General features: G+C 69.2%; 49 protein-coding genes (1 of these 49 running past the window's edge). 21 read left to right on the forward strand and 28 right to left on the reverse strand.

Features of this window, described 5'->3' with window-relative positions; translation table 11 throughout:
* Positions 1-758 precede the first annotated feature (758 nt).
* A complete protein-coding gene (locus ACFQSB_RS35060; protein WP_380831191.1) occupies positions 759-2,714 on the forward strand; it encodes a substrate-binding domain-containing protein in 1,956 nt (651 codons plus the stop codon).
* A gap of 184 nt (positions 2,715-2,898) precedes the next feature.
* Here the strand turns inward: ACFQSB_RS35060 and ACFQSB_RS35065 are convergent, their stop codons facing one another.
* Positions 2,899-3,390: an Lrp/AsnC family transcriptional regulator gene (locus ACFQSB_RS35065; protein WP_354930620.1), complete on the reverse strand. Its 492-nt coding sequence runs from the start codon at positions 3,388-3,390 to the stop codon at positions 2,899-2,901.
* A gap of 417 nt (positions 3,391-3,807) precedes the next feature.
* Between ACFQSB_RS35065 and ACFQSB_RS35070 the strand changes: the two genes are divergently transcribed.
* Positions 3,808-4,734, forward strand: coding sequence for a phenylalanine 4-monooxygenase (locus ACFQSB_RS35070; RefSeq protein WP_380831193.1), 927 nt, complete (start codon positions 3,808-3,810; stop codon positions 4,732-4,734).
* 156 nt (positions 4,735-4,890) lie between these two features.
* Here ACFQSB_RS35070 and ACFQSB_RS35075 read toward each other — a convergent pair whose 3' ends face one another.
* The 5 genes from ACFQSB_RS35075 to pstS are packed head-to-tail and all read right to left on the reverse strand — an operon-like array spanning position 4,891 to position 9,394.
* Positions 4,891-5,607, reverse strand: a complete 717-nt coding sequence (locus ACFQSB_RS35075; protein WP_354930614.1) for a response regulator transcription factor — start codon at positions 5,605-5,607, stop codon at positions 4,891-4,893.
* A gap of 21 nt (positions 5,608-5,628) precedes the next feature.
* The gene (pstB, locus tag ACFQSB_RS35080) at positions 5,629-6,405 is read right to left on the reverse strand and encodes a phosphate ABC transporter ATP-binding protein PstB (protein WP_380831195.1); all 777 of its coding nucleotides are present in this window, start codon (positions 6,403-6,405) and stop codon (positions 5,629-5,631) included.
* A 13-nt stretch (positions 6,406-6,418) separates the two neighbouring features.
* Complete coding sequence (pstA, locus tag ACFQSB_RS35085; protein ID WP_380831197.1) at positions 6,419-7,306, reverse strand: phosphate ABC transporter permease PstA; 888 nt, start codon at positions 7,304-7,306, stop codon at positions 6,419-6,421.
* Positions 7,303-8,283, reverse strand: a complete 981-nt coding sequence (gene pstC / locus ACFQSB_RS35090; RefSeq protein ID WP_354852980.1) for a phosphate ABC transporter permease subunit PstC — start codon at positions 8,281-8,283, stop codon at positions 7,303-7,305. The genes pstA and pstC overlap by 4 nt, the downstream gene beginning before the upstream one ends.
* 4 nt (positions 8,284-8,287) lie before the next feature.
* Positions 8,288-9,394, reverse strand: a complete 1,107-nt coding sequence (pstS, locus tag ACFQSB_RS35095) for a phosphate ABC transporter substrate-binding protein PstS (RefSeq protein ID WP_380831199.1) — start codon at positions 9,392-9,394, stop codon at positions 8,288-8,290.
* 231 nt (positions 9,395-9,625) lie between these two features.
* Between pstS and ACFQSB_RS35100 the strand changes: the two genes are divergently transcribed.
* Positions 9,626-10,138, forward strand: coding sequence for a low molecular weight protein-tyrosine-phosphatase (locus ACFQSB_RS35100; protein WP_354852976.1), 513 nt, complete (start codon positions 9,626-9,628; stop codon positions 10,136-10,138).
* 296 nt (positions 10,139-10,434) lie between these two features.
* On the opposite strand, the gene hisN is transcribed toward ACFQSB_RS35100, so the two are convergent.
* The 3 genes from hisN to aroA all read right to left on the reverse strand — a co-directional run bounded on the left by hisN (position 10,435) and on the right by aroA (position 13,781).
* On the reverse strand, positions 10,435-11,220 hold the full coding sequence (gene hisN, locus ACFQSB_RS35105) for a histidinol-phosphatase (protein ID WP_354852975.1): 786 nt from the start codon (positions 11,218-11,220) through the stop codon (positions 10,435-10,437).
* Between the two features lie 252 nt (positions 11,221-11,472).
* Entirely contained in the window at positions 11,473-12,534 is a 1,062-nt protein-coding gene (rsgA, locus tag ACFQSB_RS35110; protein WP_380831201.1) for a ribosome small subunit-dependent GTPase A, read from the reverse strand.
* The gene (gene aroA, locus ACFQSB_RS35115) at positions 12,504-13,781 is read right to left on the reverse strand and encodes a 3-phosphoshikimate 1-carboxyvinyltransferase (protein WP_380831203.1); all 1,278 of its coding nucleotides are present in this window, start codon (positions 13,779-13,781) and stop codon (positions 12,504-12,506) included. The genes rsgA and aroA overlap by 31 nt, the downstream gene beginning before the upstream one ends.
* Positions 13,782-13,897: 116 nt before the next feature.
* Between aroA and ACFQSB_RS35120 the strand changes: the two genes are divergently transcribed.
* Complete coding sequence (locus ACFQSB_RS35120) at positions 13,898-14,692, forward strand: SOS response-associated peptidase (RefSeq protein WP_380831205.1); 795 nt, start codon at positions 13,898-13,900, stop codon at positions 14,690-14,692.
* A gap of 176 nt (positions 14,693-14,868) precedes the next feature.
* Positions 14,869-15,201 carry a TraR/DksA family transcriptional regulator gene (locus ACFQSB_RS35125; protein ID WP_354930593.1) on the forward strand — a complete coding sequence of 111 codons (333 nt, stop codon included), beginning with the start codon at positions 14,869-14,871 and terminating at the stop codon, positions 15,199-15,201.
* A gap of 139 nt (positions 15,202-15,340) precedes the next feature.
* On the opposite strand, the gene ACFQSB_RS35130 is transcribed toward ACFQSB_RS35125, so the two are convergent.
* Positions 15,341-16,087 carry a class I SAM-dependent methyltransferase gene (locus ACFQSB_RS35130; RefSeq protein ID WP_354852967.1) on the reverse strand — a complete coding sequence of 249 codons (747 nt, stop codon included), beginning with the start codon at positions 16,085-16,087 and terminating at the stop codon, positions 15,341-15,343.
* A gap of 304 nt (positions 16,088-16,391) precedes the next feature.
* Here ACFQSB_RS35130 and ACFQSB_RS35135 point away from each other — a divergent pair, with 304 nt between their 5' ends.
* The 6 genes from ACFQSB_RS35135 (at position 16,392) to ACFQSB_RS35160 (ending at position 21,682) form a co-directional block, all read left to right on the forward strand.
* Entirely contained in the window at positions 16,392-16,928 is a 537-nt protein-coding gene (locus ACFQSB_RS35135; protein WP_380831281.1) for a sigma-70 family RNA polymerase sigma factor, read from the forward strand.
* A 79-nt stretch (positions 16,929-17,007) separates the two neighbouring features.
* A complete protein-coding gene (rsrA, locus tag ACFQSB_RS35140) occupies positions 17,008-17,277 on the forward strand; it encodes a mycothiol system anti-sigma-R factor (RefSeq protein ID WP_380831207.1) in 270 nt (89 codons plus the stop codon).
* Positions 17,278-17,504: 227 nt separating this feature from the next.
* Entirely contained in the window at positions 17,505-18,437 is a 933-nt protein-coding gene (locus ACFQSB_RS35145; RefSeq protein WP_380831209.1) for an NAD-dependent epimerase/dehydratase family protein, read from the forward strand.
* A 271-nt stretch (positions 18,438-18,708) separates the two neighbouring features.
* Positions 18,709-20,064: an HD-GYP domain-containing protein gene (locus ACFQSB_RS35150; RefSeq protein WP_380831211.1), complete on the forward strand. Its 1,356-nt coding sequence runs from the start codon at positions 18,709-18,711 to the stop codon at positions 20,062-20,064.
* Positions 20,061-21,338 (forward strand): HD-GYP domain-containing protein, encoded by a 1,278-nt coding sequence (locus tag ACFQSB_RS35155; protein ID WP_380831212.1) that lies wholly within the window; start codon positions 20,061-20,063, stop codon positions 21,336-21,338. The genes ACFQSB_RS35150 and ACFQSB_RS35155 overlap by 4 nt, the downstream gene beginning before the upstream one ends.
* 131 nt (positions 21,339-21,469) lie before the next feature.
* The gene (locus tag ACFQSB_RS35160) at positions 21,470-21,682 is read left to right on the forward strand and encodes a biotin/lipoyl-binding carrier protein (protein WP_380831214.1); all 213 of its coding nucleotides are present in this window, start codon (positions 21,470-21,472) and stop codon (positions 21,680-21,682) included.
* A 130-nt stretch (positions 21,683-21,812) separates the two neighbouring features.
* On the opposite strand, the gene ACFQSB_RS35165 is transcribed toward ACFQSB_RS35160, so the two are convergent.
* On the reverse strand, positions 21,813-22,193 hold the full coding sequence (locus ACFQSB_RS35165) for a thioesterase family protein (RefSeq protein WP_380831216.1): 381 nt from the start codon (positions 22,191-22,193) through the stop codon (positions 21,813-21,815).
* Positions 22,194-22,280: 87 nt separating this feature from the next.
* On the opposite strand from ACFQSB_RS35165, the gene bsaP reads away from it, so the two are divergent.
* Both bsaP and ACFQSB_RS35170 read left to right on the forward strand, forming a co-directional pair.
* Positions 22,281-22,481, forward strand: coding sequence for a biotin synthase auxiliary protein BsaP (gene bsaP, locus ACFQSB_RS40495; protein WP_452576387.1), 201 nt, complete (start codon positions 22,281-22,283; stop codon positions 22,479-22,481).
* Positions 22,482-22,614: 133 nt separating this feature from the next.
* On the forward strand, positions 22,615-24,411 hold the full coding sequence (locus ACFQSB_RS35170) for a serine/threonine protein kinase (protein ID WP_380831218.1): 1,797 nt from the start codon (positions 22,615-22,617) through the stop codon (positions 24,409-24,411).
* Between the two features lie 62 nt (positions 24,412-24,473).
* On the opposite strand, the gene ACFQSB_RS35175 is transcribed toward ACFQSB_RS35170, so the two are convergent.
* The 5 genes from ACFQSB_RS35175 to ACFQSB_RS35195 form a co-directional block, all read right to left on the reverse strand.
* On the reverse strand, positions 24,474-26,120 hold the full coding sequence (locus ACFQSB_RS35175) for an acetolactate synthase (protein ID WP_380831220.1): 1,647 nt from the start codon (positions 26,118-26,120) through the stop codon (positions 24,474-24,476).
* A gap of 76 nt (positions 26,121-26,196) precedes the next feature.
* On the reverse strand, positions 26,197-27,195 hold the full coding sequence (gene bioB / locus ACFQSB_RS35180) for a biotin synthase BioB (RefSeq protein ID WP_380831222.1): 999 nt from the start codon (positions 27,193-27,195) through the stop codon (positions 26,197-26,199).
* Between the two features lie 28 nt (positions 27,196-27,223).
* Complete coding sequence (gene bioD / locus ACFQSB_RS35185) at positions 27,224-27,940, reverse strand: dethiobiotin synthase (protein ID WP_380831224.1); 717 nt, start codon at positions 27,938-27,940, stop codon at positions 27,224-27,226.
* A 10-nt stretch (positions 27,941-27,950) separates the two neighbouring features.
* Positions 27,951-28,685, reverse strand: a complete 735-nt coding sequence (locus ACFQSB_RS35190; RefSeq protein ID WP_354852947.1) for a GntR family transcriptional regulator — start codon at positions 28,683-28,685, stop codon at positions 27,951-27,953.
* Positions 28,682-29,980, reverse strand: coding sequence for an 8-amino-7-oxononanoate synthase (locus tag ACFQSB_RS35195; RefSeq protein WP_380831226.1), 1,299 nt, complete (start codon positions 29,978-29,980; stop codon positions 28,682-28,684). Before ACFQSB_RS35195 ends, ACFQSB_RS35190 begins: the two co-directional genes overlap by 4 nt.
* A 69-nt stretch (positions 29,981-30,049) precedes the next feature.
* Between ACFQSB_RS35195 and ACFQSB_RS35200 the strand changes: the two genes are divergently transcribed.
* The gene (locus ACFQSB_RS35200) at positions 30,050-31,507 is read left to right on the forward strand and encodes a sensor histidine kinase (protein ID WP_380831228.1); all 1,458 of its coding nucleotides are present in this window, start codon (positions 30,050-30,052) and stop codon (positions 31,505-31,507) included.
* 298 nt (positions 31,508-31,805) lie between these two features.
* Here ACFQSB_RS35200 and ACFQSB_RS35205 read toward each other — a convergent pair whose 3' ends face one another.
* Together ACFQSB_RS35205 and ACFQSB_RS35210 are read right to left on the reverse strand one after the other, a co-directional pair.
* On the reverse strand, positions 31,806-32,060 hold the full coding sequence (locus tag ACFQSB_RS35205) for a WhiB family transcriptional regulator (RefSeq protein ID WP_354852941.1): 255 nt from the start codon (positions 32,058-32,060) through the stop codon (positions 31,806-31,808).
* A gap of 288 nt (positions 32,061-32,348) precedes the next feature.
* Positions 32,349-33,323 carry a diacylglycerol/lipid kinase family protein gene (locus tag ACFQSB_RS35210; RefSeq protein WP_354930569.1) on the reverse strand — a complete coding sequence of 325 codons (975 nt, stop codon included), beginning with the start codon at positions 33,321-33,323 and terminating at the stop codon, positions 32,349-32,351.
* Positions 33,324-33,383: 60 nt separating this feature from the next.
* Between ACFQSB_RS35210 and ACFQSB_RS35215 the strand changes: the two genes are divergently transcribed.
* Entirely contained in the window at positions 33,384-33,761 is a 378-nt protein-coding gene (locus ACFQSB_RS35215) for a hypothetical protein (RefSeq protein WP_354852938.1), read from the forward strand.
* Positions 33,762-33,767: 6 nt separating this feature from the next.
* On the opposite strand, the gene ACFQSB_RS35220 is transcribed toward ACFQSB_RS35215, so the two are convergent.
* The 3 genes from ACFQSB_RS35220 to sodN form a co-directional block, all read right to left on the reverse strand.
* Positions 33,768-34,568, reverse strand: coding sequence for an RNA polymerase sigma factor SigF (locus ACFQSB_RS35220; protein WP_354852937.1), 801 nt, complete (start codon positions 34,566-34,568; stop codon positions 33,768-33,770).
* Entirely contained in the window at positions 34,565-35,002 is a 438-nt protein-coding gene (locus ACFQSB_RS35225; protein ID WP_354852935.1) for an ATP-binding protein, read from the reverse strand. Before ACFQSB_RS35225 ends, ACFQSB_RS35220 begins: the two co-directional genes overlap by 4 nt.
* A gap of 233 nt (positions 35,003-35,235) precedes the next feature.
* Positions 35,236-35,637 carry a superoxide dismutase, Ni gene (gene sodN, locus ACFQSB_RS35230; protein WP_380831231.1) on the reverse strand — a complete coding sequence of 134 codons (402 nt, stop codon included), beginning with the start codon at positions 35,635-35,637 and terminating at the stop codon, positions 35,236-35,238.
* A gap of 82 nt (positions 35,638-35,719) precedes the next feature.
* Between sodN and ACFQSB_RS35235 the strand changes: the two genes are divergently transcribed.
* Complete coding sequence (locus ACFQSB_RS35235) at positions 35,720-36,037, forward strand: S24 family peptidase (RefSeq protein WP_354852932.1); 318 nt, start codon at positions 35,720-35,722, stop codon at positions 36,035-36,037.
* An 83-nt stretch (positions 36,038-36,120) separates the two neighbouring features.
* On the opposite strand, the gene ACFQSB_RS35240 is transcribed toward ACFQSB_RS35235, so the two are convergent.
* On the reverse strand, positions 36,121-36,666 hold the full coding sequence (locus ACFQSB_RS35240) for a CGNR zinc finger domain-containing protein (protein ID WP_380831233.1): 546 nt from the start codon (positions 36,664-36,666) through the stop codon (positions 36,121-36,123).
* Positions 36,667-37,125: 459 nt separating this feature from the next.
* Between ACFQSB_RS35240 and ACFQSB_RS35245 the strand changes: the two genes are divergently transcribed.
* Both ACFQSB_RS35245 and ACFQSB_RS35250 read left to right on the forward strand, forming a co-directional pair.
* The gene (locus tag ACFQSB_RS35245; protein ID WP_354852994.1) at positions 37,126-38,256 is read left to right on the forward strand and encodes an NAD(P)-dependent malic enzyme; all 1,131 of its coding nucleotides are present in this window, start codon (positions 37,126-37,128) and stop codon (positions 38,254-38,256) included.
* Positions 38,257-38,669: 413 nt separating this feature from the next.
* Complete coding sequence (locus tag ACFQSB_RS35250) at positions 38,670-40,031, forward strand: hypothetical protein (RefSeq protein ID WP_380831235.1); 1,362 nt, start codon at positions 38,670-38,672, stop codon at positions 40,029-40,031.
* 162 nt (positions 40,032-40,193) lie between these two features.
* Here ACFQSB_RS35250 and ACFQSB_RS35255 read toward each other — a convergent pair whose 3' ends face one another.
* The 6 genes from ACFQSB_RS35255 to ACFQSB_RS35280 all read right to left on the reverse strand — a co-directional run bounded on the left by ACFQSB_RS35255 (position 40,194) and on the right by ACFQSB_RS35280 (position 50,446).
* The gene (locus ACFQSB_RS35255; protein WP_354930560.1) at positions 40,194-41,270 is read right to left on the reverse strand and encodes a trypsin-like serine peptidase; all 1,077 of its coding nucleotides are present in this window, start codon (positions 41,268-41,270) and stop codon (positions 40,194-40,196) included.
* A 270-nt stretch (positions 41,271-41,540) separates the two neighbouring features.
* Positions 41,541-42,620 (reverse strand): trypsin-like serine peptidase, encoded by a 1,080-nt coding sequence (locus ACFQSB_RS35260; protein WP_354852925.1) that lies wholly within the window; start codon positions 42,618-42,620, stop codon positions 41,541-41,543.
* Positions 42,621-43,044: 424 nt separating this feature from the next.
* The gene (locus ACFQSB_RS35265; protein ID WP_380831237.1) at positions 43,045-44,583 is read right to left on the reverse strand and encodes a trypsin-like serine peptidase; all 1,539 of its coding nucleotides are present in this window, start codon (positions 44,581-44,583) and stop codon (positions 43,045-43,047) included.
* Positions 44,584-45,295: 712 nt separating this feature from the next.
* On the reverse strand, positions 45,296-46,855 hold the full coding sequence (locus ACFQSB_RS35270; protein ID WP_380831239.1) for a trypsin-like serine peptidase: 1,560 nt from the start codon (positions 46,853-46,855) through the stop codon (positions 45,296-45,298).
* Positions 46,856-47,522: 667 nt separating this feature from the next.
* On the reverse strand, positions 47,523-48,704 hold the full coding sequence (locus ACFQSB_RS35275) for a trypsin-like serine peptidase (RefSeq protein WP_380831241.1): 1,182 nt from the start codon (positions 48,702-48,704) through the stop codon (positions 47,523-47,525).
* 233 nt (positions 48,705-48,937) lie between these two features.
* On the reverse strand, positions 48,938-50,446 hold the full coding sequence (locus ACFQSB_RS35280; protein ID WP_380831243.1) for a trypsin-like serine peptidase: 1,509 nt from the start codon (positions 50,444-50,446) through the stop codon (positions 48,938-48,940).
* Between the two features lie 322 nt (positions 50,447-50,768).
* Here ACFQSB_RS35280 and ACFQSB_RS35285 point away from each other — a divergent pair, with 322 nt between their 5' ends.
* The 3 genes from ACFQSB_RS35285 to ACFQSB_RS35295 all read left to right on the forward strand — a co-directional run.
* Positions 50,769-51,509, forward strand: a complete 741-nt coding sequence (locus ACFQSB_RS35285; protein WP_380831245.1) for an SSI family serine proteinase inhibitor — start codon at positions 50,769-50,771, stop codon at positions 51,507-51,509.
* A gap of 410 nt (positions 51,510-51,919) precedes the next feature.
* Positions 51,920-56,737, forward strand: coding sequence for a LamG-like jellyroll fold domain-containing protein (locus ACFQSB_RS35290; protein WP_380831247.1), 4,818 nt, complete (start codon positions 51,920-51,922; stop codon positions 56,735-56,737).
* Between the two features lie 289 nt (positions 56,738-57,026).
* Positions 57,027-57,671, forward strand: partial view of a hypothetical protein gene (locus ACFQSB_RS35295; RefSeq protein WP_380831249.1) — the 5' portion only. Its footprint extends 81 nt past the window's final position; only the first 645 of its 726 coding nucleotides appear in the window; the start codon lies at positions 57,027-57,029; its stop codon lies off the right edge, out of view.

Here is a 57,671-nt window from a genome sequence, read left to right on the forward strand (position 1 = left end):
GTGGGAGAGTAGGACACCGCCGGACAAAATTTGATAGATAGTTATGTGTGTTATGCAAGGTAGGCCATCCACGGTGTGGATGGCCTACCTGCATTTCAGGGCTGCTTCAGCTTCAGACCCCTGGATCCGCTGTTACAAAACCTCGCGCCCACCTGGGGACTCCTATCCCGCGGGCCGGCCAAGACCCAGGACCCAGGACCACGACCGGGAGAACGGGCACATCCGTGCCCGCCCGGGGGCAAGCGAATGGGACCCGCCCGGCATGCGGGTGGGTGGTCCGAGGGTCGCTGCCCACCCCGATCGTTAGTCCGTCAGATGGGGCGGTAGTGGGGCCTCAGTCCGTCAACGAGGCGGTAGTGAGGCCTCGGTCCGTCGGATGGGGCGGTAGTGGGGCCTCAGTCCAGATGGGGCGGTAGTGAGGCTGGTGCGGGGGGACCGAGTCGGTAGGGCCGGGGGCGGCCTCGTCCTACGGCTTGGCCTCGGCTGGGTCGCTCGCAACACGGCCGAGTCGGACTACGTTCTCAGCGCCTTGGCCGGCCGCCGCGTCCTGACGTTCACAAGGGGCGGTATCCAGGGACGTACCGGGGTGGTGGTCGCGGTGGTGGGCCGTGCGTCCGAGGGTCTGACAATCGGAGTCAATCCGTTATTCAGGTGGCCGATCGGAGTGGGGTTCGCCGACCAGGGGACACGCTACGCTTCCCCGTACCTGGGGGAGATCTTCGTTGAGTGTCCTTTGTTGGCGTTAAGGGCGTGACGTCGTGACAGGCAGGCATCGTAATCCCGATCCCCTTGACGGTGACGCGTGGAGCCAGGAGGCGCCGTCCTGGCGCGACCGGTTCGCGGGCTTGCTGGAAGCGGCGAGGACGTCCGGCCCGCTGGCCACGGTCCGCAGGCGGGCGGTCGTCGCGCTCTCGCTGGGCGTCGTCCTGCTGGCGTCATTGGTGGGCGGGGCGTATGCGCTGGTGAGCCGTTCGGCGTGCGCCGAGCATCCGCAGTTGCGGGTGATGGCCGCGCCGGAGATGGGGCCGGCGCTCCAGCAGGTGGCCGAAAGGTACGCCAAAGACGGCGGTTGTGCCTCGGTGACGGTGCTCACCGGAAGTCCTGCCGATGTGGCCGACGAGTTGGCGCTTCGCAAGGATCTCCTGGACGTCTGGGTGCCCGACGATTCGGTGTGGGTGGACCTGGCGAAGGTCCAGGGCGCCGATCGCGAGCTGTTCTCCCCAGGGACGTCGATCGCACGCTCGCCAGTGATCATGGGTGTGACGGAGAGGACCGCCGTCAAGCTCGTCGCCGGGGGCGAGCACGCCAAGAAGAGGTCCGGCCATGGCAGGCCGGCTGGCGACAAGAAGGCTGCCTCAGGCGGCTCGGACGGGGCCGACGCCGACGATCCCGGTGACGGTGACGAAGCGGGCGACGGTGTCGGAGTGAGTGAAGCGGACGCCGAGGCGGGGCTGGCGGTCGGGGAGCTGGCGCACGTGCGGGCTTCGTGGATGTTGCTGGTGCCCACGTCGTCGACCAAGAAGAGGCTGCCGAAGGCGTCTACGACCCTGCCCGCGCCGAGCAGGTTCGCCTCAGGGCTGGTCGCGCTGGACGCGTTGAACACGGCCGTGGCGGACCGGCCGGCCGCGCTGAAGATCGTGCAGGGCATGACGACGAACCTGAAGCGGTCGGTCCTTCCCTCCCGGGAGGCGCTGTTCGACCTCGTCGAGCGGCCCGCCAAGGGCACCGATCCGATCATCGTGGACAGCGAGCAGGCCATCTGGCGGCACAACGGCGCGCGGACGGACGGTCTGGTGGTGGGGCTCTATCCGGAGGAGGGAACGCTGGCCCTGGACTATCCCTACGTCCCGATGACCAAGGACGCCGTCAAGATGCGGGCCGCCGAGGAGTTCCGCGGAGTGGTGCTGTCCGGCACCGGCCGCGCGTTGCTGCAGGCGTCGGGGTTCCGTGATCCGTCAGGCAGGGCCGGGGCCGCCATGGACGAGCGGCATGGCGTGCGCGTCGAACCTCCGGAGGAGATCACGGCTCCGGTCGCCATGACGCGGCTGCGGTCGCTGCTGTCGATGAGGCTGCTTCTCGCCGACACCCGCAATCTGCTGCTGCTGGACGTCAGCCGGTCGATGGGGAAACAGGTCCCGGGGATGGGGGCCACGCGGGTGCGCGCCCTGGCGGACGTCGCCGCGGCGGGGGTCCGCGCACTGCCGCAGGGCGGCGACATCGGCCTGTGGATCTTCGCGACCGGCCTGGACGGCGACAAGGACTACAAGGAACTGGTGCCGGTCGGTCCGCTGCAGCAACGTGGGCCCGAGGTGGAACGGGCTCTGCGCAAACTGCCCGACCACATCAAGGGCGACACCGGCCTGTACGACGCGGTGCTGGCTGCCTTCCGCTCCGCCTCGGCGCGCCAGGTCAAGAACATGCTCAGCTCGGTCATCGTGTTCACCGACGGGCGGGACGACGACCGTCACGGCATCAAGCTCAACGAGTTGCTGGCCACGCTGCAGAAGGAGTTCGATCCCGGCCGGCCCGTCACGATCACGTTGATCGGTTACGGCGAGGACGCCGACGCGGCGGAACTCAAGCAGATCGCCCGCGTGACGAACGGCGCAGCCATGGTCGCCACGTCGTTCGACCAGGCACAGCAGATCTTCCTCCAGGCTCTTGCGAACCGGGTCTGTCTGGACAGGGAGAGATGCGACTCCCAGGAGGGCTGAGCCCAGGGCTCTCTCTCGACCTGATACGCGACCGGTCTCCGGTCCTGCTCGGGTCTCGTTCCCGCTCAGGGGCCGGTCCCGCGGGTACGGTCCTGCGTACGTGGTGGTCTGTGAGAGTGGCTGCGTCGGGCCGGCCGGGAGGTTCTCAGCTCTCCACTAGCTCTCTCGGTGGTGGACGGTGCCGTCATTCGGGGTCTGGGCGGGTTGCGGCTCTCAGGAGGGGTTCGACGCGGTAGGGCACCTGCGTCGAGAGGGCGATGGTGGTGTCGGTGCGCTGGACGGCAGGGGAGGCCAGGACGCGCGCGATGATCTCCTGAAGCTGGACGGTGGAACGCGCCACCACGCGGCAGAGCAGGTCGGCCTGGCCGCTGGTGCCATATACCTCCAGGATCTCCGGGACGGCTCCCAGCGCCTCCACAGCCTCCGCCAGCCTGCCCTGGGAGATCTGCAGGGACACGAAGGCGAGGATCGGATATCCCATGTCGGCGGGGACGACCGTCGGGCCGAAGTCGCCGATGACGCCGCGGGCGAGAAGCTTGTCGACGCGGGCCTGAACGGTGCCTCGGGCCACTCCCAGCAGGCGCGCCAACTCGGTCAGGCCGATGCGCGGATGCGCCCGCATGGTGGTGAGCAGCCGGGCGTCCAGAGGATCGACGGGACCATGAGCCGTAGGCATGGCCCGAGGGTACGGCCTCGTCACGACCGAGGACCACGCCACGTCCAAGGACCAGGTAGCCCATCGAGCCAGGACCGGCACAGCGGGATCAGAACGAGCCCTCCCGGCATGCAGGCGGGTGGTCCAGCCGTGGCTGCCACCCCGATGGCCAATCCGTGGGCGGCGGTACGGGTGGGCGGCGGTGGTGGCGGCGGTACTCGTGGGTGGTGGCCGTGGTGGCGGTGGCGGTGGCGGTGGCGGTGGTAGCGGTCGGGGTGGAGGGGGCCGGTGGCTTGTGAGGGGTGGACAGGGGGGTGCGGAGGAAGGGTGGGCGGATCGACCAGTGTTGGGGAGGTCTGAGGGGGCTGTTCTGGTGGGAATGACCATCTCAAGTGGCCGCTCTTGCCAGCGAAACCCCCGATTGCCGATATTTCTGTCATGTTCGAAGAAGCCCAATACTTCGCCCCGGTGGCCACGCGGGAGGACGGGTCCGTCGTCGTCGAGCTGGCGGCGAGCCACCCCGGGGTCGCGGATCCCGCCTACCGTGAGCGCCGCAACGCCATCGCCGCCCTCGCGCTGAACCACGTGGCCGGACGGCCGGTTCCCGTGGTGGAGTACACCGAGCGGGAGCACGAGGTCTGGGCCCTGGTCGCGCGGGAACTCGCGGTCAAGCACCGTGCGTACGCAGCCACGGAGTACCTGCGCGGGTTCGAGCGGCTCGGGCTTCCCACCGACCGCATCCCGCAGCTCCAGGAAGTGGGCGACCTCCTGGCGCCGCTCACCGGCTTCCGGTACCTCCCGGCCGCGGGCCTTGTGCCGCTCCGCGACTTCTACGGCGTGCTGGCCGATGGCCTGTTCCACTCGACGCAGTACATCCGCCACCACTCGGTGCCGTTCTACACTCCCGAGCCGGACGTGATCCACGAGGTGATCGGGCACGCCAACGCGCTGGCGTCCGACCGGTTCGCCGGCCTCTACCGGCTCGCCGGCGCGGCCGCCCGCAGGGTCGAGACGCAGGAGGCGCTGGAGTTCGTCTCCAAGGTGTTCTGGTTCACGATGGAGTTCGGCGTGCTCGCGGAGAACGGGGAAGACCGCGCGTACGGCGCCGGGATCCTGTCCTCCTACGGCGAGATCGAGGAGTTCCGCGGCATGGACATCCGGCCGCTCGACATCGGCGCGATGGGCACCACCGCGTACGACATCACCAAGTACCAGGACGTGTTGTTCCGCGCGGAGTCGCTCGCCCATCTGGAGGACGTCGTCGGCGCGTTCTGGGAGAACTGCGACGATGAGGTCATCTCCCGCATCGCCGCCGACCACGCCGCCGACCACGCCGCCGACCGGGCGGTCGTCACCGGCTCCTGAGGGCCGGTCAGACCGCCACGGCCTTGAGGCGTCCGAGGCCGCCGGCCTCGTGTCCGCCGGCCTCGTGTCCGCCGGCCGGCGGCGGGTGGGCCGCTCCCTGGCCGGCGCCGCCGGTGCCCGGCCGGGAGGATCGGCCGGGCGATCGTCGCCTGGCGGTCAGGCGGGTGTCACCAGGCGGTAGCCGACCCCGCGTACCGTCTGTATCAGCTGGTCGTCCTCGTCGCCGAGGCGGGCGCGCAGGCGTTTGACGTGCACCGCGATGGTGTTGGTCGACATGCTGTCCGCGGCGTGCCAGACGTGGCGCATGATCTGCTCGCGCGTCACCGTGCGGTCGGCGTTGCGCATCAGGTAGTGCAGCAGCTCGAACTCGCGGAGCGGCAGGTGGACGGGCGACCCGGCCACGCGCACCTGGTAGGCGCCGACGTCGAGCTCGACGCCTCCCACGGTGAGCACCCCGCGCCCCGCGACGTCCCCGGGGAAGGCCGCCTGCACGAGCGGCAGCAGCTCGGGCACGCGGTAGGGCCGTGCGACGCACGCGGTGGCGCCCGCGGCGAGGGCCTGGACGGCCTGCTCGGCGTGCCCCTCGCCCACGCCGAGCAGCACCGGCACGGCCCGGGCGAGCCGGACCGCCCGGACGAAGTCGACCGGCCCGATGACCGGAAGCGTGGCGCTCACGAGCACCACGTCCGGCCGGAGGGCGCCCGCTTGGAGCAGGGCCTGCGCCCCGTCCAGGACGCCCGCCACGAGGATGCCCTCGCGCTCGAGCGCCGACGCCAGTTCCCGCACCAAGTCGGCGTCGGGATCGGCAACCAGCAGCATGGGCGCCGGCCGAGTGTCCCCGTCCACTACAGGTGCCGCCTGCGGCTGGCTCACACCATCTCCTTTACGAGCGGGTCATCCGAAGCGCCCGGTGATGTAGTCCTCGGTCGCCTTCTGGGTGGGGTTGGTGAAGATCTTCGAGGTCTCGTCCATCTCGACGAGCTTGCCGGGCTGGCCCTGGCCGGCCAGGTTGAAGAACGCCGTCCTGTCGCTGACCCGCGCCGCCTGCTGCATGTTGTGGGTGACGATCACGATGGTGTAGTCGTTCTTCAGCTTGGAGATCAGGTCTTCGATGGCCAGCGTCGAGATGGGGTCCAGCGCCGAACAGGGCTCGTCCATGAGCAGGACGGCGGGGCTGACGGCGATGGCCCTGGCGATGCACAGACGCTGCTGCTGACCGCCGGACAGGCCGGAGCCGGGCTTGTTGAGCCGGTCCTTGACCTCGTTCCACAGGTTCGCGTCCTTGAGCGAGGTCTCCACGATGCCCTCGGTCTCGGAACGGGACACCCGGCCGTTGAGGCGCAGGCCGGCGGCGACGTTGTCGAAGATGGACATCGTCGGGAACGGGTTCGGCCGCTGGAAGACCATGCCGACCGTCCGGCGCACCGAGACGGGGTCGACCTCGGTCCCGTAGAGGTCCTGGTCCTCCAGCATGATCTTGCCTTCGACGCGGGCGCCCGGGATGACCTCGTGCATGCGGTTGAGCGTGCGCAGGAAGGTCGACTTGCCACAGCCGGACGGGCCGATGAAGGCGGTGACCGAGCGGGGCTCGATCGTCATGGTGATGCCTTCGATCGCCTTGTGCGATCCGTAGTACGCGTCGAGGTCGGACACCTCGATCTGCTTGGCCATTGTCGAAAACCCCTTATCGGCCCTTGGCGGGAGAGCGCCACCACGAGATGAGGCGCGCCACCAGGTTGAGCAGCATGACGAACAGGATGAGGGTGAGGGCTCCGGCCCATGCCCTGTCGATCGCGGTGTCGTTCGGGCGGCTCATCTGGTCGAAGATGTAGAGCGGGAGGCCCATCTGGGGCCCGTGGAACGGGTCCGGGTTGATGGAGTCGGTGATGAACACCGTCAGCAGCAGCGGCGCCGTCTCGCCCGCGACGCGGGCGATGGCCAGCATGATGCCGGTGATGATGCCGGTGAACGCGGTCGGGAGCACGATGCGCACGATCGTCTTCCACTTGGGCACGCCCAGCGCGTACGACGCCTCGCGCAGCTCGTTGGGGACCAGGCGCAGCATCTCTTCGCTGGACCGGACCACGGTCGGCATCATCAGGATGGACAGGGCGAGCGCCCCGGCGAAGCCGGAGTAGCCGAGCCCGAGGATCAGCACCCAGAACGCCAAAATGAACAGACCGGCCACCACGGAGGGGATGCCGGTCATCACGTCGACGAAGAAGCTGATGGAGCGGGCGAGGCGACGACCCCGGCCGTACTCCACCAGGTAGATCGAGGTCAGCAGGCCGATCGGCACAGAGATCAGCGTGGCGACCCCGACCTGCTCCAGCGTGCCGAGAATGGCGTGGTAGGCGCCGCCGCCCGCGTCGCGCGGGCCGATGTTGCGCATCGAGTGGGTCAGGAACTCGACGTCGAACCGGGCGAGCCCGTTCTTGATCACCAGCCAGAGCACCGACACCAGCGGGACGACCGCGATGGCGAAGGCCAGCCAGACCAGCCCCTGCACGATGCGGTTCTTGACCCGCCGGCTGACGGAGACCGGAGTGATGACACTGGGCGACATGGTCATGCGGCGGCCCTCGAGTACTCCTTGCGGCGGGCGATGATCAGGCGCGCGGCCATGTTGACCACCAGGGTGATCACGAACAGGACCAGACCTGAGGCGATCAGCGCGCCCTGCCCGATCGGGGTCGCCTCGCCGAATCCGTTGGCGATGTTCGCGGCGATGCTGTTGCCGCTGTTGGACAGCACCTTGAACGTGATGTCGAAGGTGGCGGGGAAGATCAGCGCGACCGCGATGGTCTCGCCCATCGCCCGTCCGAGGCCGAGCATCGCGGCGCTGATGACGCCGGGACGCCCGAACGGCAGCACCGACATCCTGATCATCTCCCACCGGGTGGCGCCCAGGGCCAGCGACGCCTCCTCCAGCATCGTGGGGGCCTGGAGGAACACCTCGCGGGAGATGGCGGCGATGATCGGGAGGATCATGATCGCCAGCACGAGCGCGGCCGTCATGATCGACTTGCCGTAGACGCCGTCACCCCCGAACAGCGGGATCCAGCCGAGGTAGGTGTTGAGGAAGGTGTAGGGGCCCTTGACGAGCGGGACGAGGAACAGCACGCCCCACAGGCCGTAGATGACGCTGGGGACGGCCGCCAGCAGGTCGATGACGTAACCGAGGACCCCGGCGAGGCGGCGCGGCGCGTAGTGCGAGATGAACAGCGCCACGCCGATGGCGACGGGCACCGCCATGATCAGCGCGAGGAAGGAGCTGATCATGGTGCCGAACGCCAGAGCCGCGATGCCGAAGGCCGGCTGGGTCGCGTTCGGCGTCCAGTTCTTCTCGGTGAGGAAGTTCGCGGTGTTGGCCTGGAGGGCCGGAACGGCCTTCACGATCAGGAAGATCGCGATGGCCGCCATGATGGCGAGCAGGAGGATGCCGGCGCCGGTCGTCGCGAACCGGAAGGGGCCTTCGCCGCGACTGCGCCGGAAGGCGGACCGGCCAGTGGCCGGCCCGCCCTCGCGTGTACGAAGTGGCGTGGCCATCGAGTTAGGAGATCGCCTCGACGGCCGTGCGAACCTTGGTGACCAGGCTGGCCGGCAGCGGCGCGTAGCCCAGGCTGGTCAGGGCCTGCTGGCCCTCGTCGCTCGCGGTGTAGGTGAGGAAGGTCTTGACGAGCTTGGAGTCGTCGGCCGACAGGCCCTTCTCACAGGTGATCTCGTAGGTCACCAGGACGATCGGGTAGGCGCCCGCGGTCTTGGTGGCGTAGTCGATCGAGAGCTTCAGGTCGTTGCCGGTGCCCTTGATCTCGGCGGCCTCGACGGTCTTGGCGGCGCTCTCGGGGGTGAGCTCCACGAACTCGCCGGAGCCGTTGGAGACCTTCGCCTTGGTCAGGCTGGAGTTCTCGGCGTAGGAGAGCTCGACGTAGCTGATCGTGCCCTCGGTGCCCTTGACGGTCTGGGCGATGCCGTCCGACCCCTTGGCGCCGGTGCCCTTGGCCTCCGCGGGCCACGCCTTGGCGGGCTCGTAGGGCCATTCGGCGGTGGCCTTCAGGAACTTGGTGAAGTTGTCGCTGGTGCCGGACTCGTCCGAGCGGTGGACCGCCTGGATCGCGGTGGACGGCAGCTTGGCGTCGGGGTTGTCCTTCTTGATCGCCGCGTCGTCCCACTTGGTGATCTGGCTGTTGAAGATGCCGCCGATGGTCGCCGGGGACAGCTGCAGGTTGTCCACGCCGGGCAGGTTGTAAACGACCGCGACCGGGCCGATCACCATCGGCAGGTTGATCGCCTTGCCGGTCTTGCAGCGCGCGTCGGCCTGCGCCGGCTCGCCCTTGTCGTCCTTGAGCGCCGAGTCGGAGCCGGCGAACGCGACGGTGCCCTGGATGAAGGCCTGCACGCCCGCGCCCGAGCCGCTGGGCTGGTAGTTGATGCTCACGCCGGGGTTCGACGACTGGAACGACTTCTTCCACTCGGCGATGGCGTTGGCCTGAGCCGAGGAGCCGGCCGCGTTGATGGTGCCGCTGAGGGCGCCGCCGCCCGCGTTGCTCGCGGGGGCCGAAGCGGTGTCGGTGCCACCGCCGTTGTTGTCGGTGCCGCACGCAGCGAGCGAAAGCACGCCGGCGATGGCGGCTACGGCGAGCCGGCCTGCATACTTCACGTCTGTTGTCCTTCCACGTTGTTCTCTTAACGGGTAGGACGGTAGGCAGCGAAGATGACTTGATTCCCGGTTCAAGGTGAACGAAGAATGAACGGGCCGGGTCACTATCGTGGTGAACGTTCCATGACGCTCTACCCGCCCATGGTGTTGGAGGCATGATGGTCTACCTGCGCGTGGTGTTCGCGGGGCCACCGGCGCGACCATGGGCGTTCATGGCCCATCATGGCGTTCATGACGCGCGTATGCCTGGTGTGCATGGGGAACATCTGCCGCTCGCCGATGGCCGAGACCGTCCTGCGGCGGGTGCTCGCGGACCACGGGCTCGATGACCAGGTGACCGTCGACAGCGCCGGCACCGGCGGGTGGCACGCGGGCATGCCCATGGACGAGCGCGCGCTGTCGACGCTGTCCTCCCACGGCTACGACGGGTCCGGCCACCGGGCCCGGCAGTTCGAGGCGCGGTGGTTCGCCGAACGCGACCTGGTGCTGGTCATGGACGCCGACAACCTCAGGGCGCTGCGCCGGCTCGCGCCCCCCGGGGCCGAGGTCAGGCTGTTCCGCTCCTTCGACCCGGCCGCGCCCGAGGGGGCCGAGGTGCCCGATCCCTACTACGGCGGCGCCGAAGGCTTCCTCGACGTGCTCACCATGGTCGAAGCCGCCTCGGAGGGGCTGGTGAAGCACCTCAAGGAGCGCCGGTCCCCGCAGGTCGACCGAGCATGCCGCCCGCCATTGGACGGTCGCTGATACGCGACTGTTCCCGCACGGACAGTAACGTTCGCGGGGATGTGCCGTAGCGTCGGGGGGACGACGGCGAGGAGGAGGGGCGATGCTCCCAGGGTGCGGAAACTGTGATTGCTACCTCGACGACCGGGTCATCTCACGACCCCCCGACGAGCGCTGACCGGCGTTCACCGGCGTTCACCGGCGGGTGGTGCGGGCGCTGACCCGCACCCGGCAGGACCGCCTGGTACCGGCCGCCTGGTGCCAGCCGGGGGGTGCCGGCCGGCGGGTGGCGCAGGCGCTGACCCGCGCTCCGGCCGTCAGTCGCCGAGGCGCTTGAGGACCTCGGGATGCAGCATGGGGTTCGCGCACACCATGCTGCCGCCCTCGACGTCCGGCGCGCCGGACAAGTCGGTCCACACGCCGCCCGCCTCTTCGACGATCACGGTGAGCGCCGCCATGTCCCAGGCGGACAGCTCGGGTTCGGCCGAGATGTCGACCGCGCCCTCGGCGACCATCATGTGCGACCAGAAGTCGCCGTAGGCGCGGGTGCGCCACACGGCCCTGGCCAGGCCGAGGAACTCCTGAAGGCGTCCGCGATCCTCCCAGCCGCCGAAGCTGGAGTAGGAGAACGACGCGTCGTGCAGGCGGCTCACCGAGGAGACCTGGCAGCGGGACGCCTTGGTCAGGCTGCGCCCGGTCCACGCGCCGCCGTCGCGCGCCGCCCACCAGCGGCGGCCGAGGGCCGGGGCCGAGACCACGCCGACCACGACGCGCCCGTGCTCCATGAGGGCGATCAAGGTGGCCCATACGGGGACGCCGCGCACGTAGTTCTTCGTGCCGTCGATCGGGTCGATGATCCAGCAGCGGGAGCCGTACCCGCTGGTCTTGCCCATCTCCTCGCCGACGACGGCGTCGCGCGGGCGGGCTCGCCGCAGCGTGCCGCGGATGGCCTCCTCGACGGCGCGGTCGGCGTCGCTCACCGGGGTGAGGTCGGGTTTGGTGTCGACCCGCAGGTCGACGGCCCGGAACCGGCGCATGGTCAGGTCGTCGGCGCTGTCGGCCATCATGTGGGCCAGTCGCAGGTCGTCGCTATAACCCGTCACAGGGACAAACGCTATCGTGCCGCCGCCCGTTTCAGCAGTCCTGTCCGGCTTCGAAGCGTCGCAACCCCGTCATGCTGGGTCACCTCATCCCGCACGGCGCGTCGTCCACGAAGCATGGCGATACGCCGCGTACTCCGCGTCTCCGGTGAACATCGTGATACGCCGCGTATCTCGCGTAGCCCCTGAAGCATGGTGATAGGTCGTGTTCTCCGCGTCTCCGGTGGAGCCGGAGGAAACGCCGCGGGTGCCGCCTCAGTCGTCGTCGGGTTCGCCGTCGCGGCTGGCGAGCAGGCGGCGCAGGGACGCCAGGCTCATCGGGTCGGCGTGCCCCTCGGCCACCCACGCGTCCAGCGAGCACTCCTCGCTGCGGTGGGTGCAGCCCTTCGGGCAGTGGACGGTGCCCTCGGCCAGGGCGGGGAAGGCCGCGAGCACGTTGTCGACCACCACGTGGCCGAGGCCGAAGCTGCGCACCCCGGGGGTGTCGATGATCCACCCGCCGCCGGGCAGCTCGAGGGCGACCGCGGAGCTGGAGGTGTGGCGCCCGCGGCCCGTGACCGCGTTGACGTGCGAGACGGCCCGCCCGGCGTCCGGCACCAGGCCGTTGACCAGGGTGGACTTGCCGACCCCCGAGTGCCCGACCAGGACGCTCAGCCGGTGGTCCAGCCTCTCGCGCACGGGGTCGAGGTCGCCGCCCTTGCGCACCACCAGATAGGGGACGCCGAGCGGCTCGTAGCGGGCGACGAGGTCGTCGGGCGCGGCCAGGTCGGCCTTGGTGAGGCAGAGCAGCGGTTCGATGTCGGCGTCGAACGCGGCCACCAGCAGGCGGTCGATCATGCGGGGGCGGGGCGGCGGGTCGGCCAGCGCCGTGACGATCACCAACTGGTCGGCGTTGGCGACGATGGGGCGCTCGACCTCGTCGGTGTCGTCGGCGCTGCGCCGCAGCATCGACGTGCGCGGCTCGATCCGGACGATGCGCGCCAGGGTGTCGGGCCGGCCGGAGGTGTCGCCGACCAGGCTGACCAGGTCGCCCACCACGATGCCCTTGCGGCCGAGCTCGCGGGCACGCATCGCCGTCACCGGGCGCGGCGGATCGTCCCGCCTGCCACGGCCGTCGACGCCGGTCTCGGTGACCCCGCCCCCGACCAGGCAGGTGTAGCGCCCCCGGTCGACGGCCACGACGAACCCGGGGACGGCGTCCTCGTGCGCGGGACGGCGCCTGGTCCTCGGCCGGGACCCCTTGCCCGGCCGGACCCGTACGTCGTCCTCGTCGTACTCCCGTTTCCTCAGCGGGCTTCCTCCAGCATCAGGGCCCACATGCGGGCGAACTCGGGGAGGGTCTTGGCGGTGGTCGCGATGTCCTCCACCTCGATCCCGGGCACGGCCAGGCCGATGACCGCGCCGGCCGTCGCCATGCGGTGGTCGGCGTAGGAGCGGAACACGCCGCCGTGGAGCGGGCGCGGGCTGACCACCAGGCCGTCGGCGGTCTCGGTGACGTCGCCGCCCAGGCCGTTGATCTCGGCGGCGAGCGCGGCGAGCCGGTCGGTCTCGTGGCCCCTCAGGTGGGCGACCCCGCGCAGCGTGCTGGGCGAGTCGGCGAGCGCGGCCAGCGCGGCGAGCGTCGGGGTCAGCTCGCCGACGTCGTGCAGGTCGGCGTCGATGCCGCCGATGCGCCCGGAGCCGGTGACCCGCAGATCGCCGCCGACGCGGGTGACGGTGGCGCCCATGCCGGCCAGCAGCGTGCGCAGCGCGTCACCGCCCTGGGTGGTCTCGGACGGCCAGCCGGGGATCGTGACCGAGCCGCCGGTGATCAGGGCGGCGGCCAGGAAGGGGGCGGCGTTGGACAGGTCCGGCTCGACGGTGAGGTCGCGGGCGGCGATCGGGCCGGGCTCGACCCGCCAGACGTCCGGCTCGGTGTCGTCCACGCCGACCCCGGCCGCCCGGAGCATCTGCACGGTCATCTCGATGTGCGGCATCGACGGCACCGGAGGGCCGTTGTGGCGCACGGTGACGCCCTTCTCCAGGCGCGGGGCGGTCAGCAGCAGCCCGGAGACGAGCTGGGAGGAGGCCGAGGCGTCCAGCGTCACCTCGCCGCCGGTGAGCGGCCCCCTGATCGTGAAGGGGAGGGCGTCGCCCGTGACCTCGGCGCCGAGGGTGCGCAGCGCGGCGAGGATCGGGCCCATCGGCCGCGTGCGGGCGTGCGGATCGCCGTCGAAGGCGACCTCGCCGTCGGCCAGCGCCGCCATCGGGGGGACGAAGCGCATCACGGTGCCGGCGAGCCCCACGTCGATCGACGCGCCGCCGCGCACGGGGCCGGGCTCGACGTGCCAGTCGGCGCCGAAGGCGGACTCCTCAGAGGAGGTCAGCCCGGCTCCGAGCGAGCGGAGCGCGGCGACCATGAGGTCGGCGTCGCGGCTGCGCAACGCGCGCCGGACCGTGCCCGGGCCGTCGGCCAGGGCGGCGAGGAGCAGGGCGCGGTTGGTCACCGACTTGGACCCGGGCAGCTGGACGGTCGCGTCCACCGGCCCGTGGGCCACGGGCGCGCGCCACAGGGGAGCTGACATAGCCCTGAGCCTACCGGGAGCCACCCCTCGCGAGGGGTGACGCCGGGCCTCGCCCGCGCAGGGCCGTTCGTGCGTGAGGGGACGCGCCAGGCGCGCGAGTGCGGCAGTCTATGGGCATGTGCGGGAGATACGCGTCGGCGCGCAAGCGCCAGGAGTTGCTCGAGGAGTTCACCGTCGCGGAGGACGGGGCGTCCGATGAGCTGAAACCCGACTACAACGTCGCCCCCACCAAGAAGGTCTACGCCGTGATGGAACGGCCGCCGGGCAAGGGCGAGGGCGCGGGGGGCGGCGACGCCGGCGGCGAGAAGCGCGCGGCGGACGCCGGCGACGGGCCGGGAGAGCCGGTCCGTCGGCTGGAGGTGGTCAAGTGGGGGCTGGTGCCGAGCTGGGCCAAAGATCCTTCCATCGGCTCCCGCATGATCAACGCCCGGGTCGAGACGCTCACCGAGAAGCCGTCCTTCCGCAGGGCCTTCGCCAAGCGCCGCTGCCTGATCCCGGCCGACGGCTACTACGAGTGGCACCGGACCGACAAGAAGACCAAGCAGCCCTACTTCATCCACCCCGAGGACGGCGGCGTGATGGCCATGGCGGGGTTGTACGAGTTCTGGAAGGACCCGACCCGCGCCGAGGACGACCCGCTGAAGTGGCTCACCACCTGCACGGTGATCACCACGACGGCCGAGGACCACCTGGGGCACATCCACGACCGCATGCCGGTGATCATCAAGCGCGACATGTGGGCCGACTGGCTCGACCCCGGGCGCACCGACCCGGCGGAGGTGATGGGCCTGCTGGAGGACGCCCCGCCGAGCGGGCTCGCCGCCTACCCGGTGTCCAGCGAGGTCAACAGCGTCCGCAATAACGGCCCGCACCTCATGGAGCCGGAGAGTTCCGAAACCGCGTTGTTCTGAGCCCCGGGCGGTGTAAGACCCCGGCGGAACGGGCATCCGGTGAGGAAGGCGATGACGTGCCGGAACAGAGTCCTGGCAGAGGGTCACCGCTCAGAGGTGGGAAAGACGGCCAGGCGGGATGTCCGGGGGGTCCCGTCCCAGGCTTCACCCCGTTTCCTTCCCGGAGGTGCGGACTCGTGGACGACGCGACCGCTCGTGCCCAACTGAAGAACATGCTGGCCGAACTCGACCGGTCCATCATGGTGCTGCGTGGTGACCCCGTCGCCGTGGCGGACAGGTCGGCGGCCGACGCCGGGTCCGACCTCACCGGCGCCGACCGGGCCCAGGCCATGATCGATGTCGCGACGCGCCATCGCACGGCCGTGGTGGACGCCCTCGAACGGCTGGACGCCGGCGTCTACGGCAGGTGCGTCGACTGCGACAAGCCCGTGCCGGAGGGCCGGCTCGCCGCCCGGCCCGAGGCGGCCCGTTGTGTGAGGTGCCAGTCCGAACGCGAACGCCGCCGCTGAGGCCACGAACGTTCACCGGGCCGGGCGCCGTGGCAGGCGCCGGCATCGCCGTACCGCGACCCGCCGACCCGGCGCCGATCACCTCCAGCACATGGCCGGGGGTGGAGAGCCGCGGCCGCGAACGTGTGTGGTCACCGCCCTAGCGGGGCCTGCGGGCGCTGGCCACCAGGTGGATCCCCACGGTGTCGTCGTCGTCGGGGTGGGCCTCCAGCTCGGTGCGGACGAGCCAGTTGAGCGCGCGCGTGTCGGCGGCCAGCACGTGGTCGACGGTGGAGGGCGACAGCACCGTGCGCGGCCGGATCCACTCCACCTCCAGGCCGGCGTCGGTCAGCAGCTCGCGCAGCTGGACGCTGCTGAAGCAGCGGGTGATGCTGCCGTCCGGCCACGGCACGAGCATCACCTCGCCCGTGCCGGTCTGGCACAGGTGGGCCCAGTAGTTCTGCTCGGCCATGATCGCCATCCCGAGCACCAGCGAGTCGACGCACGCCAGCACCCGGCCGCCGGGCCTGAGCACGCGCACGACGTCCTCGATCGTGGACTCGGCCATCAGCTCCAGCGACAGGGCGCGCTCCTCGGCGATCACCGCGTCGACCGAGGCGTCGGGCAGGAACGACAGGTCGTCGGCCCGCACCCGGCGGATGCGGTTGGAGGCGTCGCGCAGGCCGGGGGCGGAGGGACGGCGGAAGTCGACGACCTCGATGACGTGGTGTCCCGCGCCCGCCGCCTGGACGGGCCAGCGCCCGCGGCCGCCGGACAGGTCGAGCACCAGGCCCGGCCGGTCGGGAAGCCACCGTTTGAGCTGCTCGGCGACGACGGCGTGGTAGAAGGTCCAGTACGGCCCGAGTGCGCCTGAGCCGTTCAGTTCGTTGGCTGGGATGGGCAGCACAATGGCTCCTGGACGGTCGGGGCTCCGGGGAATCGCTACCAGCCGGTACGTATCTTTTTCCCCGTACCGGGTCGTTCGTCACCTTCTACTTACCGGGAACAGATGCTATGCCTCGCGTGTTGCAGACGCGTGTAAACACGCGAGGAGGTTCCGTCCCATGCTGATGGCCGAGGTCGGCGATCGGTCGATCGTGCGCAAGCCGGTATTCTCGGCTGTGTACGGCGCGTATAAGGGGGTGGGTCCGGTCTCCAAGACAGCCGAGGAGACTCTGGAGCAGCGCAGTGAGCGGTTCGAGCGTGACGCCATGCCGTACCTCGACCAGCTCTACAGCGCGGCGCTCCGGATGACCAGGAATCCCGCGGACGCGGAGGACCTGCTTCAGGACACCTTCGCCAAGGCCTTCGGGTCCTTCCACCAGTTCCAGGAAGGCACCAACCTCAAGGCCTGGCTCTACCGCATCCTGACCAACACCTTCATCAACAGCTACCGCAAGAAGCAGCGGGAGCCCAAGCAGGCCGGCACCGAGGAGATCGAGGACTGGCAGCTCGCGCGCGCTGAGTCGCACACGTCGGGCGGCCTGAAGTCCGCCGAGGTAGAGGCGCTGGAGCACCTTCCTGACAGCGATGTCAAGCAGGCGCTCGCCGCCCTCCCCGAGGATTTCCGGATGGCGGTCTACCTGGCCGATGTCGAGGGTTTCCCGTACAAGGAGATCGCCGACATCATGGGCACTCCCATCGGGACCGTGATGTCCCGCCTGCACCGCGGGCGGCGCCAGCTGCGGACGCAACTCGAGGATTACGCGCGCGAACGCGGGCTTGTGCGATCGGAGGACCCGTCGTGATGCAGTGGGGTGACACCGGCCGATCATCGAGGAAGGGCGGCCGCGGAGACGGCGCCGGCGCGTCGGCGGGGTGTCGGTCATGAGCTGTGGCAACCCGCACGACACCGACTGCAAGGAAGTGCTGGACAAGGTCTACACCTTCCTTGACGGCGAGCTGGACGAGAACCGGCGGTCGGACATCAGGCAGCACCTCGACGAGTGCGGCCCCTGCCTTGAGGAGTACGGCCTGGAGCAGGTCGTCAAGCAGCTGGTCGCCAAGCACTGCGGCTGCGACCCCGTCCCCGAGGACCTGAGGTCCAAGGTGCTCAAGCGCATCCAGGCGGTACGCTCCGAGCTCGCCGCCGACTGAACGGCCACGCCCGCCGAGCACGTACGGAACCGGCGCGGACGACCGCGGCATCCACGTCCGTCACGGCGGGCACGTGGCCGCGCCGGGCGAGCGGCCGAGCCGCGCGAGTGATCGCGCCGGGCGAAGGGCCGGGGCCGGCGGGCGGCCCGGCCCGCGGGGGTTCCGGCCTTCCGGGACACGGGTCCGGCGCCCCGGGCCGGTGCGAGGAGATCGCCTAAGATACCGGGATGCGGCTTCTCGTAACCGGCGGTGCCGGCTTCATCGGCTCGACCCTCGTCGACCGCCTGCTCGCGGACGGCCACGAGGTGGCCGTCGTCGACGATCTGTCCTCGGGCGACCTGGCGAACCTGGCCGGCGCGCGGGAGCACCGGCGGTTCCGGTTCCACGAGCTCGACGTCCGCGATCCGGCCCTGCGGGGGCTGATGGGCGAGTGGCGCCCCGAGGTGGTCTGCCACCTGGCCGCGCAGATCAGCGTGCGCGCCAGCGTGGCCGATCCGGTGCACGACGCCCGGCTCAACGTCGAGGGCACGGTCAACATGCTGGAGTCGGCGCACGCCGCCGGGGCCAGGAAGGTCCTCTACGCCTCCTCGGTCGCCGTGTACGGCCGCCCGGCCGTGATCCCCGTCCCGGGCGACGCCGCCACCGACCCGCGCTCGCCGTACGCCGCCTCCAAGCTGAGCGGCGAGCTGTACCTGTCGATGTTCCGGGCGCTGCACGGCCTGTCGTACACCACGCTGGTGCTGTCCAACGTCTACGGTCCCCGCCAGTCGCCCGCCGGGGAGGCGGGCGTGGTGTCGATCTTCACCGACGCGCTGCTGCGCGGCGCGCCGACGGTGGTCTACGGCGACGGGTCCCAGACGCGCGACTACATCTTCGTCGACGACGTCGTGGACGGGTTCGTCCGGGCGTGCGGCGACCGCGGCGACGGCCGCAGGTTCAACCTGGGCACCGGCGTGCAGACCACCGACCGCGAGCTGCACTCCCTGGTGGCCTCCGCCGCGGGCGCGCCTGACGAGCCGAGGCCCGAGCCGGCGCGGCTCGGCGACCTTCCCGCCATGGCCGTCGACCCGGCGCCGGCGATCGACGGGCTCGGCTGGCACCCCCGCACCGACCTGCCCACCGGCCTGAAGGCCACCGTCGAATGGGCCAGAACTCGTTAGCTACGGGTAGTGGTTTGATTACGCTTTGGATGCGATTCTTCGACTTCCCCTGCGCGTCACCTCCGCTTCTGTAGCCTGAATCCGGATTCGAGGGGAGGCGGCACATGGTGAAGGCAATGGCCACACGCCTGGTGGCGGCCGTGAGCGTCGGCGGCCTGGCATGGGCTCTGGGCGCGCTTGCTCTGGTGGTTCTCACGGGGGGCGCCCTCGGCGTGCCCACGGGCATTTCCTGGACCTGAGCGCGTGCTCGTGACGGCCCGAGGCGGTCGCAATGCGTGAACTACCTTGGCCGGCCAAGGCATATCTCGTCGCGGTCGTCGCGGTGGCGGCGGCGCTGATCGTCCGGGGTCTCATCGACCCGGGGCGCCTGGCTGGGCGCGAATGGCCCACGTTGCTGGTCCTCGCGTTGCTGTTCCTGGTGTGCGAGTCGGTGCCGACGCTGCTCAACGTGGAGCAGGCGGCGATGTCCGTCAGCTTCTCCGCGGCGCTCGCGGCGGTGGTGCTGGTGGGCGATGTAGGCGCGGCCCTGGTCGGGGCGACGGCGGTTCTGAGCGTCCGGCCGGGGCTCCCCCTGCACAAACGGCTGTTCAACGGCGCCCAGTTCGCGCTGTGCGGCTACACCGCGGGGTGGGTGTTCGAGTCGCTCGGCGGCCAGCAGGACGTGCCGAGCGTGGGCCGGTTCACCGACCTGCTCGTCCCGTTCATGGGCGCGGCGGCGGTGTTCGTCCCGCTCAACGCCGTGCTGTTCACCGTGATGCTGTCGCTGGCCGGGCAGCTGCGCCTCGGAGAGGTGCCGCTGCGCTCGGTCGCCCAGTTCCTGGTGTCCTACCTGGGTTACGCCACCTTCGGCCTGCTGATCGCGGGCCTGTGGGCCACGGTGCAGTCGATCTCGGCGGTGCTGGTGCTGCTGCCGCTGTTCATCGCCCGGTGGGCGTTCGGGCAGTACCTGGCCCAGCAGCGGTCCTACGACGCGACGATCGCCGCGCTGTGCCAGGCGGTCGAGACCAAGGACTACTACACCCGCGGCCACTGCACCCGCGTGTCCAGCGCCTCCACGATGATCGCGCAGGAGATCGGCATGGGCCCTGAGCGCATGCGCGCCATCGGCTACGCCGGCATGCTGCACGACGTCGGCAAGCTCGGCGTGCCGACCAAGGTCCTGCAGAAGGACGGCAAGCTGACCGAGGAGGAGTACGCCGCCATCCAGCTGCACCCGATGCGCGGGCTGGAGATCGTCCGGGGCATCGACTTCCTGGACGAGGCGTTCGCCGGCATCATGCACCACCACGAGCGGCAGGACGGCAAGGGTTACCCGATGGGCCTGGCGGGCGCCGAGATCCCCGAGTTCGCCCGCATCATCGCCGTGGCGGACGCCTTCGACTCCATGACCTCCGACCGCGCCTACCGCAAGGCCAAGTCGCTGGAGGAGGCCCTCGCCGAGCTGCGCAAGGGGTCGGGGACGCAGTTCGACCCCGTCATGGTGATCGCTTTCATCAAGGCCGTCGACCGGCGCGGCTGGGACGCTCCGGGCGCCATGCCCGCGCCGCCCGCCGACCAGGACGTCGAGACCGTCGCCAAGGACCACGACGACCCGACCACGCCGATCGAAGTGGTGTCCGAGCGGTGAGCGTCGCCTCCCGGCCCATCAACGGGCTCGACTCCGGCCAGCTCCTGCTGATCTGCGCCGCCGGCATGGTCACCGTCGCCGGCATCGCGCACACGGCCGCCGTCGGGCTGGCCGACCCGCACATCGCCATCGCCTTCGGCGCCCTGGTCGCCGCCGGCGAACTGGCCAGGCTCACCATGCCAGGCAACCGCGAGGTCGCGCCCATCGGCGCCGCGGCGGCCCTGGGGTACACCTTGCTCCTGGACGTGGGCGGCGTGCCGACGCGCCACTCCGCGCTGCAGGTGGTGGCCGTCATGTCGGCCGGGATGACGCTCGGCGCGCTCCCGCACATCGCCGTCGGCCGGCCGCCCCGGCTCGACGCGATCGCGCGCCGGCTGCTGTCGGGCGCCCTGCTCGCCTTCGCCTACCGCCCGCTCGCCGCGGTCCTGTACGAGACGACCGACCGCGGCGACGGCCCCTGGTGGGTGGTGCTCGGCGTGATGGCCGTGCTCATCACCGCCATGCTGGCCGCCGACGTGGTCATCGCCGCCGTGCTGCGGGCCGAGCAGGTGCGCACGGCGCTGCGGGTGGCCGTCCGGGACGAGCTGCGCATGGCCGCGCCGCTCGGCGCCGCGGTCGCCGCCTCGGGCACGCTGCTGGCGCTGGCCTCGCACAGCATGAACCTCGCGGCACTCGTCGTGTTCGCGGCGCCGCTGCTGGTCACCCAGGTCGCCTTCCGCAAGTACGCGGGAATCCGCGCCACCTATCTGCAGACCGTGCGCGCGCTCGCCCGGGTGACCGAGGTCGGCGGGTACGTCGAGCCGGGCCACTCGCGCCGGGTGAGCATGCTCTCCCTGGCGATCGGCCGCGAACTCGGGATGCCCGAGCCCGAGCTGCTGGAGCTGGAGTACGCCGCGCTCATGCACGACATCGGCCAGTTGTCCCTGCGCGACCCGATCCCGGGCGGGGCGACCGTGCTCACCGATCCCGAGCAGGCGCGCAGCATCGCCGAGCTGGGCGCCGAGATCATCAGGAAGACCGGCGTGCTCGACCGCGTCGCCGACATCGTGCGCCGCCAGGGCGACCCGTTCTCCGGGCCGGAGGCCCCGCCGCTCGCCAGCCGCATCATCAAGGCGGCCAACGCCTACGACGACCTGGTGGGCGGCTCCACCGACCGCGACCGGGCGGCGGCCGCCCTGGAACGGCTCCGGCTCGACGGCGGCGGCGAGTACGACCCCGCGGTGGTGGAGTCCATGGCCAGGGTCATCGACCGCCTCACCCCCAGCGCTCGCTGAGCTCGGTGGCCGGCGCCTTCGAGGCGGCGACGTCGGGCGGGGGCGGGTGAGGTACTCGCTCGGGGGGCGCGGGAGTGCGACGATGGGCGGGGCCTTCCGACCCGGTCGATCATTGGTTGAGGGGAGTTCCGATGGCGGAAGTACGCGCCGAGATGGTGGCGAACGTCTGGAAGATCGAGGTCGCCGAGGGCGACGGGGTCAGCGAGGGCGACACGCTGGTCATCCTGGAATCGATGAAGATGGAGATCCCGGTGCTCGCCGAGGACTCCGGCGTCGTGACCCGGCTGAAGGTGGCCGAGGGCGACGTCATCCAGGAGGGCGACCTGATCGCCGTCATCGAGTGAGAGCCGCCGTCAGCATGCCGCCGGCCGGGTGGCAGCAGGGTGGCAGCCGACCTCATCGCGTAACCGCCGTCGTCGTCGGATCTCGGCCGTTGTTTCGCATCACGGTCGGCGTCGTCGATCACGGCCGTCGTCAGTAGTGGATGCGGGCGAGGAAGCTCTCGCGGTCGACGACGACGCGCTCGATGGTGGCGACCGCCACCGTGCGACGGTTCTCGGTGGCGGTGACCTCGAAGACCAGGCGCCTGCCGTCCACCTGGACGAGCTCGGCCGAGATCGCCACGTGCGCGCCCACCGGGCTCGCCGCGCGGTGCTCCAGGGTGACCTTGGTGCCCACCGAGGTCTGCCCGGGGGCGAGGTGGTCCCGCACCGCCCGCACGGTGGCCGCCTCAGCGAACGCCAGCAGCCGCGGCGTGCCCAGCACCGGCACATCGCCGCTGCCCACCTTCATCGCGGTGTCCCCCCGCTCGACCATGATGAGCACCTCGGCGCGCAGCCCTGGAACGATCGTCATGCGGGCAAGCCTACGGTGCTGTCCGGCGCCATCCTGTTCGCGCGGTCTGGCACCACCTTCGCCGGTTGGCGGCCTTGGCGGGGATCGATGGAATACGCTCTTGGCGTGAGCCCTTACTGCGACCATTGCGGACGTCTCGCGGGAGACGAGGACCACTCCGCATGTCAGGCCGCACGGCTCATGGAGCCGCCTCGCTACTGTCCGGCGTGCCGACGCCGGCTGGTGGTGCAGGTGACGCCTCGGGGCTGGTCCGCCCGTTGCGTCGAACACGGCGTTACGACTCGCTGACACCCCGGCGCGAGTCGATACCGCCACAGGGTTTTGTGACTCCGGCGTGACCTTGTCGCGACACAAATCCGCTTGGTTGGAGAACTCTGGGGTGACGTCGTGTTGAACGCGGATTGGGGTTAGCGGGGGAGAGATGGTTGCCCAAGGGACCACGCTGGCGGGACGTTACCGGCTGGACGTCCGTCTCGGTGCCGGCGGCATGGGTGAGGTGTGGCGGGGCGAGGACACCGTCCTGGCGCGCACCGTCGCCGTCAAGGTGCTTTTACCGGGTCGCATGGACGATCCCGGGTTCGCCGCGCGCTTCCAGGGGGAGGCGCGCGCCATGGCCACGATCAACCACCCGGGGGTCGTGGACGTCTACGACTACGGTGTCAGCGAGGTCCCGGGGGACGGGCCCACCGCTTACCTGGTCATGCGGTTCGTCGACGGGGAGCCGCTGGACCGGCTGCTCACCCGGCTCACCCGCATCGGCCCCGAGCCCGCCATGGAGCTCATCGCCCAGGCGGCCTCGGCCCTGCAGGCGGTGCACGACCGGGGCATCGTCCACCGCGACGTCAAGCCGGGCAACCTGCTGGTGCGCCCGGACGGCTCGCTCGTCCTGACCGACTTCGGCATCGCCCGCGCCGACATGGGCCACCGGCTGACCGACGCCGGCATGGTCCTCGGCACGGCCGCCTACTGCGCGCCCGAGCAGGCCGAGGGGCAGCCGGTGACCCCGGCCGTCGACCTGTACGCGCTGGGCGTGGTCGCCTACGAGTGCCTGGCCGGCTACCGGCCCTTCGACGGCGACACGCCCGTCACCATCGCGCTCAAGCACATCCGCGAGGACCCGCCCCCGTTGCCGCCCGACGTCCCGCCCGCCGTGCGGCACCTGGTCGAGCGGGCTCTGGTCAAGGATCCGGCACGCCGGTGGCACAGCGCCGCCGAGATGAGCGTGGCCGCGCGGCAGGCCATGCGCGAGGACACCGGAGCCTCGGCCGCGGTGGCCGGGGTCACCGGACTGACCGGCATGATCTCCGCACAGCGCACCGCGACGATGGCCGGGCACCCGCACCAGATCGCCTCGCCGGAGACCGGTGTGCGGATGAACCAGGCCGCCGGCGGCTGGGGCGAGGGCGACCGCGGGCCGGCCACCGGGCCGCCTCCGGCGTACATCATGCCGGGCCCGGCGCACGCGACCGGTGCGCACCAGGCCGGCTCGTACCAGGCGGGCACGTACCAGGTCGGCACGCACCCGACCGGAGCGCACGCGCCTCCGGCCGTCACCGCCGCCTCCGCCCCGCCCCCAGCCCCGCGCGGGCCCCGCGGCCGCCGCGCCGCGGCTCCCAGCCGCGGCAAGGCCACCCTCATCATCGGCGTCATCGCCGCCGGGGCCGTCCTCGGCGGCGGCGGCGCGATCCTGTTCAACCAGGTCGCGGGGGCCCGCGACGCCTCGGCCGCCGGAGCGCCCCCCTCGCCGTCGGCGGATGCCCCCAGCGCCTCGCCTCCGCCCAAGAAGAGGAATTCTCCCCGGCCGGCGGTCAGCCCGCGTGACACGGTGGCCGGGTCGGCGCACACCGAGCCGTCCCCCTCGCCCACGCCCTCTGATCCGTCGCCGTCGCCGAGCGCGACCAGGACGCGCACTCCGTCGCCGTCGCCGACCGTCAGCAAGTCCCCGGCGATCAAGAGGGTCGTGCCCGCGGTGATCAATCTGCTGCAGGCCAACGCGGTGACCAGGCTGCGGGCGGCCGGCTTCAAGGCCAAGGTGGACATCAGCGGGGAGCCGAGCTCCGAGGGGTGCAGCCGCGTGGTCGACCAGACCCCGGCGCCGGGCACGTCCTGGGCGGTGGACAAGGTCGTGACCATCGTCGTGGAGCAGGGCATTCCCTGCGGTGACCCGAGCGAGCCCCCCTCGCCGACGCCGACCCCCTCGGCCACCGCCACCTCCTGACCCCGCCGTCTCCGGCCGGCCCCCGCGCGCCTCGCGCGGGCCGGCCGGGGGCCGCGCGGAGGTCAGATGCCGGTGGTGGTGCGGGGGTAGGCGATCTCGGGGTCGGTGGCGATGTTCACCATGTACGGCACGCCCGAGTCGAACGCCCGGCGCAGCGCGGGACCGATCTCCTTGGGGGAGGTCACCAGCTCGCCGCCGCCGCCGAGCGCGGTGACGATCTGGTCGTAGCGGGTCTGCGGCCGCAGCTCGGCGGCCACGTCGTACCCGTACAGCATCTGCATGGGGTGCTTCTCCAGCCCCCACATGCCGTTGTTGCCGCAGATCATGACGACCGGAAGGTTGTGGCGGACCAGCGTGTCGACGTCCATCAGCGAGAACCCGGCGGCGCCGTCGCCGAGCAGCAGCACGACCTGCGAGGACGGGCGGGCCAGGCGGGCGGCGATGGAGTACCCGAGCCCGGTGCCCAGGCACCCGTACGGGCCGGGGTCGAGCCAGCAGCCGGGCCTGCGCGGCTCGATGTACTTGCCGGCGTAGGACACGAAGTCGCCGCCGTCGCCGATGACCACGGCGTCGTCGGCCAGGACGCGGTTGAGCTCGCCGTAGATGCGCATCGGGTGGATGGGGTCGGCGTCGGACGACAGCAGCTCGAAGTCGCCCGCGATGGCCGTCGAGGCGGCCTCGGCCAGGTCGGCCACCCAGCGGGAGTGGGAGGCGGGAGACACCCCGGCCTCGGTGCACGCCGTGCTGAGCCCCCAGAACAGCAGCGACAGGTCGCCCGCCGCGGAGGCGGCCGTGCCGACGTGCGTGGCGAGTTGGGACGGGGCGTCGGCGAGGTGGACGACCTTGGCCAGCGGGACGCCGTCCCTGCCGCCGAAGAAGCCGTAGCCGAGGCGGAAGTCGAGCGGCGTGCCCGCCACGATGACCAGGTCGGCCTGCGAGAACGCCATGCCCCGCGCCCGGGTGACCAGCAGCTCGTGCCCGGCGGGCAGGATGCCGCGTCCCTGGCCGTTGGGGATGACCGGCAGGCGGTGGGCCTCGGCGAAGTCGCGCGCGGCCTCCTCGGCGCGGTCCATCCACACGTCCGAGCCGAGCACCAGCACCGGCCGCTCGGCTTCGGCGATCATGCGGGCGATCGAGGCGAGGGTGTCGGAGTCGGGTTCCAGCGGCGAGGGCGTCATCGTCTCGGCCTGGTGCGCCGGCGAGGGGGAGAACAGGTGGTCCATGTAGAAGTCGAGGAACACCGGGCCGCGGTGCGGGGCGACGGCCGTGCGGAAGGCCATCTCGACGTCCTGGCCGATCGAGTCGGCGCCGCCCGCCGTGAACGCCAGCTTGGTGATCGTCTCGAACAGCGGGGGATGGTCCATCTCCTGCAGCGCGCCGGACCCCCACCGGGAGGCCGGGGCCCTGCCGCCCATCACCACCATGGGAGAACCGTTGAAATGGGCGGTGGCGACGCCGCTGACGCCGTTGGTGATGCCGGGGCCGGCGGTCAGCACGGCCAGGCCGGGCCGCCGGGTCAGCCGTGCGGTGGCCTCCGCGGCGAACACCGCGCTCTGCTCGTGCCGCACGTCGACGATGCGCATGTCCTCGTGGACGGCCCCGTCGTACAGGGGGAAGACATGGCCGCCCGACAGGGTGAACATGACATCGGCACCGTATGCGCGTGAGACGGCGACCGCGATGTCGCCGGCGTGTTTTGCAGACTCCATGCGGTGAACCTACCTGTTCTGGCCTCGGTCAATCCTTGGAGCCCCATCTGCGCTGATCACGAGGCCCCGGGCGAGGTCACAGAGCCTGCGACAGCGCCTTGATGGGCATCTTAAGGTCCGCCAGGAGCGCGAGGTCGCGTTCTGGGGAACGGCCCAGTGTTGTGAGGTAGTTGCCGACGATGATGGCGTTGACGCCGCCGAGCATGCCGTCGCGGGTGCCGAGGTCGCCGAGCGTCAGCTCGCGCCCGCCGGCGTAGCGCAGGATGGTGCGCGGCAGGGCCAGGCGGAACGTGGCGACCGTCTTCAGCGCCTCGCGGCCCTCGACCAGGGGGTAGGAGGCGAACGGCGTGCCCGGGCGCGGGTTGAGGAAGTTCAGCGGCACCTCGTCGGGCGCCAGCTCGCCGAGCTGGCCGGCGAACTCCGCGCGCTGCTCTCTGGTCTCGCCCATGCCGATGATGCCGCCGCAGCACAGCTCCATGCCGGCCTCGCGCACCATCTCGCAGGTCTGCCACCGCTCTTCCCAGGTGTGGGTGGTGACGACGCTGCCGAAGTGGGAGCGGGCGGTCTCCAGGTTGTGGTTGTAGCGGTGCACGCCCATCTCGGCCAGCTCGTCGACCTGCCGCTGGGTGAGCATGCCGAGCGAGCAGGCGACGTTGATCTCGACGGCCTCCCGGATGGCCTTGACGCCCTCGCGCACCTGGCCCATGAGCCGCTCGTCGGGCCCGCGCACGGCGGCCACGATGCAGAACTCGGTGGCCCCGGTGGCCGCCGTCTCGGCTGCGGCCCGCACCAGGGACGGGATGTCCAGCCACACCGACCGCACCGGCGAGGTGAACTGGCCCGACTGCGAGCAGAAGTGGCAGTCCTCCGGGCACCCGCCGGTCTTGAGGGAGACGATGCCCTCGACCTCGACCTCGGGGCCGCACCAGGCCATGCGGACCTCGTGCGCCAGGGCCAGCAGCTCGGGCAGGCGGTCGTCCGGAAGCTCCAGGCAGCTCAGAGCCTGCGCGGCCGACAACCCCTGGCCCTGGTCGAGCACCTGGGCCCGTGCGATCTCGAGGATGTCCTTGGTCATCGGTTCCGCTGCTCCCTCGTCGGTTGCGTCACAGACTAAGGGTTGCCCGGAACCTGGAAGGATCGAAACCCCCGCCGAGGAGGGGGCCGAGCCCGTCGTGGGCCACACCGGCGAAGGCCGCGCGGCCGAGCGCGCCCGCCCCCTCGGGCAGCGCCCCGGCGAGCGGCCGCGCGGCCAGCGTCTCCAGGTCGGTGACGTTGCTCCGTTCGGCCAGGCCGGGGTCGCGGGGCCAGGAGCCGATCACCACGCCCGCCAGGTCGATGCCCCGGCCGGCGAGCGCCTCCAGGGTGAGCGCGGTGTGGTTGAGCGTGCCGAGCCCGGCCCTGGCCACCAGCAGCACGGGGGCGTGCACGAGGCGGGCGAGGTCGGCGATCGTGGCGCCGTCCTCGTCGAAGCGCACCAGCAGGCCGCCCGCCCCCTCGACGACCACGAGGCGGTGGGTGCTCGCCAGGTCGGCGACGCGCTCGGCGACGGCGGGGAGCGAGACGGGCGGCAGGCCGGAGGCCCGGGCCGCGGCGGCGGGGGACAGCGGGTGCGGGAAGCGGCCGAACTCGAAGGTCGTGGTGACCCCGCTCAGCCGGATGACCTCGTCCAGGTCGCCCGCCTCGCCGGCCGCCACGCCGGTCTGCGCGGGCTTCACCACGGCCACCGACGCCTGGCGGGCGAGCGCCAGGGCGGTGACGGCGGCGCTCACCACGGTCTTGCCCACACCGGTGTCGGTGCCGGTGACCACCAGGATGCTCACCGGCCCAACCTTAGAGCCCCTGCTGGGGCGGCCTGTGCAGGCGCGTGACGAACTTGTACCGGTCGCCGCGGTACAACGACTGGGCCCACTCGACCGGGTGGCCCTCGGCGTCGAAGGCGTGCCGGGTGAGCAGCAGCATGGGCAGGCCCACGTCCACCCCGAGCACCTGCGCGTCGTACGGGGTCGCCAGCACGGTCTCTATGGTCTCTTCGGCGTCGGTGAGCTGGACGTTGTAGGCGTTGTGCAGCGTCTCGTACAGCGAGGAGTGCATCTCGAGCTCGCGCCGCAGCCGGGAGAAGCGGCGGGCGGACAGGTGGGTGGTGTCGATCGACATCGGCTCGCCGTTGGCCAGGCGCAGCCGGTGGATGCGCAGCACGCGCCCGCCGGGGTTGATGCACAGCCGCCGGGCCAGCGTCTCGTCGGCCGTGACGTAGTCGATGTCGAGGATCTTGGTGTCCGGCTCCAGGCCGACGGCGCGCAGATCTCCGGTGTAGGAGGTGAGCTGCAGCACCTGGGCGACCTTCGGCTTGGCGACGAAGGTGCCCTTCCCCTGGATGCGCAGAAGCCGTCCCTCGACGACCAGCTCGGTGAGCGCCTGCCGGACGGTGGTGCGGGAGGTCTCGAAGCGCACGGCGAGAGCGCGCTCGGGCGGCAGCGCCGCGCCCGCGGGCAGAGACTTGGTGAGTTCCAGCAAGTTCCGTTTGACGTCGTAGTACTTGGGAATTCGGGGAGAGTCTTCCGTCACACGGTCACCTTCATCTCGGCCACGGCGGTGAGCGCGCGTCCGATCACCGCTAGATCATCCGAACCCAGATTGGCCCGAGCGGTCAATCTCAGACAAGACAGACCTGGTGGCACCGAGGGCGGGCGGAAGCACCCGGCGCGCACCCCGTGCTCGGCGAACACCGCGGCGGCGCCGAGCGCGGCCTCCGGGGGGCCGAGCACGACCGGTACGACGGCGGCGGCGGGGGTTGTGGCGGGGAGACCACGCTCCTCCGCCGCGCGGGCCAGCAGCGACGCATGCCGCCGGGCCTGTCCTGGCAGGTCAGGATGGTCGCTCACGATATCAAGCGCGGCGAGCGCGGCCGCGGCGGACGAGGGGGCGAGGCCGGTGTCGAAGATGAACGCCCGTCCCGCGTCGACCAGCGTGTCCACCACTTCGGGGGCCGCCAGCACGCCCCCTCCTTGGGAGCCGAGCGCCTTGGACAGTGTGACGGTTATCACGACCGACGGATGACCGGCGAGCCCGGCCGCGTGCACCGCCCCCTGCCCCCGCTCGCCGACGACGCCGAGCGAGTGGGCCTCGTCCACCAGCAGCAGCGCGCCGTGCCGGACGGCCACCTCGTGCAACTCGCGCAGCGGCGCGAGGTCGCCCTCGACGGAGAAGACCGCGTCGGTGACGACCAGGGCGTGCTCCTCGGCGCGGCCGGCGAGGGCCTTGTCCACCGCGTCGGCGTCCTTGTGCGGGGTGACCGCGACGCGCGCCCGGGACAGGCGGCACCCGTCGATGAGGGAGGCGTGGTTGCCCGCGTCGCTCACCACCAGCCCGCCGGCGCCGAGCGTCGCGACCGCGGCGAGGTTGGCCAGGTAGCCGGAGGAGAACACCAGGGCGCGGGCGGCGCCGGTGAACCCGCGCAGGCGGTCCTCCAGATCGGCGTGCAGCGTCGTCGTCCCGGTGACCAGCCGGGACCCGGTGGAGCCGGTGCCCCACGCGCGGGCCGCGCGAACGGCGGCCTCGACCAGCCGTTCGTCACGGGACAGGCCCAGGTAGTCGTTGGAGGCCAGGTCGAGCAGGCCGTCGTGGTCGGGCGTGCGGGGGCGCAGGGCCCGCCCCAGCCCGGCGGCCCGGCGGGCCTCGGCGGCGGCGCGCAACCGCGCCAGAGGATCGGGCGGCGTCGTCTCACCTGGGTGACCCGCGCCGTCGGCCACGCCGTCCACGACCCTGCCCACGACTCTGCCCACGACTCTGCCGACGACATTGCCGGCGACCATGTCCATCGGGCGCTCCACGGGGTGTACGAGCACTTCTGTGTGCTCCATTAAGGGAATCTTCCCAGTGTGGACTCCCGCGATTCGCCTTGAGGTGGGGTTAGCACGCATGATGCACAGGTGCCGACTCTGAGCGAACTGGTGGCGCGCCACACCACCTGCGATCCCGCCGATCTGGAGTGGATGCACTCGCTGGTCTCCGACTGGCAGCTCCTCGCCGACCTGTCCTTCGCCGACCTCATCCTGTGGATCCCCTCGCGGGAGGGTTCGGCGTGGGTGGCGGTCGCGCAGATGCGCCCGACGACCGGCCCGACCGTCTACCACGACGACGTGGTGGGCTCCATCGTGGCGGTCGGCGAGCGTCCGCTGATCGACACGGCGTGGCGCGAGCACCGCATCTGCCGCGAGGGTGACCCCGACTGGTCCAGCGGCGTGCCCGTCCGCGAGGAGACCATCCCGGTGCGGCGCGACGACCATTTCGTGGCGGTCATCCAGCGCTCGACAAACCTGTCGTCGGCGCGCACGCCCTCGCGGCTGGAGCTCACCTACCTGCAGAGCGCGTCCGACCTGGCGCAGATGGTCTCCGAGGGGCGTTTCCCCTTCCCCGACGAGGGGCCCATCCTGGTGCGCTCCCCGAGGGTCGGGGACGGCCTGCTGCGGCTCGACCGGGCAGGCCGGGTGACCTACGCCTCTCCGAACGCGCTGTCGGCCTACCGGCGGCTGGGGCTGCACGCCGACCTGGTGGGCACCGAGCTGGGCAAGACCACCGCCACGCTGTGCTACTCCGGCGAGCCGATCAACGAAGACCTGATGCTGGTGGCCAGCGGGCGCACGCCGCGGGAGACCGAGGTGGAGGCCGGCGCCATCGTGGTGCAGTTGCGGGCCATCCCGCTGATCGTGGGCGGCGGCCGCATCGGGGCCCTGGTGCTGGTCAGGGACGTCACCGAGCTGCGCCGCCGCGAGCGTGAGCTGCTCACCAAGGACGCGACGATCCGCGAGATCCACCACCGGGTGAAGAACAACCTGCAGACGGTGGCCGCGCTGCTGCGGTTGCAGGCGCGGCGGCTGCGCGTTCCGGAGGGCCGCGAGGCGCTCGAGGAGGCCGTGCGGCGGGTCGGGTCGATCGCGATCGTGCACGAGACGCTGTCGCACACGCCCGAGGAGATCGTCGACTTCGACGACATCGCCGACCGCGTCATCGCCATGACCGGGGACGTCTCGGAGGCCAGCGTGGCCGTCCGCCGGGTGGGGTGCTTCGGCATGCTGCCGGCGATGATCGCCACTCCGGTGGCGATGGTGCTGACCGAGCTGCTGCAGAACGCGGTCCAGCACGGCTTCGCCTACGGCAGCGGCACGGTCAAGATCATCGTGTCGCGCACCGAGGAGCGGCTGGACGTGATCGTCGCCGACGACGGCCAGGGGCTTCCCGAGGGGTTCGACCTGGAGGCCTCGACCAGCCTCGGCCTGCAGATCGTCCGCACACTGGTCGTCGGCGAGCTGTCGGGCCGCCTGGCGGTCCGGCCGGGGAAGGAAGGGGGCACCGAGGTCTCGGTGACCATCCCGGTGCAGCCGGCGTAGCGGCCGGCGTTCTCACCCGGACGGGGAAGGCTCCCGCGCGAGCGGCCGGTACTGTGGCCCCGACATGCCGTCGTCTTCGGGTGCGGTGCGGGCGTCCTGCGCGGAACGGGCTCCATGAACTGCTACGCCCGGCCATCGCGCGTGGCGATGCCGGGCGTTCCTGGTCCTGGCGCCGGGTCCGCGCGTGGCGACGCCGGCGTGTCCTGTTCCGTCCGCCGCGACACTGGGGCGGCCCGGAAGGCGAGGATGGGGGATGCGAATGCGTGGGACGGGCGGAGCTCAGGGGGTGCGTGACGGTTCAGACGCCCGCACGGGCGCGGGCGCGAGCGGTACGGCGCTTCACGGCGCGACGCTCGTCCTCGCTGAGGCCGCCCCACACGCCGGCGTCCTGGCCGGACTCGATGGCCCACTTCAGGCACGGGTCGCTGACCGGGCAGCTACGGCACACCTGCTTGGCCTCTTCGATCTGCATGAGTGCCGGGCCGGTGTTGCCGATCGGGAAGAACAGCTCGGGGTCCACGTCACGGCAGGCAGCGCGGTGGCGCCAGTCCATGCGTTCCACTCCTTCGTAGGTGGAGCCTCGCGGCTCCGTCCGGAGACTGACGGATGTTTGTGAAGAGTTTCACTAACCAGGGCGAACTTTTGCCCGGACCAGAGGATGGGGGCCGGGAAGCTCGTGTCAGGGCGTGAAACGTCGAGGACACGGTGGATCCTCAAACGTCCTACGTTCCGACGTCACGACGAGCTTTTCAGGCATGCCCAGGTCACGCAAGAGGTTTGGGAGAACGTTTTGCACGTCATGGATGTCGGATGCATCACACTATGACGGGCTTGTACCAAATCAGACCAGAACTTGTAACGCCGCTGGAACCGACCGGAAGGTCACCCGCTCGCGCTCGCCGAGATAGTCGCCGTCGAGCTGGAAGGCCGCGGGACGCCGCGCGACCAGCGTGAACTCCTCCTCGTCGTGCAACTGCACCAGATTGCGGCCGCGAGGAAGGCCGACCGGCTCGGCGATGATCTGGCGGGTCAGCCCGAACATGGTGACGATGCCCATCTTGCGCAGGCCCAGCAGATCGAGGCCCGTGTCGAAGCCCGCCCACGGCGTCGGGTTGATCGGCCGGCCGCCGACGTAGGTCCACGGGGAGGTGTTGGAGACGATCGCCAGGAACAGCCCCTCGACGGCCGGTTGGCGCGGGCGCTCCAGCCGCAGCGCTGGGCGGTGGCGGTCGGTGATGAGGTAGTGCCGCAAGGTCGTGTTGACGTAGCGGCTCGGAGAAGCCTTGTACCCCGCGCCGCGCAGGCCCTCGACCGCGCGGATCACCTCGGCGTCGTACCCGAGGCCGGCGCAGAAGGTGAAGTACCGCCGGTCGTGCCCGGGCCCGCCCGCGGGCTCGGCCCCGTCGCCCAGCGCGCCGTCCTCCCAGACCGCGAGGCCGAGGCCGAGCGTGCGGCGGCGCCCCTCGCGGATGGCCTCCAGCACCGCGCCGGTCGCCTCCACCGGATCGTTCGGCAGCCCGAGCGAGCGGGCGAACACGTTGGCGCTGCCGCCGGGGAGCACGATCAGCGCCGGGGACGGATGCTCGCCGCCCATCATTCCGTTGACCGCCTCGTTGATGGTGCCGTCGCCGCCCAGGACGGCGACGACGTCGAACCCCTTCTCGCGCGCGGTCGCGGCGAGCGCCGTGGCGTGCCCGCGATGGCGCGTCTCCTCCACCGTCAGCTCGATCGCGGCGCCGAGCGCGCGGACCAGGACGTCCGTCGTGCGCCGGTTGGCCGAGGTCGCCGCGGGGTTGATCAGGAGGAGTGCGCGCATGCCGCCCAGCGTATCCACCGGCGAGGGACCCGCGACCTGGGTCAAGTAGGGTGACCCGATATGTCGAACCGTCCGGTGACCCTGACCGTCGCCGCCATCGTCCTGGCCGTCGAGGGGGCCGCGGCCGTCCTGCTCGGCGGTTACGTCGGCATCGAGACCATCATCGGCGCCCCGGCCGACGTGACCAGCTCGCTCTTCGTCGCCGCCTTCGGGGTCGTGGCCGGCGCCGCGCTGCTCTGGGTGGCCAGGGGCGCGCTCAAGGCCGCGCGGTGGAGCCGCGCGCCGGGCGTGGTCACGCAGATCTTCGCCCTGCCGGTGGCCGTCTCGCTCGTGCAGTCGGGGCAGGGGATCATCGGCGTGCCGCTCGCCCTGGCCGCGCTGGCAGGGCTGGCCGGGTTGCTGGCGCCCGCCACGACCCGCGCCATGATCGAGCGGTGACGGTGCTCAGTCTTCGGCGGTGAGGCCCTCGCGCAACTGGGCGAGGGTGCGGGCGAGCAGGCGCGAGACGTGCATCTGCGAGATGCCGAGCTCGGTGGCGATCTGCGACTGGGTCATGTTGCCGAAGAAACGCAGCAGCAGGATGCGCTTCTCGCGGGGCGGCAGGCGTTCGAGCAGCGGCTTGAGCGACTCGCGGTACTCGACGCCCTCAAGGGACTCATCGACGATGCCGAGCGAGTCGGACACCGCGGGCGCGTCGTCGTCGCCGGAGTCGGGGGCGTCCAGCGAGACCGTGGAGTAGGCGTTGGCCGACTCAAGGCCCTCCAGGACCTCCTCCTCCGACATCTGCAGATGGGCGGCGAGCTCGGCGACGGTCGGGGCGCGGCCCTGGCGCTGGGACAGCTCGCTGATGGCCTTGGTCAGCGAGAGCTTGAGCTCCTGCAGGCGGCGCGGCACCCGCACCGCCCAGCCCTTGTCGCGGAAGTGGCGCTTGATCTCGCCGACGATCGTCGGCGTGGCATAGGTGGAGAACTCGACGCCGCGCTCCAGGTCGAAGCGGTCGATCGACTTGATCAGACCGATGGTGGCGACCTGCGTGAGGTCGTCCAGCCACTCGCCCCGGTTGCGGAAGCGCCGGGCGAGGTATTCGACCAGGGGGAGGTGGAGCTCGACGAGCTCGTCGCGGATGCGCTGGCGGCGCGGATCGTCAGGGGACAGCTCGGCCAGCTCGCCGAACAGGCCGCGAGCCCGCACCCTGTCGGGGACGGTGCTGTCACTGCCGGCCACGGCGCGGGTCCTCTCGGTCACGGCAGCCTCGCAGACCCTCGGCGCTTGTGCAGGACGATCGCCATGCGATCAGGGGTGTCGGTCTCGGCGTCCACGTCGTCGGCGAGCGCGGTGAGCACCATCCACGCGAAATCGTCACGTTTGGGCTCGGCCTGGCCGACCGTGCTGACCTCGACCCGGACGATCATCTCCTGGCCGGTCAACTCGAACTCGGCGATCAGGTCGGTGCCGGGCACGGCGTGGCCCAGCAGCATGGCGCACGCCTCGTCGACCGCGATACGAAGATCTTCGATCTCGTCCAGCGTGAAATCGAGCCGTGCCGCCAGCCCGGCGGTGGCCGTACGGAGCACGGACAGATAGGCGCTGGCGGCGGGCAGGCGCACGCTCACAGCGTCACGGATCCCCGAGAGGCCACCGGGGATGTCGTCCGCACGCGTCGCTGTCTCGTCGGTCACGTTCCTCCTCGCACAGAGCTGCTGATTAGCAACTTACCGCCCCGTGCCCCATGGTGCAGGACTGGGACGCGCCGATAGTCGTGATCTTGTGGAAATGCGGCCGCTCCGCCTGACGTCCCGCTGGCCATTCCTTGGCACACCGGTGCCCTGACCGGGGTTTACCCGGCAGGAAAGGCCTCTGGCCTCGCGCGCGAAGACCGCCGCGCGAGGCCAGAGAACGGGTAGTGCAAGGCTCAGGCGGCCTTGGTCTCCCAGAAGATCTTCGAAATCTCGTCGATCTTCCCGAGCAGGTCATCGGCCTTGCCCACGTCCACCGTGCCCTTGGCCCCGGCCGCGCCCGCGAGCTTGGTCGCGTCCCAGAACAGCTGGTGGAGCTGGGGGTACTGCTCGAGGTGCGGCGGCTTGAAGTAGTCGGTCCACAGCACCCACAGGTGGTGCTTGACCAGTTCGGCCCGCTCCTCCTTGATCACCAGAGCCCGCGCACGGAACACGGGGTCGTCGTTGTCGGCGTACTTCTGCATGATCGCCTTGACGGAGTCCGCCTCGATGCGAGCCTGCGCGGGGTCGTAGACACCGCAGGGGAGGTCGCAGTGCGCGGAGGCGACATGGCCGGGCCGCAGCAGTCGTGCGAGCATCGGTTTCCTTCCTTGATGCTGATAACAGACAGCACTATCCGGTTCCCAACTTACTCGCCTTGATTCGCGGAGGCGGAGGGGGATGTGGTTCATGAGGGTCCGCGTCGAAGGGGAGTCGATGCTGCCCGTCCTGCGGCCGGGAGACTGGCTCGTCGTCCGCCGGGACGCGCCGGTCAGACCCGGCGACCTCGTCGTCGCCCGGCTCCCCGCGGACCCGTCGCGCATGATCGTCAAGCGCGCGGCGTGGCGGGAGGGCGACGGGTGGTGGCTCGAGAGCGACAACCAGCGCGCGCCCGGCCGCAAGGACAGCTGGGACTTCGGCGCCGTGCCCCCTGCGCTGCTGGTCGGCCGGGTCGTGCTGCGTTATTGGCCGCTGCGTGGCGGCCCGCGCCCCCGGTGACCTGACGGGCTCCTCGGGCGAGGCCACCGTGAACGGGCCGGTCGGCAGGACGCCCGTACAGACGGAGCAGGCTGGGCGAGAGGTCAGGCGGGGTGGCCGCTGAGGTGGCGGCGGCGGGCGCGGTAGGCGGCCACGTTGGCCCGGGTGGCGCAGCGCTCGGAGCAGTAGCGGCGCGACCGGTTGGAGGAGGTGTCGAGGTAGACCCGCCGGCACGGCGTCGCGCCGCAGGCGCCGAGCCGGTCGACGCCGAGGTCGGTGACCAGGGTGGTGAGCCCCATGACCGCCCCCGCGGCGTACTCGTCGGACGGGCGCCCGGCATCGGTGAGGTGGAGGTGCCAGCGCTGCCCGTCGTGGCGGGAGATCTGCGGGCGCACCGGGTGGCGCACGAGCAGGGCGTTCAGCCGGTCGACGGCGGCGTCCTCGTCGTGGCGCGCGGCCGCCGCGAACACCGCGGTCAGTTCGCGGCGCAGCTCGCGAAGCACCTCGAGGTCGGCGCGGGTGAGCCGGGCGGCCTGCTCCTCCCGCCCGGCCTCGGTGAGGAGGCGGGCCGCCCCTTCGAGGGTGTCGAGCGCGGTGTCGTCGCTGTTGACCAGCAGCACCGCAAGCTCGGCGTAGGAGGTCAGGTCCACGTCGCCTCCGCGGCGGTAAGAGTCGGTTCGGCATATCGAGTATTACACGTTCGCCGGTGGGGTGCCCCTGGATGTCCCTACGGGTGGGGGATCGGCGGCTGTCGGGTACGGCCGGGGGAATCACGGCGTGAACGTCCGGGTATGAGTCCGAGGCAGGGGGAGAAGTAGTGATATGTCCGGTTTGAAGCGTCTGGTGGTGCGGCGCGATCCACGGAACGGTGGTCTCGCGGGCATCGGCAGGCGTCTCGACATGTGGCACAATCAAGCAACGGGTGACCCCCGTACCCCCTCCAAGGACGACCGTCAACGACGACGGCCGCCGGGCGGCTACAGAAGCCTGGGCCTCGTTCGCCTGCGGCCGTCTACCGAAGGAATCCGTCCTTAGACACAGGGGTCGCTGTGGCAGTCACGCCGTTCTCCGCTTCTCTCGAAACACTCGATCTCGATCCCGCGTTCGCGATGCACCGCGGCGGCAAGCTCGAGGTCCGCTCCACCATCCCGGTCCGCGACGCCGACGACCTGTCGCTCGCCTACACGCCGGGCGTCGCCAGGGTCTGCACCGCCATCGCCGACCAGCCCGAACTCGTCTCCGAGTACACCTGGGTGTCCAACCTCGTCGCCGTCGTCTCCGACGGCACCGCCGTCCTCGGCCTCGGCGACATCGGCCCGGCCGCGGCCATGCCCGTCATGGAGGGCAAGGCGCTGCTGTTCAAGGAGTTCGGCAACGTGGACGCCGTGCCGATCTGCCTCGACTGCACCGACGTGGACGCCCTCGTCGAGACCGTGGTCCGTCTCGCGCCCTCCTTCGGCGGCGTCAACCTGGAGGACATCAGCGCCCCCCGCTGCTTCGAGGTCGAGAACCGGCTGCGCGGGCTGCTCGACATCCCCGTCTTCCACGACGACCAGCACGGCACCGCCATCGTGGTGCTGGCCGCCCTGCGCAACGCCGCCCGCCTGACCGGGCGCTCCCTGGGCGACCTGCGCGCCGTCGTCGCCGGGGCGGGCGCGTCGGGCGTGGCAGTCACGCGCATCCTGCTGAACGCCGGCATCGGCGACATCGCCGTCTCCGACTCCAAAGGCATGATCTACCAGGGCCGCGAAGGGCTGAACCCCTACAAGGAAGCCCTGGCCAGGGACACCAACCGCGGCGGCCACACCGGTTCCACCGAGGAGGCCCTGGCCGGCGCCGACGTCTTCATCGGCCTGTCCGGCTCCACGCTCTCCGAGCACGCCGTCGCCGCCATGGCCCGCGACTCCATCGTCTTCGCCCTGTCCAACCCGACGCCCGAGGTGCTCCCCGACGTGGCCCGCAGGCACGCCCGGGTGGTCGCCACCGGCAGGTCCGACTTCCCCAACCAGATCAACAACGTGCTGGCCTTCCCCGGGGTGTTCCGCGGCGCCCTGGACGTCCGCGCCACCACCATCACCGAGAACATGAAGGTCGCCGCCGCCGACGCCCTCGCGGCCGTCGTCGGGGACGACCTGTCGGAGGACTACGTCATCCCCAGCCCCTTCGACCAGCGCGTCGCCCCCGCCGTGACCGCGGCCGTCGCCGACCAGGCCCGGCTCGACGGCGTCGCGCGCACGTAACCCTCGGCCGGCTCGCGTGCCCGTGCGGTACGCGCGGCTCGCCGTCCAGGTCGTTCCAGCGCCATGCGCGCCGTCCATGCGGCGGCGTCCATGCGGCGCCGTTCAGGGGGCGCCGTTCAGGGGGCGCCGTTCAGGGGGCGCCGGGACCCGCCACGCGGGCCCGGCGCCCTCGTGCTTTCCCGTGCGAAGGCTGTGTACCGAACATCCCCGGCGAAATGACGCCCCTTCGTCATGACCCGGCGCTCCTGCGGTCAAGTCTTGGGAATTCCCACACCGCGTCACGCATCGTGCTATAACAAAAACCCTCCGTTACCCGCCGGACGACGGCGTGCACGAAGGGCGCACGCTCGCACCAGAGCTCACGGCGGAGTGCCGACAACCGATCCGCCGTAGTCCTCCCTGGGGAAAGAGCGATGCGACGCGAGCCCAACCTTCTTCTTCGGCACCTCATCGCCGAGGCCGGCTTCTCCCACAAGGGGCTGGCCCGCAGGCTCAACGACCTCGGAGCCGCGCGGGGCCTGATCGGCCTGCGGTACGACCACAGCTCGGTGTCGCGCTGGATCGACGGCCAGCAGCCGCGCGACCCGGCGTCCGCGCTGCTCGCCGAGATCTTCGCCCTGCGGCTCGGCCGGCCCGTCACCTCGGAGGACCTCGGTATGGCGGGGGGAGCCACGCCCCTCGACCTCGGACTGGAATTCCCACACACGTGGCAGGAGGGTGTCGAGACCGTGACAGCACTATGGAGGGCGGACCTGCAACGGCGCAGGTTCCTGCTCGACTCCGCCTTCGCCGTCGGAGCGGGCTCGTCGGGGGCCCTGCGATGGCTCACCTCCCCCGCCGAGGACCGGCCCCGCGCCTCCGGGGTCCGCAAGGTCGGCGCCCACGACATCGCCGCCATCCGCGAGGTCACCCGGTCGTTCGGCGAACTGGACAACCGCTTCGGCGGCGGCCGGGTGCGCCCGGCGGTCGTCCGCTACCTCGACTCGGCCGTCGCCCCCCTGCTCAAGGACGGCGTCTACGGCGAGGCCACCGGCAGGGCGCTGGCGTCGGCGGCGGCCGAGGTCACCCGCCTGGCGGGGTGGATGGCCTACGACCTGGAGCAGCACGGGCTCGCCCAGCGTCACCTCATCCAGGCGCTCAGCCTGGCGCGCGGCGCCGGCGACCACGGCTTCGGCGGCGAGATCCTCGCCGGCATGGCGCACCAGGCCATATATATAGGCCGCCCCCGGCACGCCCTCGACCTGGCGCGGGCCGCCCAGGTGTCGGCGCGGCGGGCCGAGGTCCCCTCCTTGCTGGCCGAGGCGTACGTGCTGGAGGCGCACGCGCACGCCCGGCTGACCGACGGCGTGGCGTGCGCCATGGCCCTGCACGAGGCCGACCTGGCCTTCGACCGCCGCCGTCCGGAGGAGGAGCCCGAGTGGATCCGCTACTTCGACGAGGCCTACCTCGCGGCCAAGTACGCCCACTGCTTCCGCGACCTCGGTGACGGGGCGCAGGCCGTGCGGTACGCGCGCCGCTCCCTCGACATGGACGGTCGCTACGTCCGGGGGCGCATGTTCAACCTGTCGCTGCTCGCCTCGGCGTACGCCCTGTGCGGGGATGTCGAGCAGGCCTGCCACGTGGGCGGCGACGCGCTGGACCTCGCCGGCGGCCTGCAGTCGGTCCGCACGAGGTCCTATGTCGCCGACCTGCGCCGCCGGCTGGAGCCGCTGAGCAGGGAGCCGGTGGTGGCCATGCTGGTCCGGCGCAGCCGCGAGCTGGCTCCCGCGGCCTGACGGCCGGGACAGGGGTGATCCGCGTCCGCGGCGGTCGTGGATGGGGGAGGTCGCTCTGAAACGAGCCGGCCCGGCCCCGGGGGTCCGGGGCCGGGCCGATCGTGGCGGATGATCTCAGCCCCACAGGTGAGGCCGGGCCGTCCGCCGGTGGAGCGTGGGTGGTCAGCGGATGGAGCCGGACCACAGGTTGGCGGCCTTGCGGTAGACCGCGTAGGTCTCGCTGTCGAAGTACGGCGAGGTGCTGAAGTCGTACCGGCCGTTGCCGTCGGAGTCGCCGATGAGGCTGGTGACGCCGTTGACGTAGCCGAGCCGCTTGGTGCTGCTGTACTTGGTGATCCACGGGCCGCCCGCGGAGCCGGCGGTCATAGAGCACTTCAGCGCGACCTGCGCCTCGGCCTTGTAGGCGGCGCTGACGCCCGCGGGCTTGGTGGCGCCGTAGCACCACTTCGGCGTGACCCCGGTGAAGGGCCGGTCGCCGTCGGGGTGCGGGCCGGCGGGGTAGCCGAACGCGTAGACCGACTGGCCGATCTTCTGGTTCCAGGCGAAGCCCTGGCCGCCGACGTTGTCGCCGAGGCGGCCGACGTCCTTCCAGCTACCCGGCTGGACGCCGTTGTAGACCGTGACGAAGGCGTAGTCGCTGTCGTAGTCCTCGTAGTTGGCGAAGTCGAAGTGGGTGTAGGCCGACTTGCCGACGTAGATGCCGTAGGGCGTCTTTCCCTGGTAGTACGCCGGGATGAACACCCAGTGGTCCAGGGTGTCGCGGTTGGCGTCGGTGTCGTAGACGCAGTGACCGGCGGTGGCGACGAGGTTGTGGTACTTCGACTGGATCGAGGACGCCGAGCACCAGTAGGGCTTGCCGTGGACCCGGAAGAACACCTTGCCGATGGTGCGCGGCAGGTTGACGTTCTTGACCTTGGTCGGGGTGATCTTCTCCTGGCCGATCGGCGGCACGACGCCGGTCTTGCCGTCGGGAGCGGCGTCGCTCCCGCCGAACTTGACCTTGCCGCTGATGGAGGAGTCGTTGGAGTAGCGGGTGGCGGCCTTGAGCTGCCTGCCGCCGTTCGCGCTCCAGAACTTCGCGGTGGTGCTCGCCTTGCCCTTGCTGGAGGCGAGGGAGACGTTCGTCGGCTGGGGCTTGGCCGTGGCCCCGGCGGACGAGGTGAGGGCGGCGCCGATCATGCCGGTGGCGGTGACGGCGGCGCCCAGGGGGAGGATGAGGTGGCGTGCTCGGATACTCATATAGCTCCTCTTGTTCTGACATGGAAACATCACTTATGTCCCATGCGTCCCAAAGGGGATGACTTGAGCCTATGTCATTTCTTTACGCGCACCGTATGAACCGCCCGTTTATCCGGACATTAATGCCTTAAATGGGATATTAAGTGAGTAAAACCTCACTGGACAGTGAGGTTGAAATGACGAAGGGCCCGGCTTTCGCCAGGCCCTTCCGCGCGCCGTGCTCAGCGGTCACGGCACCTCAGGCGCCGTTCCGCCCCGCCGGCGGGATGCTCACTTACCGATCTTGCCGGACCACAGGTTGGAGGCGGCGCTGTAGATCGAGTAGGTCTCGCTGTCGAAGTACGGCGAGGTGGCGAAGTCGAACCGGCCGTTGGCGTCGGTGTCGCCGACCAGGCTGGTCACGCCGTTGATGTAGCCGACGCGCGCCGTGCTGCTGTACTGGGTGATCCACGGGCCGCCGGAGGCGCCGGCCGTCATGGAGCACTTCAGCGCGATCTGCGCCTCGGCCTTGAAGCCGGGGACGGTGCCGGCGGCGGAGGTCTTGCCGTAGCAGTACTTCGGCGTCAGGCCGGTGTAGGGCCGGTCGCCGTCGGGGTGCGGGCCGGCGGGGTAGCCGAACGCGTACACCGTCTGGCCGATCTTCTGGTTCCAGGCGAAGCCCTGGCCGCCGACGTTGTCGCCCAGGCGGCCGACGTCCTTCCACGTGCGGGGCTCGACACCGTTGTACACGGTGACGAAGGCGTAGTCGCTGTCGAAGTCCTCGTAGTTGGCGAAGTCGAAGTGGGTGTAGGCCGACTTGCCGACGTAGATGCCGAACGGCGCCTTGCCCTGGTAGAAGGCCGGGATGAACACCCAGTGGTCCAGGGTGTCGCGGTTGGCGTCGGTGTCGTAGACGCAGTGACCCGCGGTCGCCACCAGGTTGCGGTACTTGCCCTGGATGGAGGAGGCGGAGCACCAGTAGACCTGGCGGCCCAGGCGGAAGAACACCTTGCCGATGGTGCGCGGCAGGTTGACGTTCTTGGCGTGGGTCGGGGTGACCTTCTCCTGGCCGATCGGCGGCACGACGCCGGTCTTGCCGTCGGGAGCGGCGTCGCCGCCGCCCATCCGGACGCGGCCCTTGACGGCGGCGTCCTCGGTGAACTTGGTGGCGGCCTTGAGGGCCTTGCCGCCGCTGGCCGTCCAGAACTTGACGGTGTCCAGGGCGGCGGCCTTGGTGGTGGCCAGGGCGTCGGAGGCCGGCGCCGCGGCGGCGGAGGCGGAGGCCCCCGCGGTGAGGGATGCCGCGATCATGCCGGCGGCGACGGCGGCGCCGCCGAGAGGGAGCACGATTCGCTTGACTCGGGTGTTCAATGAGACTCCTTGTTCTGCCGCAGGACCTGACTCCTGCCTCAGTGACCCCAAAAGGGACAGTCTGAACCTATCGGTCTGATCATGAAATAAGGCCGTAAAAATCAACGGAGCGGCCGACTCCTCACCGCCCGGAGTGGCGCACGTACACGCTCCCGACGTGGCCGACGATCACGCAACCACAGGTGGAAACGGTCCAAAGGCCCCGTGCGCGAGCGGCCCTGTTGGAGTACACGCGACGCGAAATGTGACGCGAATCACTCCGAGATCGGCCCAGGCGTGAGCTGGATGGGCACGTCCGGAATTGGGTCGCAGGCCAGAGCCGAGTATGGCTCGGAAAAGCGCGCGGAAAAGGCCGCAGGGCCCGGCACGAATGCCGAGCCCTGCGGTTTACGACTGGGGACTGCCGTTCTTACTACTGAGAACGTCAGGCCTTGGTGATGACGTCGCCGTCCTTGGCCACGATCGAGCCGGACCAGAGGTTGGCGGCGGCCTTGTAGATCGAGTAGGTCTCGGTGTCGAAGTACGGCGAGGTGCTGAAGTCGATACGGCCGTTGGTGTCGGCGTCGCCGATGAGGCTGGTGACACCGTTGATGTAGCCGAGACGCTTCGTGCTGCTGTACTTCAGGAGCCACGGCGCACCGGAGGAGCCGGCGGTCATGGAGCACTTGAGACCGATCTGGGCCTCGGCCTTGAACGCGGCGGCGGCCTTCGCGGCGAAGGTCTTGCCGTAGCACCACTTCGGCGTGACACCGGTGAACGGCTTGTCACCGTCGGGGTGCGGGGCCGCGGGGTAGCCGAACACGTAGACCGGCTGGCCGACCTTCTGGTTCCAGGTGAAGCCCTGGCCACCGACGTTGTCGCCCAGGCGACCCGCGTCCTTGTAGTACTCGATGAAGAAGACGGTCTTGTAGTACTTGACCGTGGAGGTCTTCTCCACCGCGTACGCCAGGTAGTAGTGCGTGATCGTGAACGCCGAGTCCACGATCTTCTTGTACCCGGGGCCGGTGTACTTGTTGTAGAACTCCTCGTCGACGATCTCGGTCTTCGTCAGCTCAGGAGCCTGGTGGAAGTTCTGGGTCGCCGGAACCTTGGAGGCGGCGTCGAACTCGTCCTTGGTGACTTCCTTGGTCGCGGTCACCGCGTCCTTGGTGCCCCAGGGGACGATCTTCTCGCTACCAGAGGTCTTCGCCCAAGCGTCGGCGCTCTCGCCGCCCTTCTCGTCGACCTTCTTCTTGTACTCCTCGGCCGTGATCTCGACGTCCTTGGCGTACTTGTAGCCCTGCCAGTTGTCGTAGGTCTCCTTGGTGACCTGCTTTTCGCCGGCGTAGGTGATGCCGTTGTAGACGGTCACGAAAGCGTAGTCGCTGTCGTAGTCCTCGTAGACGGCGAAGTCGTAGTGCGTGTAGGCGGCCTTACCGACGTAGATGCCCCACGGGGTCTTGCCCTGGTAGTAGCCCGGGATGAAGACCCAGTTGTCCAGAGCGCCGTTCTGGACACCCTCGTCGAACACGCAGTGCCCGGCGGTGGCGACCAGGTTGTGGTACTTGGACTGCACCGAGGACGCGGAGCACCAGTACTCCTTGTCGCCGACCGTGAAGAACACCTTGCCGATGGTCTTGGGCAGGTTGACGTTCTTGACCTTGGTCGGGGTGACCTTCTCCTGGCCGATCGGCGCGATCACGCCGGCCTTGCCGTCAGGCTTGGCGTCGCCGCCACCGAGCTTGACCTTGCCCGAGACCTGCTGGTCGCCGGTGAACTGCGCGGCGGCCTTCAGGTTCGCGCCGCCGTTCGCCTTCCAGAAGTTCGCGATCTTCTGGGCGCTGCCGGAGGAGGCCAGGGCGGCCGACTTCCGGACCGGGGCGGTCGCGGCGTTGGCGGAGGTGACCAGGGTGGCGCCGATCATGCTGGTGGCGGCGATGGCGCCACCCAGCGGGAGGGCGAGACGCTTCACTCGGCTGTTCAAGGGGAACTCCTTGGGCTGTCGTGGAACGCTTTCTGCGTCCCATGCGTCAGTAAAGGGATAGCCATGAAGATAGCGAGTAGATCTTGTGCTGTGGGGACGATTCGAGGGGAATTTTGACCTTCGCCCGGGCGTGACCTTTTCGTAACCCCAGGGGTAGTCCGACCATCCTTGTCAGAAGGGTGCAAGATCGGGGCTTACTCGCAGATCAGAGCACTTGCGCGTCGACAGTGTCCTCTGCGGTCGAAGTGGCGCAATCTCCCCGGATCGGCGGGCAGTGTGACGCAGATCACATGGAACCGATGGAGCCAAACCGGGGTCCGGGTACGTCTAAGGCGCTCTCTCCGGGTCGGCCGGTCGGCGCAGACGCCCTTTGGGCGTGCCTCAGAGCATCAGTCAGGGCCCGTTGATACCTGTCCAGGCTTCCATCCGGGTGGGCGCTGGGTGCGGGCGCGTGGGACGCGGCGACCGCTCGGGACGACGGAAGCGGTTCGCGTAACGCCGACGGCAGCTGCGCGGTGGTGAGAACCGTGCTGAGAGAAGAGCCGTGCTGAGAAGAGCCGTGCTGAGAGAAGACAGGACGGTGCGGAGGCAAGGCCGTACCACGCCGGCGGCGGCTCCACCGCGCGAGGAGAAGAGCCGTACAACGCGAAGCGGGGCCCGGCACGAATGCCGGGCCCCGCTAAGGACTGCTGTGCTCTAGCTGGCTAGAACGTCAGGCCTTGGTGGCGATGTCGCCGTCCTTGGTGACGATCGAGCCGGACCAGAGGTTGGCGGCCGACTTGTAGATCGAGTAGGTCTCGGTGTCGAAGTACGGCGAGGTCGCGAAGTCGATGCGGCCGTTCACGTCGGCGTCGCCGATGAGGCTGGTGACACCGTTGATGTAGCCGAGACGCTTCGTGCTGCTGTACTTGAGGATCCAGGGGCCACCGGAGGAGCCGGCGGTCATGGAGCACTTGAGACCGATCTGGGCCTCGGCCTTGAACTTCGCGGCAGCAGCGGCAGCGAAGGTCTTGCCGTAGCACCACTTCGGCGTGACACCGGTGAACGGCTTGTCACCGTCGGGGTGCGGGGCCGCGGGGTAGCCGAACGCGTAGACCGGCTGGCCGACCTTCTGGTTCCAGGTGAAGCCCTGGCCACCCACGTTGTCGCCCAGGCGACCCGCGTCCTTGTAGTACTCGATGAAGAAGACCGTCTTGTAGTACTTGACCGCGCCCGGGGAGACGATGGCCTTGTACTCGACGAAGTAGTGCTCGATGGTGTAAGCGCCATCGACCATCTTCTTGTAGCCGGGACCGGTGTAGGCGTCGTACGCCTCCTTGGTCACGATGTCAGCCGCGACCTTGGGGAAGCTCTTGTAGTTGGCCTGGTTGAAGTTGTGGTTGCCGTTCCCGGCGGCCACGAACTCGTCCTTGGTGACTTCCTTGGTGTACATCTTGACGGTGCTCGACAGCGGGGTGCTGTAGGGGACGACCTTCTCGGAGCTCGGGTCGGCCTTGGCCCAGCAGTCCGCGGTCTCGCCGCCGGCGGCGTCCTTGCACTTCTGGTACTCGGCCGCCGTGATCTCGACGTCCTTGGCGTACTTGTAGCCCTGCCAGGCGTCGTAGGTCGCCTTGGTGACCTGCTTCTCGCCGGCGTAGGTGATGCCGTTGTAGACGGTCACGAAAGCGTAGTCGCTGTCGTAGTCCTCGTAGACGGCGAAGTCGTAGTGCGTGTAGGCGGCCTTACCGACGTAGATGCCCCACGGGGTCTTGCCCTGGTAGTAGCCCGGGATGAAGACCCAGTTGTCCAGAGCGCCGTTCTGGACACCCTCGTCGAACACGCAGTGCCCGGCGGTGGCGACCAGGTTGTGGTACTTGGACTGCACCGAGGACGCGGAGCACCAGTACTCCTTGTCGCCGACCGTGAAGAACACCTTGCCGATGGTCTTGGGCAGGTTGACGTTCTTGACCTTGGTCGGGGTGACCTTCTCCTGGCCGATGGGGGCCACAACGCCGGCCTTGCCGTCGGGCTTGGCGTCGCCGCCACCCAGCTTGATCTTCTGGTTGGTCTGCTCGGCGCCGGTGAACTGCGCGGCGGCCTTGAGGTTGGCGCCGCCGTTGGACTTCCAGAAGTTGGCGATCTTCTGGGCGCTGGTGGCGGAGGCCAGGCTCACGGTCTTCTTGGCCGGCGCGGTGGCCGCGTTGGCCGAGGTGACCAGGGTGGCGCCGATCATGCTGGTGGCGGCGAGAGCGCCACCGAGCGGGAGGGCGAGACGCTTGACTCGGGTGTTCAAGGGGAACTCCTTGGGCTGGCGTGGAACGCTTTCTGCGTCCCATGCGTCAGTAAAGGGATAGCCATGAAGATACAGAGAAGATCTTGAGCGCGGTAACCGGAATCGTGACGATTTTGGGGCTTCGTCCTACGTGATCTTTCTGTGATCGACGGAAGAGCCGACTCCCGCTGTCAGGATCTTCGTGCGGCCTCCATGTTTGCCCAGATCAGGGCCCGTATGTGACCATTGGTACCGCTGTGACGGCGGTCAACCGCAGCTTGACCCGACATGAGGGCGTGTGACGCAGATCACACGGAACCAGGGGAGCCGATCGGGTGGGTGGTTACGTCTAAGGGGCCGACGATCTAGACAAACCCGGCAAAACGCCCATAGCTTCACCGGCATCTCACGCTGGAACGGACCAAGCCCCGGAACATTCGTTCCGGGGCTGCGGCAAATAAGGGAACTTTTCTCCAGGCGCCCTGCAGTGGTCGTCGACCTGAGGGACCGCGGCCATCCGGCGCGTCAAGGCGGAGGGATCCCCCAAGCCCAGAGGCGGCATGCGGGCAGCAGAGGCGCTCGTTGATCTCCGGAACCGGCCGTCACCGGGCCGCGAACGTCGAACGGTCACTCCGACCGGAGGCTTCGTGACAGACGCGGACCCGGCAACGGCAAGGAAGCGCGAGACTCAGGCGGTCTTCTGCCGGGAGGCGTAGGAGTACACCAGGTAGGTCGCCTTGTCGAAGTACGGCGAGGACACGCCGTCGTACCGGCCGTCGCCGTCGAGGTCCCACGTCAGGCTGTTGACGCCGTTGAGGTAGCCGATGCGCCGGAGCTGGCTGTACTTGATCACCCAGGGGCCGCCGCTGGCGCCGGCCGTGAACGCGCAGCCCCGGAACATCACGCCGCCGTTCAGCTCCCACTTCGGAGAGGAGATCTTCTTGGTGGCGCGGGTGAGGCAGGACTCCATGGTCCGCCCGTCGAAGGGACGGGTGCCGTTGGGGTGCTGGCCGGCCGGATAGCCGAAGGCGTACGCGGCGACGGTGTACCCCTTGTTCCAGGCGAAGCCCTGACCGCCGACGTTCTTCTCCAGCAGCCCGGTGCCGACGCGCTTGTACATCGGCAGGCCCTTGACGTCCTTCTTCTGGATGCCGCTCGCGTCGTAGTCCGGGTCCCACTTGTAGCCCCGGTGGACGGTGACGAACGCGTAGTCGAAGTCGAAGTCGCCCGTGGCGGAGTAGGTGTCGTTGAGGTACAGCGTGTGCCCGACGTAGATGCCGTAGGGGGTCTTGCCGTCGGCGTAGGACGGGATGAAGATCCAGTACTCGACCGGCTTGCCGTTCTTGACGTCGTAGGCGCAGTGCCCTGCGGTGGCGACGACGTTGCCGTACTTGGAGTGCACGGACGAGGCCGAGCACCAGTACTCGGTGGTGCCGTTGCGGAAGAACACCTTGCCCACCGTCGGCGGCAGGTTCACGTTGCGCGAGTTGACGGTCTTGGACGCGGCCTTCGGCGGGACGACGCCGGATACCGTCGTGGTCGTCGCCGGGGCCGTGGCCGTCCTGCCCGCCTGGGCGGCGGCCGTGCTCATCGCGGCGGCCTTACCAGGCACCTTCGCGGCGGCGGCCCGGCTGGGGGCGGCGGTCGCGGAGGGGGCGGGGGTCGACCCGGGATTGGCCGCCGATGTCTGCGGCGCGTAGCTGCTGGCGCGCTTCAACCGGTCGGGGGTCCACCAGTCGACGACCTTCTGGGTGTCGGCGTCGTTCTGCGCCAGGGGAACGGAGGTGATGCCGGCGGGCGCGGAGCGGGCGTTCGCCAGCGCTCCGGCCGATCCCGGGCCCGCGGACAGGATCACACTCGCGGCAGCCAAAGCGCCGCAGAATGTGAGCGCGAACCGCTTCGCTCGGGCGGGCATTTCGTACCTTCCAGGGGTCAGACGTCGGCAGACAACAGTGAAGGGCGATTTTTCCAGATCATTTGCCAGGTGGCACGGTACTTGGCCGACCTGGGTTCACTTCGTTATGGGGAAGGGCGGGGGTCGTAGGACTGCCCCGATAGGGGGCCGGGCATGCGCCCGGGCCCCCTACGTTGCCGTGGAAGCCGTCAGCTCGTCGTAAGCTTGCCGGTCCACTGGCTGGCAGCGGCCTTGTACACGCCGTAGGTGTCGCTGTTGAAGTACGGCGTGGTGATGTGGTCGTACCGGCCGTTGCCGTCGGTGTCGAGGGTCAGGCTCACGACGCCGTTGAGGTAGCCGGTGCGGTTGGCGTTCTTGTACACGATCAGGAACGGACCGCCGGTGGCGCCGGGAGTGAAGGCGCACTTGATGGCGAGCTGCTCCTCGGCCTTGTACTTGGACACGGCCGGGGCGGCCGCGGTCTGGCCGTAGCACCACTTCATGGTCTCGCCGGTGTAGGCCTTGTTGCCGTCGAGGTGCGAAGCGGTCGGGTAGCCGAAGCTGAACTGCTTGGCCTTCGTGCTGCGGTTCCAGGTGAAGCCCTGGCCGCCGACGTTGTCGCCGAGGCGACCCGCGTCCACGAAGGTCTTGATGGTGAACACGGTCTTGTAGTACTTGACCGAGGTGGCCTTCTTCACCCAGTACTTCACGAAGTAGTGGGTGATGGTGTAGGCCGAGTCCACCATCTTCTTGTAGCCGGGGCCCTTGTAGTTGTTGTAGGTGACCTCGTCCACGAACTCCGTCGCGGTCTTGGCCGGGGCCTTGGCGTAGTTCTGCTTGGAGTTGACCGCGGGGGCCTTGTCGTACTCGTCCTTGGTGACTTCCTTCAGGACCTTCTGGCCGCCGGCGGTGCCCCAGGGGAGGACGGTCTCCGAGCCGGTCGACTTGGACCAGGCGTCGGCGGTCTCGCCGCCCTTCTCGTCGACCTTCTTCTGGTACTCGTCCTTGGTGATCTCGACGTCCTTGGCCCACTTCGGACCCTTGTACGCGTCGAAGGTCGCCTTGTCGACGGTCTTCTCGCCGGTCTGCTTGATGCCGTTGTAGACGTTGACGAAGGCGTAGTCGTAGTCGTAGTCCTCGTACACAGTGAAGTCACTGTGGAGGTTGACCTTGCCGCCGACGTAGATGCCCCACGGCGCCTTGCCCTGGTAGTAACCGGGGATGAAGACGAAGTTGTCGACGTACTTGTTCGCGTCCGTGTCGTACACGCAGTGCCCGGCCGTGGCGACCAGGTTGTGGTACTTGGACTGAACGGAGGTGCCGGAGCACCAGTACGGCTTGCCGTCGACCTGGAAGAACACCTTGCCGACGTTGGTCGGCAGGTTGACGTTCTTCGACGTGCCGGCGGTCTTGTCGCCGTCACCGGTCGGGGCGATGGAGCCGGCCTTGCCGTCGGCGGAGGCCTTGCTCGTGCTCGCCTTCAGCTTCGCCGACAGCGAGGAGTCCTCGTTGAAGTGCGTCGCCGCCTTGAGCTTGCTCGGGGTCCAGGCGCCCGCGATGGCCTTCGCGTCGGTCCCGTTGTTCGCCAGCTTGCCGGACTTCACCGGGGTCGGCTTCGTCTCGGCGCCGGCGGAGGTGGTGAGGGTCGCACCGATCATGCCGGTGGCGATGAGGGCGCCACCGAGAGGGAGGATCAGGTGCCTTGCTCGGGTGTTCATTGAGCTCCTTCTATGTCATGGGTTGCCCGGGAAGGACCCATGCGTACGTAAAGAGACTCGACGACCGTACTCCGCCGATCTTGGCCACCGACCCCAAAACCGGACAAAAGCATGCGTGTGTTACCTGGTTGTTATGAAACCGGTGGAACCGGAGAGATACCTGATACGTCGAAGTTCGCTCGTTGATCAGGGCTCAGGGCCTCCCTGGGGCCTGATCGCCGACCCCCGGACGAGCGGGTGACGCCGCGAGGAGAGCAACGCCGGCCACAAGGCGGGAGGAAGCCGACCGCCCAACGTCACACGAGAGATCGGGGGATCTGCCATGCGACGCCTTGCACTGGGTCTGACCTGCGCCGTCCTGCTGCTGAGCACGGCCGCTGCCCTGTCGCCGACGCCCATGAGCGAGCGCGACCTCGTCGTCATCCCCCGCCCGATCTCCGGCACGATCCTGGGCCTGCTGCCCGGTGGCGAGCACAACGACCTCCTCGGCCCCGTCCCCGGCGCCGGGCCGGTCGCCACTGGTGCCGTTCCCCACCCCCTCCCCGGCGGCCCGGCCGCCCACCTTCTCTCCTGGATGGCCCTGGAGGAAACGACCCTGGGCCCCCACGCGCCGGCGCCTCCGGGCTCCTCGTCCGCTTCACGGAACGCGTCCGGGCCCGGAGTCGCCGCCAACGCCGCTCCGCCCGACGCGGCCGCGTCCAACGAGGACCTCGGCAATGCGGCTTCCTTGAACTCAGCCCCGGCCAAGGGGGTCAGCCGCGTCCTGCTCATAGCGGTCGCGCGAGGCGAGTCGCCGACGCCCGCGGACAAGGCGGTCCTGCTCCTGTGCGGCCCGACCGCGGGCTCCCACCCCAAGGCCGCCGACGCCTGCAAGCAACTGGAGCACGTCGGGGCCAACCTCAACGACCTGAACGTCTCGCCGGGCGTCAAGTGCGGCAAGGAGTACGACCCGGTCACCGTCTACGCAGCCGGCCTCTGGGACAGCGGCCGTCTGTCCTACGAGCGCACCTTCACCAACCGCTGCGAACTCAAGGCCACCGCGGGACCCGTCTTCGATTTCTGACTCAGGCATCCGCTGACGACGGGGGTGGCGAACGCCCGCGGTGGCGTCGCGTCACTTCGGGCGTTGTTGCGGCCATCTCGTACTGGGTCGCCCCATTCTCAGATTCCAGCACGCCGTAAGGCTCACTGAGCGCCACTCTTCGTGTGACATGGTCGGCTGACCAGCACCTTCATCGACGATGCCCATTGAGCTGGAGGTCGCTGATCGTTTTCGGACATTGGGCTGTTACGGACACTATCGGCGTGTTGCGCGTGCTCTATGTCACATTGTCGGAAGATCGGGAAGAACGTTAAAAGAGAACCTGACATGTCCACTTACACCCATTGAGGTGGTTTGTGAAACGCTCAGGATTCTTCCCGTTACGCTACGCGCGACCAGATGGGCTGCGTCGACGCCTCGCAGCGATCACGGTGTCCACCCTCGCCGCGTCTCTGCTCACTGCCGGCGGAATGCCGTCGGCGACGGCGGGCACACAGACATCCACCAGTCCCGCGCAGTCCGATCCGGTCGTCAAACCGACCCCGTTCCCGCGTCCCACGGACCCCGATGCGGACCTGCGCGCGGGAATCGCCGAGGCGAAAAAGCAGAGCAAACCCGTGGAGGTGACCGCAGCGACGTCCGAGACCTCACGGACCTGGGCCTACCCGGATGGACATCTGACGACCGAGTCCTACTCCAGCCCCGCCCAGGTGAAGCAGCCCGACGGCACCTGGGCTTGGATGGACACCGCTCTCGTCGAGAAGGACGGAGTACTGAAACCGAGAGTCGCGAAGGCGGACGTTCAGTTCTCGCTCGGTGGGGACGCCCCGTTCGCCACGATGGAGCGTGACAAGGGTCAGAAGTTCAGCCTGTCCTGGGGGAGGACCCTGCCGAGGCCAGTGGTCAAGGGCAACGTCGCCACCTACGTCAACGCGGCGGGGCCGTCCGCCGACCTGGTGGTCACCGCACTGAGCACCGGTTTCTCCCACGACGTGGTGCTACGGGAGCGCCCCACAGGCTCGGTGGAGTTCCGTATCCCCGTCCAGACAGCGGGTATGGCGTTCGGCGAGAGCGCGAACGGTGGCCTGCAACTCACGGACGCCAAGGGCAAGGTCATTGCGCGGGCGCCGCGGCCGGTGATGTGGGATGCCGTCGGCGAGCAGCAACAGGCCGGCCCAACGGCACGACGGATGGGTGCGATCACCACCTCTGTGGCGCGGGAGAGCGGCCGGAAGATCCTGATTCTGAAGCCGGACGCCGCCTGGCTGGCAGATCCCAAGACCCGGTACCCGGTCACCGTGGACCCCACCACCACACTGAGCGTCATCAGTGACACGACGATGGGCTCACGATCCGAGTGCGGCATCTTCGATCAACCCAGCGCCACGCTGCTCAAAGTCGGGGGCAACATCTTCACCTGCTCCGGCAAAGATGGATTCCAGTACTTCCGCTCCTACCTCGCCTTCGATACCGGCGCCTTGGCGGGAAAGGCCATCTACAGCGCCGCTCTCCAGCTCTGGCGCACAGACGCCTTCCGCTGCGCGAGTACGGGGGACGGGAAGGTCCGGGCCGCGCGTACCTCGTCTGGCTGGACGGCTGGTCATATGACATGGTCGAACAAGCCTGGAACGGAAAGTGACTCTGTCGCGACGATATGCCCGACCACGGGAGTAAGCACTCCAGGGGCGATGTCATGGCCCGTCACGGACTGGGTGAAGAAGTGGGCCTCGGGCACACCTAACTACGGCATCGAGCTGCAGGGACCGTCGGAAAGCCTGACCGCTGGCGTCGAAAGCTACATGGTCACCTACCACTCGGCGGAGATGTCGGGCACCGGAGCGACACCACCCAAACTCATCGTGCAGTACTTCCTGCCTCCGGAGATCCCCACCGTGACCGCGGAGTCGGTCGACTCCATGGACGGCGACCACGCGATCGTGCGCACCAGCTCGGTCAAAGTGGGATACCGCAGCACCTCGGTCGACGGCCGCAACCTCGACTACTACTTGTCTGTCCTCGACTCCACTGCGCCGCTCCCGGCCTGGACGACCGGAGGAGGGGCCGCCGCCCAATGGAGCTTCACCGAAGGTGCGGACCAGGCCGACTCCACCGGCAACGGCCATTCTTTGACCTTCGTCTCGGGGCGCTACACCAACATCACCGGTAAGGACGGGAAGGGCATCCAGTTCAACGGTGCTCCGACCGTTCCTTCGGACGGCAGCACCGGCGCGGTGCTCCACACCGACAAGAGCTTCTCCGTGAGCGGCTGGGTTCGTGCGGACACCACGGCCGGCGGCGGACTGTTCGGTCAGCGCACCTCGGCCGGGGACGGCTTCCTGGTCACCTACAACGGCAGCGCACGCAACTTCAGCATGACCATGTCCAACACCGCCACGGGCGGCGGGACGACGATCACCTCGTCCGCCACCGTGTCGAGCGGCACGTGGGCTCACCTGGCGGCGGTGTACGACGCGACCGCCCACGAGATGCGCCTCTACGTCAACGGCGTCCAGTCCGCCAAGAAGACCTTCACTTCGGCCTGGGACTCCTATGGCGGCGGCACGTTCGTCATCAACCCCAGCGGAGGCGTCCTGACGGCCGCCAAGGTCTCCTACGACGAGGTCCGCGCTTACCAGCGCGCCCTGAGCGAGACCGAGATCAGGTGGATGCTCAACCTCACCCCACCCACCACCGCCAACCTCCCCTCCGGTCAGACCGCCACCCAAACCTACGACGTCAGCAACGTCGACACCTTCAAAATCTCCGTCCGAGCCTGCCTCAACGGCGTGACTCCTATCACCTGCAACGAATCCCCCTATTACCGGATCACTACGGACGCTCCGCTGCTGCCGACCGACACGGAAACTGGTATGGCCGACCCGGTCCGGCCCATACTGTCCGGCATGGTCAACCGTCCTTCCGGCGGGACGGTTACTGCCAAGTACTACTTGTACGACAGCAGCGGGGCACCGGTTGGTGCCGCGCCGCTGGGGACCCGCACGGTCAACGGCGGCGAACGAGCGTCGTTCCAGATACCGGAGAACACCGTCCAACCGGGCACGGCCTACAAGTGGCAAATGGCTACCTGCGCGGGAGGCCAGACAACGGCGGAGGAGGTATGCACCGCCAAAACCACTTCCGTCTCCTTCGTGACCCCTGGCACTCCCCCGCCACCTGAGCCCGACGAGAACGTCCGGCATTTGACGCTGGGGAAGGACAACATCGTCGTCAAGAGCGCTAAGACCGATGCAACAGCTTGCGGCGGCGCCCCATGTACGGTGACCGACGCGAGCACCATCCTGATCGGCGGCACTGACGCCCAGAAGACCGCAGCCGTCGTTGGGTTCAAGCTCGATGAACTCCCTGACGGCGCGGCCGTCTCGCAAGCGATCCTTAACCTTGGTACTCCGATCTGCCCGGTAGGGACCTGCCCGAGCGATGCAGTCGTCACAGCCATCCCGCTCAAGAGCCCTGTCACCGCTGAGTCGAGAGGCTCGGAGCTAGCAGGCGATGCCGATACCAGCACCACCCCGTACACGCTGCCACTCACCGGTCCGACGGCCGACATCGCCGACAGCACATACCAGTGGCTGCTGCTCACCTCCAATAAGGACGAGGCCATAACATTCGGCGACTCGGCAGCCACCGAACAGCCGTCGCTCGGTCTCACCTATTTTCCCGCTGGGCCACCGAGTAAGGTCCTCAATCTTGTCGCAGCCGCCGGCGACGCCAGCGCGATCGCCAGCTGGGGTCTACCAGAATCCAACGGCAGCATGGCCATGCTCGACGGCTACGATGTCGAAGTCACCGACAATGGCGGCAGCATGGTGCAGACCCTCGACGTCAAGGATCCGTGGGCAGCCGTCAGTGGTCTCTCCAACGGGCAGACCTACACGATCAGAGTGCGAGCAAAGACTGCCTTCGGCACCGGGGACTGGGAAAACATCACCGTCACTCCCAAGGCAGTGCCGACACCTCCTCCCTCAGCAGGCAGCGCGTGTGTCCCATTTCTGGACACTCCGCCAAGCGCAGCACAGAGTAAGGTCTCGCTAAGGACAGCTGAGGGCGAGGGCGGTCAGGCGTTCCTGAACCGGGTCAAGGCCTACTACCAGGCGCAAGATGCAGTACTGGAGGGTTCGGCGGTCGCCGTCTGGGATGCACCGGGCGTTACTCCAGAAGCGCCTAGCAGTGCCAAGCTCTCCTTGCTGAATGCAACTCTCACCAAGCAGCGCGAAAGTATGGAACAAGCTGGCATAATAAGGGCAGGTTCCACCGTTCAGCTATCCAGCCCGGTGGTTGAAGGTGCACTGGGTGGCGGAGTGCGCGTTACCGCAGAGGTCAAGCGTACCTGGACAGAGACCAGCGGATCCGCAGTAGCACCAGCACAGTCGCGGGTCATCGCAGAAGCTGCCGGATCGGTGGAGCATAGTGAATCATCTATATCGGTCTTCGTCTTCGACCGCTGTGGAAACATCACCATCATCGAGGTGCCGGTTGACTCGAATGAGGACTCCACGGATTTCATCGAGACCGATGGGGAGCAGTACCTGACTCGAGCCTTCGACTCGTCGGAAAGTGCAGCTGCTCCTTCGAGATCAGAAACCAGGTCGATGGGTGATTGGCCGGTGTGCTATCCCTACAAGGATTGGCCTGGGACTAGCAATACCGATAAGTGGCGGCCGAATAAAGGCCTCCTGTTCGAGACTGTCGGCAAGTCGAAGTGGCGTAAGTGCGTACCCTACGAAGACACAACATGGAATGTGAACAAGTTCGGCGCGGTCGCGAGCCTCTACACGGATTCAAAGTTCAGGAAGAGTGCGGCGAAGAAGGGGAGCAAAGAAAAATACGTCCTGGACAATTCGAGTGTCAACGTCAAAAGCGCAGCGTGTTTCGTGGTGGCCGGATCGAGCTATCAACTAACCTTCCAGGGCGCAGTGGTCGTAGGTGTCCCCTTTGCGGGCGTCGAGGTCGGCGGAGGGGTCTCCATCACGAGATCGGCTGGAAAAGACTGCTCAGGAGAAGCGTCACTAGACGGCCGGGAAGGCGGATCGAACGCGAGTCTCGCATTCAGATCTGCTCTTTGGAGCGGAGTTGACTCCGTGATCGCCACTTGCTGGCAGACTGGACTCAGTAGCTGCTCCGTCCAGAAATATCAGCAACAAACCACCGGTACCTTTATATGGGCCAAACAGAAGGGTTACGTGTCATCCCAGAGTCGGTCCATTAGGAGCGCATGGAGAGACCAATAGAAACCATGTGAGCATAGCCCGCTAAGCCTAGACGTAGCTGCCGTGGGTCGCTTGGCTCGCGGCAGTTACGTGGCTGCATGGTCTGGTCGGTTACAGGACCTTCTCAGCCCATTAGGCAATGATCCCTGGTCTCGATATCAAGGAGTAATCTGTGACCTCTGGCCGACTGGCCATCTCTCTGGCCATTCTCTGTATCTTGGCTGGAGGCTGTACTCAGGGTTCGTCGACTCGACATGTGAATCCGGCGCCCAACCAGGAAAATTCCGGCGCGACCCGAGACCATCTAGACATGGTGGTGAAGCTTGCAACAATAGCGACGAATCCGGCCGACCGACTGGCTGTTTATCTAGGGAATATCGAAGACACCCCTAACGGCTATGAGTTCCATCCTGGCATGGTCTCATTCTCCACCTTCAAAGGGCTGAGCACATCTCAATATGTGCCCTATTCGGTCAGCCTGGACAGGCTGGGCCGGGTCCGCCGGATATATGCTATGCCCGAAAGCGTGGCGTCTAGGGCGCTTCTGGAGTTCGGCACCGGAGTGGATGGCGATGGAAGTGCATGGATCTTGAAGAGGCTCGGGGCTGGAGTCCGCATCGCTGCGATCGTCGAATACAAGAAGCCCGTGTCGGAAGAAGGATTTCGGCCTCGCTTCATGTACGATAACTCGGCTCGTATCCTCCTTTCCCGTGCCCGGCGAGATGGGTATCCGATCTACTGGGATGGAGGTCAAGGATGCCAGGGCTCGACCACGCCGGCCATATGTTCCGGCTCGCCGGTAACGCAGTTCAGGGACTGGGTGTCGAAGCTCGGCCCACAGGACGACGGGACGCTGAGAGGTTTTGGTCTGTCGGTGGGAGAGTTGCGTAAGGCGGCCTCCGATGGACTCATTCACGGCATCATCGCCGACGGCGGTTCGGCCCAGGTGATGCGC

Source organism: Sphaerisporangium rhizosphaerae (assembly GCF_042665155.1).
Lineage (GTDB): Bacteria > Actinomycetota > Actinomycetes > Streptosporangiales > Streptosporangiaceae > Sphaerisporangium > Sphaerisporangium rhizosphaerae.

Excerpts from the sequence above, each read along its gene's own strand:
- aroA (WP_380831203.1), bottom strand. The coding sequence starts at position 13,781 with ATGTCAGCTCCCCTGTGGCGCGCGCCCGTGGCCCACGGGCCGGTGGAC.
- pstA (WP_380831197.1), bottom strand. The coding sequence starts at position 7,306 with ATGACCATGTCGCCCAGTGTCATCACTCCGGTCTCCGTCAGCCGGCGG.
- sodN (WP_380831231.1), bottom strand. The coding sequence starts at position 35,637 with ATGCTCGCACGACTGCTGCGGCCCGGCCATGTCGCCTCCGCGCACTGC.
- ACFQSB_RS35150 (WP_380831211.1), top strand. The coding sequence starts at position 18,709 with ATGCGTGAACTACCTTGGCCGGCCAAGGCATATCTCGTCGCGGTCGTC.
- bioB (WP_380831222.1), bottom strand. The coding sequence starts at position 27,195 with ATGACCAAGGACATCCTCGAGATCGCACGGGCCCAGGTGCTCGACCAG.
- pstB (WP_380831195.1), bottom strand. The coding sequence starts at position 6,405 with ATGGCCAAGCAGATCGAGGTGTCCGACCTCGACGCGTACTACGGATCG.
- ACFQSB_RS35170 (WP_380831218.1), top strand. The coding sequence starts at position 22,615 with ATGGTTGCCCAAGGGACCACGCTGGCGGGACGTTACCGGCTGGACGTC.
- ACFQSB_RS35215 (WP_354852938.1), top strand. The coding sequence starts at position 33,384 with ATGTCGAACCGTCCGGTGACCCTGACCGTCGCCGCCATCGTCCTGGCC.
- bsaP (WP_452576387.1), top strand. The coding sequence starts at position 22,281 with ATGGAATACGCTCTTGGCGTGAGCCCTTACTGCGACCATTGCGGACGT.
- ACFQSB_RS35065 (WP_354930620.1), bottom strand. The coding sequence starts at position 3,390 with ATGCCTACGGCTCATGGTCCCGTCGATCCTCTGGACGCCCGGCTGCTC.
- ACFQSB_RS35165 (WP_380831216.1), bottom strand. The coding sequence starts at position 22,193 with ATGACGATCGTTCCAGGGCTGCGCGCCGAGGTGCTCATCATGGTCGAG.
- ACFQSB_RS35070 (WP_380831193.1), top strand. The coding sequence starts at position 3,808 with ATGTTCGAAGAAGCCCAATACTTCGCCCCGGTGGCCACGCGGGAGGAC.
- ACFQSB_RS35250 (WP_380831235.1), top strand. The coding sequence starts at position 38,670 with ATGCGACGCGAGCCCAACCTTCTTCTTCGGCACCTCATCGCCGAGGCC.
- ACFQSB_RS35235 (WP_354852932.1), top strand. The coding sequence starts at position 35,720 with ATGTGGTTCATGAGGGTCCGCGTCGAAGGGGAGTCGATGCTGCCCGTC.
- pstC (WP_354852980.1), bottom strand. The coding sequence starts at position 8,283 with ATGGCCACGCCACTTCGTACACGCGAGGGCGGGCCGGCCACTGGCCGG.
- ACFQSB_RS35160 (WP_380831214.1), top strand. The coding sequence starts at position 21,470 with ATGGCGGAAGTACGCGCCGAGATGGTGGCGAACGTCTGGAAGATCGAG.
- ACFQSB_RS35255 (WP_354930560.1), bottom strand. The coding sequence starts at position 41,270 with ATGAGTATCCGAGCACGCCACCTCATCCTCCCCCTGGGCGCCGCCGTC.
- ACFQSB_RS35120 (WP_380831205.1), top strand. The coding sequence starts at position 13,898 with ATGTGCGGGAGATACGCGTCGGCGCGCAAGCGCCAGGAGTTGCTCGAG.
- ACFQSB_RS35100 (WP_354852976.1), top strand. The coding sequence starts at position 9,626 with ATGACGCGCGTATGCCTGGTGTGCATGGGGAACATCTGCCGCTCGCCG.
- ACFQSB_RS35245 (WP_354852994.1), top strand. The coding sequence starts at position 37,126 with ATGCACCGCGGCGGCAAGCTCGAGGTCCGCTCCACCATCCCGGTCCGC.
- ACFQSB_RS35280 (WP_380831243.1), bottom strand. The coding sequence starts at position 50,446 with ATGAACACCCGAGCAAGGCACCTGATCCTCCCTCTCGGTGGCGCCCTC.
- ACFQSB_RS35205 (WP_354852941.1), bottom strand. The coding sequence starts at position 32,060 with ATGGACTGGCGCCACCGCGCTGCCTGCCGTGACGTGGACCCCGAGCTG.
- ACFQSB_RS35135 (WP_380831281.1), top strand. The coding sequence starts at position 16,392 with ATGCCGTACCTCGACCAGCTCTACAGCGCGGCGCTCCGGATGACCAGG.
- ACFQSB_RS35210 (WP_354930569.1), bottom strand. The coding sequence starts at position 33,323 with ATGCGCGCACTCCTCCTGATCAACCCCGCGGCGACCTCGGCCAACCGG.
- ACFQSB_RS35195 (WP_380831226.1), bottom strand. The coding sequence starts at position 29,980 with ATGGAGCACACAGAAGTGCTCGTACACCCCGTGGAGCGCCCGATGGAC.
- ACFQSB_RS35285 (WP_380831245.1), top strand. The coding sequence starts at position 50,769 with ATGCGACGCCTTGCACTGGGTCTGACCTGCGCCGTCCTGCTGCTGAGC.
- ACFQSB_RS35175 (WP_380831220.1), bottom strand. The coding sequence starts at position 26,120 with ATGGAGTCTGCAAAACACGCCGGCGACATCGCGGTCGCCGTCTCACGC.
- ACFQSB_RS35145 (WP_380831209.1), top strand. The coding sequence starts at position 17,505 with ATGCGGCTTCTCGTAACCGGCGGTGCCGGCTTCATCGGCTCGACCCTC.
- rsrA (WP_380831207.1), top strand. The coding sequence starts at position 17,008 with ATGAGCTGTGGCAACCCGCACGACACCGACTGCAAGGAAGTGCTGGAC.